Annotated in this window: 48 protein-coding genes and 1 riboswitch (2 of these 49 cut by a window edge); of the genes, 29 read left to right on the plus strand and 19 right to left on the minus strand. The window is 65.6% G+C overall.

Annotated features, from left to right (window positions below):
- On the plus strand, positions 1-303 hold the 3' end of the coding sequence (locus tag HK401_RS18540; RefSeq protein WP_181276135.1) for an MFS transporter. Its footprint begins 1164 nt before the window's first position; the window shows 303 of its 1467 coding nt (coding positions 1165-1467); the start codon falls outside the window, past its left edge; the stop codon is at positions 301-303.
- An 18-nt stretch (positions 304-321) separates the two neighbouring features.
- Here the strand turns inward: HK401_RS18540 and HK401_RS18545 are convergent, their stop codons facing one another.
- The 6 genes from HK401_RS18545 to HK401_RS18570 all read right to left on the minus strand — a co-directional run bounded on the left by HK401_RS18545 (position 322) and on the right by HK401_RS18570 (position 8253).
- A complete protein-coding gene (locus HK401_RS18545; protein WP_181276136.1) occupies positions 322-2016 on the minus strand; it encodes an ABC-ATPase domain-containing protein in 1695 nt (564 codons plus the stop codon).
- A gap of 309 nt (positions 2017-2325) precedes the next feature.
- A complete protein-coding gene (locus HK401_RS18550) occupies positions 2326-3105 on the minus strand; it encodes an amidohydrolase family protein (protein ID WP_181276137.1) in 780 nt (259 codons plus the stop codon).
- Positions 3106-3213: 108 nt separating this feature from the next.
- Positions 3214-3627 (minus strand): thioesterase family protein, encoded by a 414-nt coding sequence (locus tag HK401_RS18555; protein ID WP_181276138.1) that lies wholly within the window; start codon positions 3625-3627, stop codon positions 3214-3216.
- A complete protein-coding gene (locus HK401_RS18560; RefSeq protein WP_181276139.1) occupies positions 3624-4322 on the minus strand; it encodes a TetR/AcrR family transcriptional regulator in 699 nt (232 codons plus the stop codon). Before HK401_RS18560 ends, HK401_RS18555 begins: the two co-directional genes overlap by 4 nt.
- Before the next feature lie 300 nt (positions 4323-4622).
- On the minus strand, positions 4623-6518 hold the full coding sequence (gene thiC, locus HK401_RS18565) for a phosphomethylpyrimidine synthase ThiC (protein ID WP_258234329.1): 1896 nt from the start codon (positions 6516-6518) through the stop codon (positions 4623-4625).
- Positions 6514-6622, minus strand: a riboswitch (TPP riboswitch). Its footprint overlaps the gene before it by 5 nt.
- A gap of 323 nt (positions 6623-6945) precedes the next feature.
- Positions 6946-8253, minus strand: a complete 1308-nt coding sequence (locus HK401_RS18570) for a M18 family aminopeptidase (RefSeq protein ID WP_181276140.1) — start codon at positions 8251-8253, stop codon at positions 6946-6948.
- A 136-nt stretch (positions 8254-8389) separates the two neighbouring features.
- On the opposite strand from HK401_RS18570, the gene HK401_RS18575 reads away from it, so the two are divergent.
- Positions 8390-9988 carry a DUF1684 domain-containing protein gene (locus HK401_RS18575; RefSeq protein ID WP_309136045.1) on the plus strand — a complete coding sequence of 533 codons (1599 nt, stop codon included), beginning with the start codon at positions 8390-8392 and terminating at the stop codon, positions 9986-9988.
- A gap of 103 nt (positions 9989-10091) precedes the next feature.
- On the opposite strand, the gene HK401_RS18580 is transcribed toward HK401_RS18575, so the two are convergent.
- A complete protein-coding gene (locus HK401_RS18580) occupies positions 10092-12062 on the minus strand; it encodes a M13 family metallopeptidase (protein WP_181276142.1) in 1971 nt (656 codons plus the stop codon).
- A 73-nt stretch (positions 12063-12135) separates the two neighbouring features.
- Between HK401_RS18580 and HK401_RS18585 the strand changes: the two genes are divergently transcribed.
- Entirely contained in the window at positions 12136-12738 is a 603-nt protein-coding gene (locus HK401_RS18585) for a low molecular weight protein-tyrosine-phosphatase (protein ID WP_181276143.1), read from the plus strand.
- 56 nt (positions 12739-12794) lie between these two features.
- A complete protein-coding gene (locus HK401_RS18590; RefSeq protein WP_181276144.1) occupies positions 12795-13430 on the plus strand; it encodes a copper resistance CopC family protein in 636 nt (211 codons plus the stop codon).
- Positions 13431-13697: 267 nt separating this feature from the next.
- On the opposite strand, the gene HK401_RS18595 is transcribed toward HK401_RS18590, so the two are convergent.
- The gene (locus HK401_RS18595) at positions 13698-14990 is read right to left on the minus strand and encodes a PQQ-dependent sugar dehydrogenase (protein WP_309136046.1); all 1293 of its coding nucleotides are present in this window, start codon (positions 14988-14990) and stop codon (positions 13698-13700) included.
- 163 nt (positions 14991-15153) lie between these two features.
- On the opposite strand from HK401_RS18595, the gene HK401_RS18600 reads away from it, so the two are divergent.
- Both HK401_RS18600 and HK401_RS18605 read left to right on the plus strand, forming a co-directional pair.
- Positions 15154-16101, plus strand: coding sequence for an ABC transporter substrate-binding protein (locus HK401_RS18600; RefSeq protein ID WP_181276145.1), 948 nt, complete (start codon positions 15154-15156; stop codon positions 16099-16101).
- A 116-nt stretch (positions 16102-16217) separates the two neighbouring features.
- Entirely contained in the window at positions 16218-17204 is a 987-nt protein-coding gene (locus HK401_RS18605) for an LLM class flavin-dependent oxidoreductase (protein WP_181276146.1), read from the plus strand.
- A gap of 36 nt (positions 17205-17240) precedes the next feature.
- Here the strand turns inward: HK401_RS18605 and HK401_RS18610 are convergent, their stop codons facing one another.
- Positions 17241-18767 (minus strand): choice-of-anchor A family protein, encoded by a 1527-nt coding sequence (locus HK401_RS18610; protein ID WP_181276147.1) that lies wholly within the window; start codon positions 18765-18767, stop codon positions 17241-17243.
- A gap of 70 nt (positions 18768-18837) precedes the next feature.
- Positions 18838-19779, minus strand: coding sequence for a LysR family transcriptional regulator (locus HK401_RS18615; RefSeq protein WP_181276148.1), 942 nt, complete (start codon positions 19777-19779; stop codon positions 18838-18840).
- A gap of 100 nt (positions 19780-19879) precedes the next feature.
- Between HK401_RS18615 and HK401_RS18620 the strand changes: the two genes are divergently transcribed.
- From HK401_RS18620 to HK401_RS18660, 9 genes are all read left to right on the plus strand, one after another.
- On the plus strand, positions 19880-21637 hold the full coding sequence (locus HK401_RS18620; protein WP_181276149.1) for an L-aspartate oxidase: 1758 nt from the start codon (positions 19880-19882) through the stop codon (positions 21635-21637).
- Between the two features lie 217 nt (positions 21638-21854).
- Entirely contained in the window at positions 21855-23576 is a 1722-nt protein-coding gene (kdpA, locus tag HK401_RS18625; RefSeq protein WP_181276208.1) for a potassium-transporting ATPase subunit KdpA, read from the plus strand.
- A 1-nt stretch (position 23577) separates the two neighbouring features.
- A complete protein-coding gene (gene kdpB, locus HK401_RS18630) occupies positions 23578-25755 on the plus strand; it encodes a potassium-transporting ATPase subunit KdpB (protein WP_181276150.1) in 2178 nt (725 codons plus the stop codon).
- Between the two features lie 69 nt (positions 25756-25824).
- A complete protein-coding gene (locus tag HK401_RS18635; RefSeq protein ID WP_181276151.1) occupies positions 25825-26478 on the plus strand; it encodes a potassium-transporting ATPase subunit C in 654 nt (217 codons plus the stop codon).
- Entirely contained in the window at positions 26478-29324 is a 2847-nt protein-coding gene (locus HK401_RS18640) for a DUF4118 domain-containing protein (protein ID WP_181276152.1), read from the plus strand. The genes HK401_RS18635 and HK401_RS18640 overlap by 1 nt, the downstream gene beginning before the upstream one ends.
- On the plus strand, positions 29321-30001 hold the full coding sequence (locus HK401_RS18645; RefSeq protein ID WP_181276153.1) for a response regulator: 681 nt from the start codon (positions 29321-29323) through the stop codon (positions 29999-30001). The genes HK401_RS18640 and HK401_RS18645 overlap by 4 nt, the downstream gene beginning before the upstream one ends.
- 10 nt (positions 30002-30011) lie before the next feature.
- Positions 30012-30536, plus strand: a complete 525-nt coding sequence (locus HK401_RS18650) for an NUDIX hydrolase (RefSeq protein WP_181276154.1) — start codon at positions 30012-30014, stop codon at positions 30534-30536.
- A gap of 288 nt (positions 30537-30824) precedes the next feature.
- Entirely contained in the window at positions 30825-32231 is a 1407-nt protein-coding gene (locus HK401_RS18655) for a hemolysin family protein (RefSeq protein ID WP_181276155.1), read from the plus strand.
- On the plus strand, positions 32228-33247 hold the full coding sequence (locus HK401_RS18660; RefSeq protein WP_181276156.1) for a CNNM domain-containing protein: 1020 nt from the start codon (positions 32228-32230) through the stop codon (positions 33245-33247). The genes HK401_RS18655 and HK401_RS18660 overlap by 4 nt, the downstream gene beginning before the upstream one ends.
- A 215-nt stretch (positions 33248-33462) precedes the next feature.
- On the opposite strand, the gene HK401_RS18665 is transcribed toward HK401_RS18660, so the two are convergent.
- Entirely contained in the window at positions 33463-34632 is a 1170-nt protein-coding gene (locus tag HK401_RS18665; protein WP_181276157.1) for an acyl-CoA dehydrogenase family protein, read from the minus strand.
- 81 nt (positions 34633-34713) lie between these two features.
- Here HK401_RS18665 and HK401_RS18670 point away from each other — a divergent pair, with 81 nt between their 5' ends.
- The 8 genes from HK401_RS18670 (at position 34714) to HK401_RS18705 (ending at position 42742) form a co-directional block, all read left to right on the plus strand.
- Positions 34714-35412 carry a FadR/GntR family transcriptional regulator gene (locus tag HK401_RS18670; RefSeq protein ID WP_181276158.1) on the plus strand — a complete coding sequence of 233 codons (699 nt, stop codon included), beginning with the start codon at positions 34714-34716 and terminating at the stop codon, positions 35410-35412.
- 178 nt (positions 35413-35590) lie between these two features.
- Entirely contained in the window at positions 35591-36658 is a 1068-nt protein-coding gene (locus HK401_RS18675) for a TRAP transporter substrate-binding protein (protein WP_258234330.1), read from the plus strand.
- The gene (locus HK401_RS18680) at positions 36655-37248 is read left to right on the plus strand and encodes a TRAP transporter small permease (RefSeq protein WP_181276159.1); all 594 of its coding nucleotides are present in this window, start codon (positions 36655-36657) and stop codon (positions 37246-37248) included. The genes HK401_RS18675 and HK401_RS18680 overlap by 4 nt, the downstream gene beginning before the upstream one ends.
- Positions 37245-38525: a TRAP transporter large permease gene (locus HK401_RS18685; RefSeq protein ID WP_181276160.1), complete on the plus strand. Its 1281-nt coding sequence runs from the start codon at positions 37245-37247 to the stop codon at positions 38523-38525. Before HK401_RS18680 ends, HK401_RS18685 begins: the two co-directional genes overlap by 4 nt.
- The gene (locus HK401_RS18690) at positions 38522-39748 is read left to right on the plus strand and encodes a CaiB/BaiF CoA transferase family protein (RefSeq protein WP_181276161.1); all 1227 of its coding nucleotides are present in this window, start codon (positions 38522-38524) and stop codon (positions 39746-39748) included. The genes HK401_RS18685 and HK401_RS18690 overlap by 4 nt, the downstream gene beginning before the upstream one ends.
- A gap of 64 nt (positions 39749-39812) precedes the next feature.
- Positions 39813-40538: an IclR family transcriptional regulator gene (locus HK401_RS18695; protein ID WP_181276162.1), complete on the plus strand. Its 726-nt coding sequence runs from the start codon at positions 39813-39815 to the stop codon at positions 40536-40538.
- 193 nt (positions 40539-40731) lie between these two features.
- Positions 40732-41385 (plus strand): GntR family transcriptional regulator, encoded by a 654-nt coding sequence (locus HK401_RS18700; protein ID WP_258234341.1) that lies wholly within the window; start codon positions 40732-40734, stop codon positions 41383-41385.
- Between the two features lie 52 nt (positions 41386-41437).
- Positions 41438-42742: an MFS transporter gene (locus HK401_RS18705; RefSeq protein ID WP_258234331.1), complete on the plus strand. Its 1305-nt coding sequence runs from the start codon at positions 41438-41440 to the stop codon at positions 42740-42742.
- A 68-nt stretch (positions 42743-42810) separates the two neighbouring features.
- Here the strand turns inward: HK401_RS18705 and HK401_RS18710 are convergent, their stop codons facing one another.
- Complete coding sequence (locus HK401_RS18710) at positions 42811-43578, minus strand: enoyl-CoA hydratase (RefSeq protein ID WP_181276164.1); 768 nt, start codon at positions 43576-43578, stop codon at positions 42811-42813.
- On the minus strand, positions 43575-44795 hold the full coding sequence (locus tag HK401_RS18715) for a CaiB/BaiF CoA transferase family protein (protein WP_181276165.1): 1221 nt from the start codon (positions 44793-44795) through the stop codon (positions 43575-43577). The genes HK401_RS18710 and HK401_RS18715 overlap by 4 nt, the downstream gene beginning before the upstream one ends.
- A gap of 112 nt (positions 44796-44907) precedes the next feature.
- On the opposite strand from HK401_RS18715, the gene HK401_RS18720 reads away from it, so the two are divergent.
- The 3 genes from HK401_RS18720 to dld all read left to right on the plus strand — a co-directional run bounded on the left by HK401_RS18720 (position 44908) and on the right by dld (position 48880).
- A complete protein-coding gene (locus HK401_RS18720; protein WP_181276166.1) occupies positions 44908-45645 on the plus strand; it encodes a GntR family transcriptional regulator in 738 nt (245 codons plus the stop codon).
- A gap of 79 nt (positions 45646-45724) precedes the next feature.
- Complete coding sequence (locus HK401_RS18725) at positions 45725-47065, plus strand: GntP family permease (protein ID WP_181276167.1); 1341 nt, start codon at positions 45725-45727, stop codon at positions 47063-47065.
- A gap of 105 nt (positions 47066-47170) precedes the next feature.
- Positions 47171-48880, plus strand: a complete 1710-nt coding sequence (gene dld, locus HK401_RS18730; protein ID WP_181276211.1) for a D-lactate dehydrogenase — start codon at positions 47171-47173, stop codon at positions 48878-48880.
- Positions 48881-49079: 199 nt separating this feature from the next.
- Here the strand turns inward: dld and HK401_RS18735 are convergent, their stop codons facing one another.
- The 3 genes from HK401_RS18735 to HK401_RS18745 form a co-directional block, all read right to left on the minus strand.
- Positions 49080-49655: a hypothetical protein gene (locus tag HK401_RS18735; protein WP_181276168.1), complete on the minus strand. Its 576-nt coding sequence runs from the start codon at positions 49653-49655 to the stop codon at positions 49080-49082.
- The gene (locus HK401_RS18740; protein WP_181276169.1) at positions 49652-49864 is read right to left on the minus strand and encodes a helix-turn-helix transcriptional regulator; all 213 of its coding nucleotides are present in this window, start codon (positions 49862-49864) and stop codon (positions 49652-49654) included. Before HK401_RS18740 ends, HK401_RS18735 begins: the two co-directional genes overlap by 4 nt.
- 267 nt (positions 49865-50131) lie before the next feature.
- Positions 50132-51370 carry an MFS transporter gene (locus tag HK401_RS18745; protein WP_181276170.1) on the minus strand — a complete coding sequence of 413 codons (1239 nt, stop codon included), beginning with the start codon at positions 51368-51370 and terminating at the stop codon, positions 50132-50134.
- Between the two features lie 322 nt (positions 51371-51692).
- On the opposite strand from HK401_RS18745, the gene HK401_RS18750 reads away from it, so the two are divergent.
- Positions 51693-52736: an LCP family protein gene (locus HK401_RS18750; protein WP_181276171.1), complete on the plus strand. Its 1044-nt coding sequence runs from the start codon at positions 51693-51695 to the stop codon at positions 52734-52736.
- Positions 52737-52978: 242 nt separating this feature from the next.
- On the opposite strand, the gene HK401_RS18755 is transcribed toward HK401_RS18750, so the two are convergent.
- The 3 genes from HK401_RS18755 to HK401_RS18765 all read right to left on the minus strand — a co-directional run bounded on the left by HK401_RS18755 (position 52979) and on the right by HK401_RS18765 (position 56147).
- Entirely contained in the window at positions 52979-53449 is a 471-nt protein-coding gene (locus HK401_RS18755) for a hypothetical protein (RefSeq protein ID WP_181276172.1), read from the minus strand.
- Between the two features lie 581 nt (positions 53450-54030).
- Positions 54031-55674 carry a phosphoglucomutase (alpha-D-glucose-1,6-bisphosphate-dependent) gene (gene pgm, locus HK401_RS18760; RefSeq protein WP_181276173.1) on the minus strand — a complete coding sequence of 548 codons (1644 nt, stop codon included), beginning with the start codon at positions 55672-55674 and terminating at the stop codon, positions 54031-54033.
- 179 nt (positions 55675-55853) lie between these two features.
- Complete coding sequence (locus HK401_RS18765) at positions 55854-56147, minus strand: hypothetical protein (RefSeq protein WP_181276174.1); 294 nt, start codon at positions 56145-56147, stop codon at positions 55854-55856.
- Between the two features lie 242 nt (positions 56148-56389).
- Here HK401_RS18765 and glsA point away from each other — a divergent pair, with 242 nt between their 5' ends.
- On the plus strand, positions 56390-57400 hold the full coding sequence (gene glsA / locus HK401_RS18770) for a glutaminase A (protein ID WP_181276175.1): 1011 nt from the start codon (positions 56390-56392) through the stop codon (positions 57398-57400).
- 2 nt (positions 57401-57402) lie between these two features.
- Positions 57403-57671, plus strand: the 5' portion of a protein-coding gene (locus tag HK401_RS18775) for an MFS transporter (RefSeq protein WP_258234333.1). 1357 nt of this gene lie beyond the right edge of the window; 269 of the gene's 1626 nt are visible here — the first part of the coding sequence; it begins with the start codon at positions 57403-57405; the stop codon falls past the right edge of the window.

Raw genomic sequence — 57671 nt, forward strand, 5'->3', positions numbered from 1 at the left:
GTGATGACCACCGGTGCCGTGGCTCTCGTCGGCGCACTGCCCGAGACGCACACTTCGATCGGTTCGGCGCTCAATGACACCGCGCAGGAGCTCGGCAATGCCGTGGGCGTGGCGATCGTCGGCACCATCATGGCCACCGTGCTCGGCTCGACGCTGCCGCAGGGTGCCTGGGATTCGGCGATGGTCGCCGGCTTCATCCACTCCCAGCAGATCTCGTTCACCGTGCTCGCCGGCATCGTCCTCGTCCTCGGGTTCATCGGCGCACGGACGCTGACGAACTCGAAGGTCACCGAGGATCACTGAGGCCTTCGAAGTGCCGGTTCACTCCACGAGGAGCAACTCGCGGTAGCGATTGAGCGCGGAGGCGATCTCCTGAGCGCGTGGTCGGGTGATGTGCCCCGGGTGGTCGCGGTGACCCGTGAGCCCGTCGATGCCCTGCTCGTCGAGCATCTCATCGATCTCCGCCAGCGCCTCGGTGATCGCGGTCCGACCGTCGAAGATCTCCGCAAGGTACTCGAGCGCCTCGGCGACTCCCGCCGTCTGCTGGGCATCGACGATCTGAGAGACGGCGAGGAGATCGATGAAGGCTCTGCCGAACTGGATCCGATCCGTGCCCTTGGCCCGTGCGGACTTCGTCTTCGATGCCGGCCGCAGGGCCTTCGCCGTCGGAATCCGCAGGGCCGGCTGGCGGACGGAACCGTCATCCGTGACGGTGAGTGCGTCGGGGTCGACGCCCACGAGCTCGTGCGCCTGCTTCGTGACGTCGTGCGGGACGTAGGCGTCGAGGGCGATGACATGGTCGGCGACTTCGAAGAATGCGCTCGAGCCGCCGGCGACGAGCACCGTGGACACGCCCCGACGGTCGAGCAGCGGCCGGACCCTGTCGACGAACGGGGTGATCGGCTCCCGTTCGGCGGGGATGAGGGCGCGCATCCGACTGTCTCGGATCATGAAGTTCGTCGCCGAGGTGTCCTCGTCGATGAGCAGCGTGCGCGCGCCGACCTCGATCGCCTCGACGAGGTTGGCCGCCTGCGAAGTCGATCCGCTCGCATTCGTCGTCGAGAACGTTCTCGTGTCAGTGCCGGATGGGAGATTGGCGATGAAGGGCGAGATGTCGTCTCCGGTCACTGCTCGACCGTCTTCGGCGCGGATTGCGGTGGCGCCGGGGTCGGTGATGACCCATTCGCGCCCGTCTCCGGCGATGTGCAGATGGACGCCGCGTTCGAGTGCGCGCAGGATCGTCGATTTGCCGTGGTAGCCGCCGCCGACGATGACGGTGACCCCGCGGGGGATCCCCATGCCCGTGAGGCTGCGACCGCTCGAGAGTTCCACCGTGTGCTCGAGTTCGGGTGGAGAAGCGAACGGGACTGCCTGCTCCGGGTTCATCGGTTCGTCCGAATCGCCTGCGCTGCGGGGGAGAATCGCGCCGTTGGCGATGAAGCCGACCAGGCCGGCCTCGCCGAGGTGGTCCCGCAGTTCCAGCTGATCGCGGTGGAGCTGCACGTGCTGACGGAGACCGTCGATGCCGTCGCTCCATTTCTCACACAGGAACATTGCACGAGCAAGGTCCGGCAGATCCCGGGTGAGGAGATCGGCGGCACGATGTCCGAGGATCCTTCGACCGCGAGCGGGCAGATTGACCAGCAGCCGCGCCTCGACGCCGGCATCGTCGATGCGCACGTTCGTGCGCTCAAGCACCTCCTGACCGGGGCGGCCGAGGATGATCGCCTTCCGATCGAAACGTCCCAGCGCGGTATTGCCGGCACGGAGCAGGTAGTCGGCCGCGGCGATGCGGTCCTGCCGATCAGTGATCAGCTCGGGCGGAAGCTTCGCATCGGCATGCTCGATGCGCACGCGCACCTTCGACGGTGAGGCGAAAGGGTCGGCCTGGACGCGGTTGACGAACAGGGTGACTGGTCCGAACCGGTAGCGCCCGCGGATCTGCTTGAGATTGCCGTAGCTGCGGCCGTCGAGTCCGTGCAGTGTGTCCGCGAGATTCGATCGTTGGGAGCTCATCCCAGCCATGCTACGGGATGTACCACCCACAATTGCCAGTCATACGGAGCCTCGGCTCGGTGCTCGTGATCGAAGGCCGCTGTTCGACGACTGGTGTCCGGTGCTCGCTCAAGGCGCAGCGCGGATGTCGACTCGTTGACCGTTCGAAAAGTGCGCGCCGCCTTGAACGAGCGGCAAGAGCGGTTCGGGGGCGAGAAATGTGCGCTTCGGCTTGAACGAGGGCTCGAAATCAACGCGCTTCGCGGGGTGCTCGTTGCCCAGACTGAGGGCCCAGACTGAGGGCCCAGACTGAGGGCCCAAACGGAGAGTTCAGGCTGAGGCGGCCTCGCCGAGGTAGAACGCCGCTGCGTTGCCCCAGAACACGGCGTCGGCCTCGTCAGGGGTGAGGACCTCGCGGATGATCTCGAAGTCGGAGTCGGCGAAAGGCCGCCTCGCTCGGGTCGACGGCAGGTCGGTGCCGACCATGAGCGCACTCGGGTCGGTGTCGACGATGCGCCGGACCACCTCGGCGGGGTCGAGCTCCACCCGTCCGAACCCGGTGGCCTTGACCTTGACCCCCTGTTCGACGAGCGGCAGGAGGTTGAGCAGTCCGTCGGCATGCATGCCGAGGTGATCGATGCTCACCGCCGGCAACGCGGCGATCTTCGCGCTGAGGTCTTCATCGCTCGTGCGCGCGTCGATGTAGAGCTCGGAGTGCCAGCCGACGAGGTCATGGACCCGACGGGCGAAGCGGTCGAGGTCGTCGAGGGTGGCGGACCCACCGCGGGCGACGTTGAAGCGCAGCGCCTTGACCCCGGCCTCGTCGAGCGACCTGATGACGCCGTCGCTGGTCTCCGGGGGCAGCTGGGTGACTCCGACATAGCTCGAACCCAGCGCCTGCAGGGCCTCGACGAGGCAGCCCTGATCGAAGCCCTGGAACGATCCCGAGACCACGGCACCGCCGGCGATGCCGAGACCGTCGATGCGAGCCTGGTAGTCGGCGACCGTGAAGGGATCGGGCATGAAGCCGTTGTTCTCGATGAGCGGGTGGCTCGGATCGATGATGTGCAGGTGGGAGTCGAAGATCGGCGCGTGCGCGGGAGTGGTCATCGGCGGGGCTTTCTGTAGGTGTGGATGGAGTCGGCAGGCGGTGAAGCGGTCCGTCCTGGTGGAAGGGTGTGCCCGTACTCGCCCGAGGTGGTCTGCGTCAGTTCTGTGTCAGCCGGTCTGCGCGGCGATGCGCTCATCGAAGCGTGACCGGCTGACGATGCCGCGCTTGTGTGTGCCGACGCTGATGACGGAATGCTCGTCGCGGGCTTCGACAGCGAATTCGAGGCTGCGGCGATCCGCGTGCGTCACGGTGACATCGATCGTCACCATCGACCCCGGAACCGTGGGGGCCTGATGGGTGAGGTCGACGTGGGTGCCCAGGGTGAGATCATCCTCGCCGAGGTGGTCCTTGATCGATTCGACGCATGCCCATTCGACGATGGCGACCATATAACCGGTGGCGAGGACGTCGGGCATCTCGGCGAACCCGGGTGCCTCAGGGAGGATGTGCGGGACGGTCCTCTCCGGCGGGACGGTGTACTCCATGCGGTGCGTGAGTCCGGCGGCGAGTGCATCGGTCATCGAGTCTCCTTTGTTGGTGATGTTCTGGCGGCCGTTGTGGCTGGTGAAGCGGCTGGCGAGGTGGACGTCGAGTGTGTGACGGGAGTCGTGGTTGGAGCGGCGGTGGTGGTCGAAGCGGCAGCGGCAGCGCTCGGTCGGGCCGCGTCGATCATCGTCGCTGCGACCCGGCGGGCCTCAACCATCGCCGTCCGGTCACCGGCGGTGATGACCCGCGCGTTCGCTCCGTCGACGAGGAACATGAGCGCCGATCCCCATCGCTGAGGGTCGTCGAGGCCGTCGGCGGCGGCGAGCTCAGCCAGGGTCGACTGGAGCCAGGTTTTGTAGGCGGCGATCTCGGCGCGGGCCGGGTGGTTCGGGTCTGGCAGCTCGGCGGCGGCGATGGTGAAGGGGCACCCGCGGAAGCCCGGTTTGGCATGATCCTCGATGAACCAATCGAACAGGGCGAGCACGCGACCGCCGGGGGAGCTAGCCGAGGTTGCGAGAACCTCGGCGATGGCGGACTCAGACGTCTCACGCCGGCGTCGCAGCACCTCGGCGATGAGCCCCGACTTCGACCCGAAGTGCGCGTAGAGCGTCGGCTTCGACACCCCAGACTCCGCGACGATGCGGTCGACACCGATGGCGTTGACACCTTCGGCGTAGAAGAGGGCAGTGGCGGTCTGAAGAATGCGCTCGCCCGATGGGGACAGGTCCACGCTTTGAACTTACAAGTCTGTAAATTCTGCGGTCAAGCCGTACGAGGTGTGGTGATGGGGAAGGTGCGGCGACAAGGTGCGGTGCGTCGACTAGGTGCGGCGAAGCGACGAAGCTCGATGAGGGGGTGAGGTGCGCAGTATTCTCCTGTCTGTCGCTCGTTCAAGGCGCAGCGCGGTTGTCGATTCGTGCACCGGTCGACAGATGCGCTGCGCCTTGAACGACGTTGGGAAGGAGCCGCGAGTCCGAGGGAGCGGTCCATATCCGCGCCACGCCTTGAACGAGGTGGGCAGATCTCGCGCTCAGCTCTCGTCGGGGCCGATCGTCGGTTCGGGGAGGTAGACCTTGCCGCCCGAGGCGAGGAACTCGCGGCTCTTCTGCTGCAGCCCCGCCAAGGCCGCCTGCGCCTCGGCGCTGCCGTAGGTGTCTCGGATGTCCTGAGAGATGCGCATCGAGCAGAACTTCGGCCCGCACATCGAACAGAAGTGCGCGGTCTTCGCCGGTTCCGCGGGCAGCGTCTCGTCGTGGAACGCCTCGGCGGTCTCCGGATCGAGGCCGAGGGCGAACTGATCACGCCACCGGAACTCGAACCGTGCCTTCGACAGCGCATCGTCCCTGGCCGTCGCGCCCGGGTGGCCTTTTGCCACATCCGCGGCATGCGCGGCGATCTTATAGGTGATGACCCCGGCCTTGACGTCGTCGCGGTCGGGCAGGCCGAGGTGCTCCTTCGGGGTGACATAACAGAGCATCGCCGTGCCGTAGCGGGCGATCTCGGTCGCCCCGATCGCCGAGGTGATGTGATCGTAGCCGGGCGCGATGTCGGTCACCAGCGGACCCAAGGTGTAGAACGGCGCCCCGTGGCAGAGCTCCTGCTGTCGTTCGACGTTCTCGCGCACCATGTGGAGCGGAATGTGTCCTGGCCCCTCGACCATGACCTGGACGTCGTGAGCCCACGCGCGTTCGGTGAGTTCGGCGAGGGTGTCGAGCTCGGCGAACTGGGCGGCGTCGTTGGCATCGGCGATCGAGCCCGGCCGCAGCCCGTCGCCGAGTGAGAACGCGACGTCGTAGCGGGCGAAGATCTCGCACAGCTCATCGAAGTGGGTGTAGAGGAAGTTCTCTTCGTGGTGCGCCAAGCACCAGCCGGCCATGATCGATCCGCCGCGGGAGACCATTCCGGTGACCCGATCGGCCGTGAGGGGCACGTAGCGCAGCAGCACACCGGCATGGACGGTCATGTAGTCCACGCCCTGCTCGCACTGCTCGATGACGGTGTCTCGGTAGATCTCCCAGGTCAGCGCGTTCGCATCACCGTCGACCTTCTCCAGAGCCTGGTAGATCGGGACCGTGCCGATGGGGATGGGGGAGTTGCGGATGATCCACTCCCGGGTGGTGTGGATGTCGTTTCCGGTCGAGAGGTCCATGAGGGTGTCGGCGCCCCACTTTGCGGCCCATCGCAGCTTCTGCACCTCCTCGGCGATGGAGCTGGTGACGGCGGAATTGCCGATGTTCGCGTTGATCTTGACGAGGAAGGCCTTGCCGATGATCATCGGTTCGGACTCGGGATGGTTGATGTTGTTCGGGATGATCGCACGGCCGGCGGCGAGCTCCGAGCGGACGAGCTCGACTTCGCACTGCTCGCGCAAGGCGACGAAGCGCATCTCCGGGGTGATGACGCCCTGGCGGGCGTAGTGCATCTGGGTGACCGTCCGCCCCTGCTTGGCACGGCGAGGAACCGGTTTTCGACCCTTCCACTGCTGCGAGGGCGCACCTCGGCGGACGGCGGCGCGTCCGTCATCGGCGATGAGGTGGCCGCGGGCTTCGTAGGTTTCGCTGTCGAGGCGGGAGTCGATCCAGGGGAACCGCAGCGCCGGCAGTCCCTCCTCGGGGACGCTGCCCGGACCGACGGTGCGGTAGACCTCGACGGGGTCGTTGGCCCGTCCGTTGGAGTCATCGAGTTCGATGCGGGTGACGGGCACGCGGATGTCGTGCTCGGTGTCTTCGAGCCACGCCGGAGAATGCGTCGCATACTGCTCGAGGGTGAACGGTTCGCGGGCCTCGGATTCCGCAGTGGTGTTTTCGGAGGCTGCTGGGCCATCGAGCGGCGCGGATGCATTGTGCAAGGTGGGGTCTGCCTGTGGGTCGGACGCGGTGCGCGAAGTCGTGGCAGGGGCAGTTGTTTCAGGGGTGAATGCAGTCATCTGCAGTCCTCACTTCCTACGCCGGTATCAACCGGATCAGGTTCTACGGTCTCGGACGATCCAGTCCGATCTCAGCCCTTGCAGTGGGCTCCCGTGGGGTCGTGCAATTCGTATCACGACTGCTGTGATGAGGACAAACTCGGCGGAATGGGCGGGGCAGTTCGAGCAGTTCGTTCGGCCCGCGCCGCTCGTTCAAGGCGGAGCGCACTTGTGGAGCCTCGCACCGTTCGACAGAAGCGCTTCGCCTTGAACGACGGTGGCGAGTTCGATGAGAAGGCACATATCCGCGCTGCGCCTTGAACGACGCCGCATGAGCCTCGATCAAGCGGGCGCGCACACTTCGGCTCGTTGGCCTATCGACAGAAGTGCTCCATCTTGAACGACGCGCGTGGGGCGGGCGTGCCGAAGCGGTGGGGCAGAAATCTGGTCAGGCTCCCTGGAGGAACGTCTTCGCGACTGCGCCGAGGGCGACGACGTCAGAGACCGCGACCATCTCGCGGGCCGAATGCATCGAGTACAGGGCCGGCCCCACGTCGACGGTCGTCATGCCCAGACGTGTCGCCGTGAGCGGGCCGATCGTCGACCCGCACGGCATTGCATTGTTCGACACGAAGTCCTGGTATTCGACCCCTGCCGCCGCGCACGCCCGCGACCACACCGCCGTGCCCACGGCATCCGTGGCATAGCGCTGCTGAGCATTGAGCTTGAGCAGCGGACCACCGCCGAGGCGGGGGCGGACATGCGGATCGTGCCGTTCCGGATAGTTCGGGTGGGCGGCATGCCCGGCGTCCGAGGACACGCACACCGAAGCAGCGAGAGCGGCGAGGTAGTCGCTGCGCGTCGAGTTCGGCAGCAGGGAGGCGATGATGCGCTCGGTGACGTCGGCGAGGAAAGGCCCGCACGCACCCGACCGCGAGTTCGACCCGATCTCCTCATGGTCGAAGGCAGCGAACAGGGCGATGGCATCGAGGCGATCCGCATCGACGTCGGCCAGCGCGCTGACACCGGCGTGGACGGACAGGAGGTTGTCCAACCTCGGCGAGGCGAAGAACTCCTCACGCGCACCGAAACGGCCAGACTCCTGGGCCGGGATCGTGTAGACGTCGTGTCCGACGACCGACTCAGGGTCCACCTCGGCGGAGGCGGCGAGGAGGTCGATGACATCGGCCTCGGCGAGGTCGGCCAGGCCGATCACCGGCGCTGTGTGGCGCTGCTTGTCCAAGGTCAGACCATCATTGACCTGTCGGTCGAGGTGGATGGCCAGCTGCGGGATCCTGGCGATCGGGCCGGTGCGGGCGAGCACGACACGACCGTCGGCGAGGCTGAGGCGGCCGGCGAAGGCAAGCTCGCGGTCGAGCCACGAGTTCAGCAGCGGTCCGCCGTAGATTTCGACGCCGACCTGGCGCACGCCCTCGGCGATGTACTCCTCGCCGGGTTTGAGTTTGAAGGCGGGGGAATCCGTGTGGGAACCGAAGACGCGGAACCCTGGGACAGCCTCGGCGGTGGTCGTGGGGTTGATCCACGCGATGATCGCGCCGTCGCGGACGACGTAGTGCCCGGACCCGGGCGTCAGCGCCCAGGTCAGCGTTTCGTCGAGGCGGGAGAACCCGGCCGCATCCAAGCGTGCGGCAACCGTGGCGGCCGCGTGATAGGAGCTGGGGGAGGCGCTGACGAAGTCTGTGAGGTCGGCGACCGTCTGCGCGGCGGTGTCGGGGCTCGGGTGCGATTCACTCATTTCCCCAGCCTATCCTTTGCGGTAGTTTGGATGACAAAGGGTTGTGTCCCAGGCGCCGGGTTCTTCCGGATTCGGTGCCTGCGGCGGGCGATCCCCGACCCGGTGACCGCGGCAGCGACAGCAAGGAGTGTTCGACGTGAACCAGTTCGTGACTGAGTGGAACACCTGGCGCGACTCACGAAACTCGGCACTGGCGAAACCCTTCGGCTGGCTCAGCGTCGTCGGACTCCACTGGCTCGACCAGGAATCGACGTGGCCCGGCGCTCCCGGTACTTTCACGCTCAGCGACGGCTGGGTCACCGTTGCCCTCGAGTCCGGCACCAAGGCCGGACCAGCCGCAGAGACCTTCGACCTCATGAGCCGGGCGGGTGGTGGTGCCGGGAACGGCGGTGCGGCCGGCGGGAACGGTGCCGGCGGTGCCGGCAGCGGGAACAGTGCCGGCGGCGGGGTGACCAGGGCGACGAGCCCGTCTGTGCCCAGCGACACGTCGACTATGCCGACCGTGACCGAACGGCTCGCCGCCGAAGACGGTGCGGAACCCGCGCCCGAACGCCCGCAGGTCCGCGTCGAGGACAACGGCTTCAGCGCTCAACTGCCCGCCGGCGGATCGCTCAACTGGTTCACCGTCGGCAGCGTGCTCTACGAACTCATCGATCGGGGCGGGCGCATCGGCGTGCGCGTGCGCGATTCGAAGTCACCGCTGCTCGGCAAGTTCTTCGAGGTTCCTGCCTTCGATCCGGACCCGGACTTCGTCTTCCTCGGACGGTTCACTCGCTTCGACCCCTTCCCGACCCACACGATCGAAACCGCGCAGGAGGACCTGCGGCTGCAGACCCAGGCAGCCGGAACGGTGACCTTCGAGACCAAACAGGGCGAAGTCAGCCTGCTCGCCACCGGATGCCCGAAGACTGGGCTCCAGTTGGACTTCCACGACGGCACCAACGGCAAGACCACCTCGGCGTGGCGGACCATCGACCTCGGTGTGCCGAATCAGGACGGTTCGCTCGTCATCGATTTCAACCGCGCGGTCAACTACCCGTTCGCGTTCACCTCGTTCGCCACCTGCCCCGCCCCGATCGAGGGCAACGTCGTACCATTCGACGTCACCGCAGGTGAGCGGCGTCCCCCGTTCTTCTATTCGGAGGCCGGGATCAACGTCCCGTTCCTGTTCTACGTCTGGTGGGACGAAGACAGCGCCGAGGTGACCCGTCCCTGGTACTCCCGCTTCGGCCTCGACATCACCATCCTCAACCCCGCCCAGGACGAGGAGAAGGTCTCGCTCGTCGGCTTCGACGGGGTCGCGATGTCCGGTGGCGACCTCGCGCCGCTGGGTCGCAAGGCGCGGTCGCGACTCATCGACGTCGCCACCGAGGCGCTGACCTCGCGGATCCCGGTCATCGGGATCGGCGCGTACTCCGCGTTCGTCATCCAGGCTCAGCGGGAGCTGCGCTCTCAGCAGGGCTACGACGACGGCATCGACGTCGAATACGAGGCGTCGGCGGATCGGCTGCTCATCGTGATGAACCACGAGCTCGAACCGACGAAGGCCGGCTTCGAGGTCGTCCACGAGGACGCCAGCGGACTGCTCTATGTCGAGATGCCCTTCGATATTCCGCTCGAATCCGAACGCACCGAGGTCGAGGAATTCGCCGCGGCGATGGAGGCCAAGAGTCCGATCACCAGCTGGCAGGAATTCGACTACCGCATGGTCGCGCTCATCCGCCACCACCGGTGACCCACGGGCGCGAGACGCGCCCACGCTCCACCCCCCCCCCAGAACCACCTGACGGCGGCCCAGCAACCTGGCGCAAGGTTGTTGGGCCGCCGTCAGGTAGCAATTACCAGATGGTGACTCGGTCGGCGGGGTCGAGATGCATTCTGTCGCCCTCTGCTACCTCGTAGGTGTCGTGGAAGGCCGTCATGTTCTTCACGACCTGGTTGCAGCGGAACTCCTCCGGCGAGTGCGGGTCGATCGAGAGCCTGCGCACGCGCTCTTCGGTGCGCATCTTCGACCGCCACGCCTTCGCCCACGCTTCGAAGAACGTCTTCGCCTGCTCCGCCGACGGGGCCACCGGCACGCCGGGTGTCCCGGCCCGCTCACCGAGTTCGAGCTCGAGCGCCTTCCACCCGATCGACAGACCACCGAGGTCGCCGATGTTCTCGCCGACCGTCAGCGCCCCGTTGACGTGCTGGCCGGCATCCAGTCCGGCCGGCACCAGGGCTCCGTACTGGTCGATGAGTGCGTTCGTGCGCTCCTCGAACAGGGTCCGATCCGATTCCGTCCACCAGTCGACGAGGTTGCCGTCACCGTCGTAGCGCGATCCCTGATCGTCGAAGCCGTGCCCGATCTCGTGGCCGATGACCGCGCCGATCGCACCGAAGTTCGCCGCCACGTCGCCCTCGGCGTCGAAGAACGGCGGCTGCAGGATCGCGGCCGGGAAGACGATCTCGTTCATCACCGGGTGGTAGTAGGCGTTGACCGTCTGCGGGGTCATCAGCCATTCCGAGCGGTCGATCGGCCCGCCGATCCGCTTCACCTGCCGCACATGCTCGGCCTGCGAGCAGCGACGCACGTTCCCGACGAGGTCGGAGGCGTCGATGGCGGCCGGGTATTCCCGCCACACTTCGGGGTAGCCGACCTTCGGCGTGAACTTCGAGAGCTTGACCAGCGCCTTGTCCTTCGTCTCCTCACTCATCCAGTCGAGGTCCCGGATCGAGGCGTCGTAGGCCTTGATGAGCATCCCCACGAGGTGGTCGATGGCGTCCTTGGCCTCGGGCGGGAACTCGGCTGCGACGTAGAGTTTGCCCACGGCCTCACCGAGGTAGCCCTCGACGAGGCTGACCCCGCGCTTCCAGCGTTCCCGCAGGGCCGGAGTGCCGGAGAGGGTGCGGGAGTTGAAGTCGAAGTTCTCCTCGACGAACTCGTCGGAGAGCAGGGAGGCGGTGTCGGAGACGACGACGAAGCGCAGCCACGTCTTGATCGTCTCGAGGTCGGTCTCGGCCCACACCTTCGCCATGCCCGTGACGAACGAGGGCTGGGAGACCACGAGGTACTTCAGGTCCGCGGCATCGGCGGTGAGGATACCCAGGTACGAGTCGAAGTCGAACTCCGGACCGAGGTCGCGCAGCTCGGCGATCGAGTACTTGTTGTAGGTCTTCTCCGCATCCCGGCAGGCCACCCGGTCCCAATGGTGGCGGGCGATCTCGGTTTCGAACGCCATCACCTTCGCGGCCACCTCGGCGTCGGAGATCCCGGACTTCTCACCGAGCCCGGCCAGCGCGGCGATCTTCTGCACATGCGCGAGGAACTTCGCCCGCACCTCGGCGTGGTCGTCGTTGAAGTAGTAGTCCTCATCGGGCAGGGAGATGCCGGCCTGGACGAGGTAGAGGGCGTAGACGTCGGAGTCCTTGGCATCCGCGGTGACGTACCCGCCGAGCACACCCCCGATTCCCTCGGTCTCGAGCCTGGCCAGCAGGGCCGCGAGCTCCGACTTGTCCTCGGCGGCGTCGATGGCCGCGAACGTCGACTCCAGCGGTGCGACGCCGAGTTCATTGATGTGGTCGACATCCATGAACGAGGTGTAGAGGTCGGCGACCTTCTGGCCCTCGGTTCCGGGTTCCTGCGGGGTATCGGAGACGGAGGTGATGATGTCGCGGACCTTGGTCTCGGCGGTGTCGAAGAGCTCCCGCATCGCTCCGTCACCGGCGCGGTCGTCGGGGATGGTGAAGGAATCGATCCACTCACCGTTGATGTGCCGGTAGAGGTCGTCCTGAGGCCGAATCGCGCTGGATGAGGTTTGAGAAGTCATGGTCCAACAGTATCGTGATCGGTGGGCGATCCGCGCTGAGAATCCGCGGCGCAGCATCGATGAGGAGGAGCGAATGAGTATGGCATCCGTCGTGTTCGTGTGCACCGGAAACATCTGCCGGTCCGTCACCGCCGAACGCGTGCTCGAACATCATCTTGCCGTCAACGGCGCCGAGGCGGTCGTCGACTCCGCCGGAATCAGCGACGAGGAGGCCGGCAACCCCATCGACCCACGTCAGGCGCGTGTGCTCGCCGCCGCCGGCTACCGCACCGATGATCATGTCGCCCGCCGGATCACCCCCGAATGGCTGGCCGACCGCGATCTGGCCGTGGCGATGACCGCCCGCCACTACCGTGCCCTGAAGCGGATGATCGCAGATCTGCCCGCCGAGGCGGCCCCTGAGCTGCGGATGCTGCGCGAGTTCGATCCGCGGGTGACCGACGCCCCCGGTGCGGGAGGCGATGCGACCGCGGGCGGCGTCGGTGAGGGCGGGGCCGCCTCGGCGAGCGTCGACGGGGTGCCCGCCTCCGACGGTGCACCTGCCCCCGACGTCGAGGATCCGTGGTACGGGGAATTGAAGGATTTCGAAGAAACTCTTGAGACAATCGAGGTGTCCGTGCCGGGAATCACCGACCGACTGTATGCGTTGGCGGCGGCCTCTCGGCGATACTGGTAGGCAGAAGCGTGTCGGCCCGGCCGATAACCCAGGTACGCCTTGAAGGAGAATCTCTCATGACTCGATCCGCCGCTCGAACGAAGTGGTCCGCTCTCAGAATGGGCTTCGCCGCTGTGCTGGTGGCAGCGATGAGCGTGTTCGCGTTTGCGCCCGCCGTCAGTGCGCACGACCAGCTGGTGTCGTCGAATCCCGAGGACGGGGCCGAACTCGATCGGCAGCCGGAGTGGCTCGAGATGACCTTCTCCGGCAACATCCAGGAGGTCGGCTCCGAGGTCACCGTCGTCGTCGACGGCAAGGACGTCTCCGCTGGTGAGCTGACTGTTGAGGGCAAGAAGCTGTCGGTCGCCCTGCCCGATGACCTCAAGCCCGGCGACTACAAGGTCACCTGGCGAGTGGTCTCGCAGGACGGCCACCCGATCTCCGGGGACTACTCGTTCACGATCAAGGACTCCGAAGGCGCCGGCGGTTCGGTCGAGGAATCGACGAAGGCCGGACTCGGCGGCGGAGTCGTCGACGAGCCGGGCAAGAACAACGAGGACCGCGGCGAGATCGGCGAATCCACCGGCAGCGATTCCGGAATGTCGACGCCGATGATCGTGCTCCTCTCTGTCGGCGGCCTGGCGATCATCGTCATCGTCGTCCTCCTCATGCGCCGCAAGTCCAAGGGCCTGCCCGGCACCAAGGGCGACTGAGGCACTGCTGCCGCGGCATCACCTGTCATACCGCAGTATCACCGTTCACGAGGCCCCGAACGCAGCTCGCGTTCGGGGCCTCGGTGCATCTGCGGGGTTTTCGGAGGGCGTCTTGCTGCTCGTTCAAGGCGCAGCTCATCTGTTGAACCGTGCACCTATCGATAGATGAGCGTGCTGTCGAAAGGCGGGCCGATCGACATACACGCACGCTTGAACGAGGCGTTGGTGAGGCGGCATCGACCCCGTCACGGGGCGAAGCGCAGCCCGTCACAGGGCGAAGCGCAGCAGTCGGTCGTCGTCCGGGCCGGGGTCTCCGCGGCCGTCGGTGTTGTTCGTCAGCACATACAGTGAACCGTCGGGAGCCTGCACCACATCGCGCAGACGGCCGTATTCTCCGGTCCACAGCGCAGTGGAGTCGGCGAGGTCGTCAAGGGCTATTTGGTGCAGGCGTTCACCGCGCAGCCCCGCGATGACGATGGACTCCTCGGTGACGGCCAGTCCGCTGGGGCTCGCTTCGTCTGTCGACCACTGCTGCACCGGGTCGATGAATTCGCCGTCGCCCGCACGGCCACCGGACCCTGTGCCGCCGCCGTTCGTACCGCCATCGGTGCCGCCATCGTCACCAGCGGTACCGCCGCCACTGTCGCCATCCTCGGCGATGCCTTCGACCTCGGGCCAACCGTAGTTGCCGCCTGGCTCGATGACGTTGAGTTCATCCCACGTGTCCTGCCCGAATTCCGCGGCGTACATCGTGCCCTCGTCATCCCAGCCGAGCCCCTGCGGGTTCCGGTGGCCCATGCTGTAGACGAGGGAATCGCCGAAGGGGTTGTCCTCTGGGGTTTCGCCGTCGGGCGTCATGCGCAGGATCTTCCCCGACAGGGCGTCCTCGTCCTGCGCACTGTCACGATCGCCGGTGTCGCCGAGCGTGGCGTACAGCATCCCATCGGGCCCGAAGGCCAGGCGCCCGCCGTTGTGGAAATTCGCCGTGGGCAGTCCGTCGACGATCGTCTCTTCCTCACCCAGCGACAGATCTCCCGCCTCGCCGAGGAGGTCGAACCTGACGATCCGATTCTCCGTGCCGGCGGCGTAGAAGGCATAGAGTCGGTCGTCGTCGACGGCAAGACCGTGAAGGCCGGCTTCGCCTCCCGCGGAGACCTCGTCGATGCGACCGATCTCCCGCGCCTGCCCGCCACCTGAGATCTCGAGGATGCGTCCGGAATCGCGCTCGCTGACCAGGGGCGTTTCGCCGGTGAAGGCGACCGACCACGGGGCATCGAGCCCGGTGCTGACGACCTCCGGTGAGTCGGCATCCGGTGCTCCCGCAGCGGAATCCGATCCCGACCGCGTGCTTGACGACCCGGAGTCGGCCCCCGCCGAGGTGGCTCCCGGCTCGCGTCCGTCCCGATCGTCGGTCTCGCCGGAGCCCGTAGAGCAGGCCGTGAGCAGGGCGGTCACGGCGAACGCGATTCCGGTGAGTCGGCTCCGGCCCGGTGTCCGGCGGTGCCGGCCAGACCGCAGAGAAGGCTGAGCGGATCGATGCGGGTACGCCGTGGATTCCACGGTTCCTCCTGTGCGTGAGGGCCAGTACCGTCCAGCGTATCCTCTCGGGGTCGTGGAGAGAATGGCCGGCGGCTCGGCGAGCGGCCTCCTCTTGTCGGACACGCGCCCGTCCGCTAGGTTTCAGGTTAGCCTGACCTAAAATGCTCCTGAGAGAGGGATTGAGATGAAGAAGTCAGTCGGTGCGTTCGTATCGGTGCTTGTCGTGGGATCGTTGGCGCTGGGCGGGTGCGGCAGCTCCGCCGCCGATGAGGCAGACGAATCGGCAACGATCACCGTGCCGACAGGTCGGGGCGAGGTCGAGGTTCCGAAGGATGCGAAGCGGATCGTGGCGATCAACGCGGCTGCTGCCGACACGGCCGCAGCGCTGGGTCGCAAGCCGGTCGCAGTCGCGGGGGTAGTGGCCACCGGATCGAACGGACTCTATCCCTGGGAGCAGGACCTCCTCGGCGATGTCGCCGATGACTCGCTCGTCGACGGGCAGTCGTTCGCGGTCAACGTCGAGAACGTCGCCGATCTCGAGCCCGACCTCATCCTGGCAGCACCGTGGAATGTCACCGACGATTCGGTGTACAAGCAGCTCTCGGCCATCGCCCCGATCGTCACACCGGATTCCGATGCGGCCAACCCTGACTGGGACGACACCGCGAAGGCAGTCGGCACGGCACTCGGAAAGGACAAAGAGGTCGATGATCTCATCGACAAGACGAAGCACGACCTTGAGTCCGCCGGTGACGAACTCGGCGTCACGGGTAAGACGTACCAGCTGATCTCCCCGCAGAAGGGCGATATCTACTTCGGCAACGCGAAGCCGCTCGAACTCTACGGACTCAAGCCCGGCAAACACCAGACGACCGACGAGGTCAACAACGCTGCGCTGTCCACGGAGAAGATGAACGAGCTCGATGCTGATTACCTCTTCATCTGGCCCCTCGACGATGACGGCAAGAAGCTCGTCGAAGACAACCCTGCATATGAGGATCTGCCGTCGGTGAAGAACGACTCGGCGATGTTCATCGACGAGAACTTCGCCGCAGCGATCAACGCGGCGAGCCCCGCCAGCCTCGAATGGCTGAACACCGAGAGCGGCATCGAGGACATCCTCAAGAAGTGATCGGTCGCGGTCGCCGGTCGCACGCGGAATAGAACTGTCGCGGTGGACTGTTGCCCTGGTCGGACGTTCTCTTCGCTGAGGGCGTCCGGCATCCACCGGTCGAAAGGCCCCGCACCGTGTCCGTTCCGCTGAATATCCTCGACCTCGTCTACATCCGCGACGGATCCACCGCTCGTGAGGCGATCGCGGAATCGATGACCTCGGCGAGGCTGGCCGACGAACTCGGATACACGCGGCTGTGGTTCGCCGAACACCACAACACAATGGGGCTGGCGGCCAGCGCCACGGCCCTGCTCATCTCGCAGGCCGCCTCGGTGACGGAGAAGATCCGGGTCGGATCCGGCGGGGTGATGCTACCCAACCATGCCCCGCTCATGGTCGCCGAGCAGTACGGAACGCTGGCGAACATCCACGGTGACCGCATCGACCTAGGCCTCGGCCGGGCGCCTGGCACGGACGCGATGACGGCGCAGGCGCTCGCCCGATCCTCGGCAGAACCGCAGGACTTCGCGCAGAACATCTACGACATGCAGGGATGGTTCTCCGATACCGGGCAGGCCCACACCACTCCGATCAAGTCCGCCGTCTCGGCGGGGATGGACGTGCCGATTTGGGTGCTCGGATCGACGATGAACGGAGCCTCGATCGCCGGCCAGCTCGGTCTGCCGTTCTCGCTGGCCTCGCACTTCGCGCCCGACCAGATCGACATCGCGATCAAGACGTACCGCGATTCCTTCACCACCGAGGCCCCGACCGCGCAGATCGACGAACCCTATGTCATGGCCGGAATCAACGTCATGGTCGCCGACACCGACGCCGAGGCGGCCCGCCAGGTCACCTCCGTCCAGCAGATGTTTAACGACATGCGCAGCGGGCGCAGGCGGTCGCTGCAGCCCCCGGTCGACCCGGCCGAGATTGCCGCGCAGGGCGGAACCAGCCCGATGCTGGCGATCAGCGCTGTCGGCTCCCCGGACACGGCGACCGCGCAGATGGCCGAGTTCGTTCAGCGCACCGGCGCCGATGAACTCATCACCGTCACCTACGCCTATGATCCCGAGGTGCAGCGGCAGTCCCTGCGGCTGCTCGCCGACGCCTGGTTCTGACGACGCCTGGTTCTGAGAGGCTCGGCAGTGTTCACCTCACGACGGGCGCGAAGTGATTCGAGCCGACACGATGATGACGATGCCTAACGCCAGCAATCCAGCGCTGATCGCCAGGGTGGGGGCGACGTTCGAGCCGGAGACCGGCAGGTCGTCGCCGGGCCCGCCCGGTGACGTCGGAGACGGCGGGCCGGCCGTCGGCGGATCCGATGGTGGGTTCGACGGAGGACCTGCCGTGGTCGGGGGCACCGGTGCCTCCGACGAGGTCGGCGGACCGGTTGGTGGCTCCGTCGTCGTGGATGGGTCTGTCGGCGGTTCGGACGTCGTCGGAGGATCCGTGGGTGGTTCGGATGTCGTCGGGGGATCTGTCGGCGGTTCGGAAGTCGTCGGAGGATCCGTGGGCGGTTCCGACGTTGTTGGCGGGTCGGTGGGTGGTTCGGATGTCGTCGGGGGATCGGTCGGCGGCTCCGACGTGGTCGGAGGGTCCGTTGGCGGTTCGGACGTCGTCGGCGGATCGGTCGGCGGTTCCTCACAGGTCGGCAGGACTCCCGTGAACGGATAGTTGTGGATTTCGCCGCCCTGACCACCCGAATCGTCGGAGGTCTGGACCAGGGTGCCGGCGGTGAAGAGGCGCCCGTTGAATCCTGCTGTGGCCAGTGTCGTCGTGTTCGACGGTGCGCCGGCCAATAGGCTTCCTTGGAATTGCGCCGGTCCGTGCATGGCGAAGGAATCGGCATTCGGCACGTTCCACAGCAGGCGGTCGCGGATCTGATTCCAGGGGTCCTGGTCGCTCAGGTCACCGCTGTAGGTGTTCACCGACACGTCGTCGCCGGTGAGGTTGATGAGGACGGTCGCATCCGCAGGAATGCCCGCGAAGGCGAATCCGACCGAACCGCCGCCGGGCGACTGCAGGGATGCGTCGGTTTCGAAGATCTGCAGATCGGACTCGCCATCGCCGTTGAACGTCACCGTCGAATCGGTGACTTCGACCGTCCCGTTCGCTGCCAGCGTCGCCAGGCACGTGCTCCGATTCGTCAGAACGTCATCGGCGTTGGCATAGTCGTCGACGGCTCCGGTATCGACGACGACCCGATCCCGAGCGGTACCGCCGCCGGTCTGCGATCCGGCGATGCGGATCACTCCGCCATCGGCAGCGAGAGTGTTCGAGGCTTCGACGTCCAGATTGCCGCCCACAGTGAGGTAGTCGCTGCCTTCAGGTGGTGAGACACGCGATCCGACTCCGGCCAGACCGACATTGAAGATCCCTGCCGGGTCCTTGTCCAGTCTGAAACCACCGGGCGTGACGACTCTGCCCTCCATCTCGGCAGCCGCACCAGAGATGCTGATGCCCTGACCTGCATAGACATTGACCGCCTCATCGCGGTAGCCCTCGTCGACATCGCTGCCGGGAGGAGGGAACGTCCCCGGACACCGTGAGCCCTCGCAAGGTCCCGGTCCGAAGTCGTCATCGACCGCCGAAGCGGGAGTCAGTCCGAAAGCGACGGTTCCCGCGCCGAGGGCCACGACAGCCGCGCTTGCCAACACCGTGGTCCTCAGCCTCGTCATACTGTCAGCCTAAGGCAGATGGTCCGGTGAAGATAGAGCCCTTCATGTCTTTCGCGTCCGGGCTGACCGCTCACTCCACCACGCGGACGAACTGCGACAGGCCGGTGTCCTCGGAGGCGAGGGCTCGTGCGGTGGCGAGGATCGTCGACTCCATCGCCGAGGCGGCCCTGGTCGCCCGCACGTCCGCGCGGGTGGCGAGGCTGACCGTGCGCGACAGGTGAGGGTCGGCCAGCGGCACCGAGGACAGCCGGGGACGATCGACGAGCACCATTGCGGGCACGACGGCAACGCCCAGCCCGCGTTCGACGAAGCGCAGCACCGCATCCATCTCCGCGCCCTCGACGACGACGGTCGGGCTCAGCCCCGCTGATTCGAAGGCTGCCTCGGTGGCCTCCCGGAGGTCGTATCCGTGATGGAACAGGACCTGGGGGAGATCGGCCACCTCGGCGAGGGTGATGCGATCCCTGCCCTTGAGTAGGTCGGAATCGGCGGCGGCGATGACCACGAGATCCTCGGCGAGGACCCCCTGCATGCGCAGTCGAGGCATCTGCGCGCTCGGCTCGAAGGTGCGGGTGATGAGCGCGAGATCGAGCCCGCCCGCAGCCAGCGCCTCGACGAGTTCGCGTGAGCCCTTCTCCATGAGTTCGAGCTCGATGCCGGGGTGCTCACGGTGGAAGCTGCTGATCGCCTCGGCGACGAGGCTCACGCACAGCGTCGGGGTCGCCCCCAGCCGGACCCGCCCGCGCCGCAGCCCGGCGAGCTCATCCATGTCACGGCGGACCGCCTCAGCGTCGGCGAGCATCCGCATGGCCGTCGGCAGCAGTGTCTTCCCGGCGTCGGTGAGCGTGATGTGCCCATGGGCACGGTGGAAGAGCTCGGCGCCGAGCTCCTTCTCCAACGTCGAAATCTGCCGGCTCAATGATGGCTGTGCGAGGTGCAGGCTGGCGGCGGCCTTCGTGAAATGGCCGGTGTCGGCCACCTCGATGAAGCTCGTCAGCTGGTCGAGGTTCATGTCTGTTCTCGGTGTGCACTCATGGCAATAGCATATCGCTATCGACTTAACTTAAACAATGCATTGGACGTATGGAGAAGGCAAACCTAACGTAGAATTCATGAACACCACACAGGGCGGAACCCGCCGGAAAGAACACTCGATCTCCACCTCGGTGCTCGTCATCGGAACCGGAGGGTCGGGGCTGCGTGCCGCGATCGAAGTCGCCGAAGCCGGAGCCGACGTCCTCGCCGTGGGCAAGCGGCCCAAGGAAGACGCGCACACCTCGCTCGCGGCCGGCGGAATCAACGCGGCCCTGGCCACCGTCGACCCCGAGGACACGTGGCAGCAGCACGCGGCCGACACGATCAAGGAATCCTATGACCTCGCCAACCCCCGCACCGTCGAGATCGTCACCCAGGGAGCAGCCGAAGGCATCGCCGACCTGGAGCGATATGGAATGGACTTCGCGAAGGAGGACGACGGTCGGATCTCACAGCGCTTCTTCGGCGCCCACACCTGGCGTCGCACCGCTTTCGCCGGCGACTACACCGGGCTCGAGATCCAGCGCACCCTCATTCATCGTGCCGAAGCCCTGAACATCCCCATCCTCGACCGCGTCTACATCACGAAGCTGCTCGTCGCCGACGGTCGCATCTTCGGCGCCTACGGCTTCGACGTCATCGACGGCACCGGCTACCGCATCCACGCCGACGCCGTCATCCTCGCCGCCGGCGGACACAACCGGATCTGGCGACGCACCTCCTCGCGCCGGGACGAGAACACCGGTGACTCCTTCCGCCTGGCCGTCGAGGCCGGCGCCCGACTGCGCGATGCCGAGCTCGTCCAGTTCCACCCCTCGGGCATCATCGAACCCGAGAACGCCGCCGGGACCCTGGTCTCCGAGGCGGCCCGCGGCGAGGGCGGCATCCTCCGCAACGGTCTGGGCGAGCGGTTCATGGAACGCTACGACCCGCAGCGCATGGAACTGTCGACCCGCGACCGGGTGGCCTTGGCCGCCTACACCGAGATCGCCGAGGGGCGTGGAACGGAGAACGGCGGTGTGTGGCTCGACGTCTCCCACCTGCCCCGGGAGACGATCATGAACCGGCTGCCGCGCGTGTTCGCCACGCTCATGGAGACCCAGATGCTCGACATCACGCGCTCACCGATCGAGATCGCGCCAACCGCGCACTACTCGATGGGCGGAGTGTGGGTCGACCCGGTCGACCACAGCACAGACGTCGAGGGGCTGTGGGCCATCGGCGAGGCCTCATCGGGGCTGCACGGGGCGAATCGGCTGGGCGGGAATTCGCTCATCGAACTCCTCGTCTTCGGTCGCATCGTCGGCCGGTCGGCGGTGGCGTACTCCGACGGGCTGGGGGCGCAGGTGCGGAGTCGGGATGCCGTCGCCGAGGCGCGGGCCGAGATCGATGATCTGCTGTCGTCCGAGGGAACGGAGAACGTCCGGGCTCTGCAGCGCGAGGTCCGCAACCTCATGACCGAGCACGCCGGAGTCGTCCGTGACGAGGCCGGACTGCAGGCCGGGCTGGAGAAGCTTGCGGCGATCGAGGCACGACTCGAACTCGTCGGCATCCACCCCGACATCGCCGGGTTCTCCGACCTCGCGCACGCCTTCGACCTCAAGTCCTCGGTGCTCGCGGCCCGGGCGACCATCGAGTGTGCGCTCGAGCGTCGGGAGACCCGTGGTTGCCACAACCGCAGCGACTACCCGGAACAGGACCCCGAGCTGCAGGTCAACCTCGTGTGGTCGCCGAGCACTGGGGTGGTCCGCGAATCGATTCCGCCGGTCGACCCCGAGGTCGAGGCACTCATGCACACCGGCGAGATCAGCCAGGAGGGCAAACTCGTCGAATAGACCTCCCCCTATTACTACCTGACGGCGGCCCAGCAACCTCGCGCGAGGGTGCGGGGCCGCCGTCAGGTAGCAAATAGGGTGTTGGGGTTGTGTTTGGAGGTGTGAAGACCGCGTTAAGATCCGTCTCTCCGTGTCACCTGCGGCGGTGAGATGGACGCATGTCACTCACCACATCACCGAGGCGGCCGATCGGCCGCCCGAACCCGGATGGCCGGTCATGAGCTGGTTCATCGGGATCACGCAGATCCTCCTCGTCCTCGCACTTCTGGCCGCAGCCCATGTTCCGCTCGGCAACTACATGGCCCGCGTGTTCCTCTCGGAGGCCGACACTCGCGCCGAATCCGTCCTCTACCGTCTCACCGGCGTCGACTCGTCCTCGCAGCAGCGGTGGCGGACCTATTTCCTCTCGGTCCTCGGGTTCTCGGCCGTCTCCCTCGTCGTCCTCTTCGGACTGCTTCGCCTCCAACATCTCCTGCCGCTGTCGAACGGCAAGGCGGGTGTGCCCGTCGACCAGGCGATCAACACCGCGGTCTCGTTCGTCACGAACACGAACTGGCAGTCCTACTCGGGTGAGACGACGATGGGCTTCCTCGCCCAGATGGCCGGACTCGCGGTGCAGAACTTCGTGTCAGCGGCCGTCGGCATCGCCGTGGCCGTCGCCCTCATCCGCGGTCTCATGCGCTCGAACTCCCTGTTCATCGGCAACTTCTGGGTCGACCTCGCCCGCTCGACCCTGCGCATCCTGCTGCCGATCTCGGTGCTCTTCGCAATCATCTACATGGGCCTCGGCGTCATCGACAACCTCACCCCTGACCAGGTCGTCCACACCGTCACCGGAGGTGTGCAGACCATCCCCGGCGGGCCCGATGCCAGCCAGGAGGTCATCAAACACCTCGGCACAAATGGCGGCGGCTTCTTCAACGCGAACTCGGCCCACCCGCTCTCGGCCCCGAGCGCACTGGTCAACCTCGCGAACATCTTCCTCATCCTCCTCATCCCCTCGGCACTGCCGCGCACCTTCGGCATCATGGTCGGAAGCCGCAGACAAGGATGGGCGATCCTCGCGGCCATGGCCACCTTCTTCGTCCTCTCCTTGGCCGCCGTCATCGCCCTCGAAACGACGACAACCAGCCCGGCCTCTCAGGCAGCCGGTGCTGCGATGGAAGGACGCGAGACCCGGTTCGGCATCATCCCCTCGGCGTTCTTCGCCGTGGCCACGACGCTGACCTCGACGGGCGCAATCGACTCGGCCCACTCGAGCTACTCGGGACTCGGGGGAGCGGTGCTCATGATCAACATGATGATCGGCGAGATCGCCCCCGGCGGCGTCGGCTCTGGCCTCTATGGCATGCTCATCGTCGCGATCATCGCCGTCTTCGTCTGCGGACTCATGGTCGGCCGCACGCCCGAATTCCTCGGCAAACGCATCGGCCGGACCGAGATCACCCTGGCCAGCACCTTCATCCTCGTCTCTCCGGCGCTCGCCCTGATCGGCACCGCGGTGGCCACGCTGTGGCCGGGCACGCTCGACTCGGTCCTCAACACCACCTCGGCGATCCAATCCGCCGGCCACGCAACCGCCCAAACCGCAGCCCAAGCCACCCAGCTCAACCCGCACGCCCTGTCCGAGATCCTCTACGCCTTCACCTCGGCGGCGAACAACAACGGATCGGCGTTCGCGGGCCTGAACGCGAACACCCCATTCTTCAATATCGCCCTGGCGATCGTCATGCTGTTCGGCCGCCTCGTGCCGATCGGCGCCGTGCTCGCGCTCGCCGGAGCGTTGGCGAAACAGACCCCCGCCGAAACGAGCCCGGGCACCCTGCCCACCCACCGGCCCCTGTTCGTCGGGGTCGTCGTCGGCATCGGCTTCGTCATCAGCGCCCTCACCTTCCTCCCCGTGCTCGCACTGGGACCGATCAACGAAGGACTCATGTGAGATGAGAACCATCACCGCTCCCGCCCTCTTCCAGGCGAGCCTGCTCGGGCTCAAAAAGCTCGATCCGCGCACCGCCTGGCGCAACCCCGTGATGTTCCTCGTCGAGATCGGCGCGACCATCACCCTCATCCTCGCGATCGCCGATCCGACCCGTTTCACCTGGGCGATCAGCATCTGGCTGTGGCTGACCGTCGTCTTCGCCAACACCGCCGAAGCGCTCGCCGAAGGGCGCGGCAAGGCCCAGGCCGACTCTCTGCGGGCCAGCCGGGTGAGCGTCGACGCGACCCGTGTGCTGCCGGGAGGGGAGACCGAAACCGTGCCCGCCTCCCAGCTGCAGGCCGGGGACCGGGTGCTCGTCACCGCCGGTGAGACGATCCCCGGCGACGGCGACGTCATCGAGGGCGCGGCCACCGTCGACGAGTCCGCCATCACCGGCGAATCCGCGCCCGTCATCCGTGAGGCCGGCGGCGACCGCTGCGCCGTCACGGGTGGGACGAAGGTGCTCTCCGACTCGATCACGGTGACCGTCACCGCGAGCCCCGGAGAGAGCTTCCTCGACCGGATGATCACGATGGTCGAGGGCGCGAACCGTCAGAAGACCCCCAACGAGGTGGCTCTCGGCATCTTCCTCTCCGTGCTCACCCTCATCTTCATCCTCGTGGTGATCAGCCTCGCGCCGATCGCCGCATTCTCCGGCGCCCCGCAGTCGCTGACCGTGCTCATCGCCCTCCTCGTCTGCCTCATCCCGACGACGATCGGCGCGCTGCTCTCGGCGATCGGCATCGCCGGCATGGACCGCCTCGTCGCGGCGAACGTGCTCGCGAAGTCCGGCCGCGCCGTCGAGGCCGCCGGCGACGTGTCGACGCTGCTGCTCGACAAGACCGGCACGATCACGATGGGCGACCGGCAGGCCACCGACTTCGTTCCCCTGGGATCGACGACACCGGAGCAGATCGCCGAGGCGGCCCGGCTGTCCTCGTTGGCCGATGACACCCCCGAGGGCAGGTCCGTCGTCACCCTCGCCGAGGCGGAGTTCCGCATCGACGCCGCCGGCCTCGAGGCCTACCCCGAGGCCGAATTCATCCCGTTCTCGGCGACCACCCGCCTGTCGGGGATCGTCCTGCCGTCCGGTGGGGAGGTCACTGGAAAGGAAGAGGTGACGTCCCCCGCCGAGGTGAGCGCACATCGATCCGCGGGTGAACGATCGACCATCGCCGAGGTGGCTGGAAGCGCTGGTGCGAGTGCGTCGTCATCCGCCACGGTGGGGTTGGCCGAAGGCATAGAAACGCAGCGTCGCACCGTCGTCAAGGGAGCGGCGAAGGAGGTCATTGCGTGGGCCCGCGACCGCGGGGCCGAGATCCCCGAGGCCGCCACGGCCGAGGTCGAACGCATCAACACGGGGGGAGGCACGGCCCTCCTCGTCGCCGAGGCAAACGCATCTACCGCACGGGTGCTCGGGGTCATCGACCTCCGCGACATCGTCAAAACGGGCATGGCCGAGCGCTTCGCGACCCTGCGCGAGATGGGGATCCGGACGGTGATGATCACCGGCGACAACGAGCTCACGGCGCGCGCGATCGCCCGGGAGGCCGGGGTCGATGACTTCCTCTCCGAGGCCACGCCCGAGGACAAACTCGCCCTCATCAAGTCCGAACAGTCAGGCGGTCGGATGGTCGCTATGACCGGGGACGGGACGAACGACGCACCCGCGCTCGCGCAGGCCGACGTCGGAGTCGCGATGAACACGGGCACGACCGCGGCGAAGGAAGCCGGCAACCTCGTCGACCTCGATTCGGATCCGACGAAGCTCATCGACATCGTCGCAATCGGCAAGCAGCTGCTCATCACGCGCGGGGCGCTGACGACGTTCTCGATCGCCAACGATGTCGCGAAGTACTTCGCGATCATCCCGGCGATGTTCCTGCTCGCGTTCCCGGGGCTCGGGGCGCTCAACATCATGGGCCTGCACAGCCCCGCCTCGGCGATCCTGTCCGCGGTGATCTTCAACGCCCTCATCATCGTCGCCCTCATCCCGGTGGCGCTGCGCGGGGTGCGATTCCGGGCACGGACGGCCTCTTCGCTGCTGCGGATGAACCTGCTCGTCTTCGGCCTCGGCGGGCTCATCGTCCCGTTCATCGGCATCAAACTCATCGACCTCGTCATCGCGCCGCTGCTGTGAGCCGTTGGCTGCTCTGAGCTCCCGTCTGACCTCGTCGTTGACTCTGACCACTCTGAAAGGACCTTCATTATGCTCCCCATCTTCGGTCGCCAGCTCCTCACCGGGGCACGAATGCTTCTCGTGCTCACGCTCGTCCTCGGCCTCGCCTACCCGTTGGCGATGGTCGCGATCGGTCGCCTCATGCCCGCCCAGGACGCGTCGATCCGCAACAGCGCCGGCGAAGTCGTCGGCAACGCCCATCTCGCCCAACCCGTGAGCGGGGACGATTGGTTCTTCCCCCGACCCTCGGCCGGCGACTATGACGGACTCGCCTCCGGGGCGTCGAACCTCGCGGCGAACAGCCCCGAACTCCTCAGACAGATCTCCGACCGCCGCTCCCAGATCGCGACCCGCGAGCACGTCGACCCGGCGAGCATTCCTGCGGATGCACTGACAGCCTCCGCGTCGGGCCTCGATCCGGACATCAGCCCTGAGTATGCTCGACTCCAGATCCCTCGCGTCGCGCGGGAGACGGGACTGAGCAGGAAGGACGTGACCGCTATGGTTCAGGCGAACACGCAGAACCCGCTGCTCGGCTTCATCGGTGAGCCTCAGGTCAACGTCGTCACCCTCAACAATGACCTCGCGAACGGTTCGGGCGCGCACGTGGAGACGGACGCCTCGGCTCCGACGTATTCGGCACCTGCGGGCACCGCTTCGGCAGTTTCGGCCGGCGGGCGCTGATGGACTCACCTCGGCGAGGTACGCTCACGGTCTTCCTCGGCTACGCGCCCGGGGTCGGCAAGACCGTCGCCATGCTCGAAGCCGCGGCTGCTGCGGCAGGAAACGGCCGCGACGTCGTCATCGGGATCGTCGAGGACCACGGCCGCGCCTTCACCCGATCACTCGCCGAGGGATTCGAGACCATCGCCCGCCGCCCGGTCGACTACCGCGGTCGGACGTTTCTTGAACTCGACACCGAGGCAGTGCTTGCGCGGGCGCCCGAACTCGTCATCATCGACGAGCTCGCCCATACGAATGTGCCGGGCCCTGTGCCGAGCGACGCGGTGGTCGGCGGTGCCGGCGGGACGGAGCCCCACCTCGGCGACGGAACCACGCCCACCCCACCCCGCACGAAACGGTGGGAGGACGTCGAGGCCATCCTCGCTGCCGGCATCGACGTGTTCACGACGGTGAACATCCAGCACCTCGAATCCCTCGGCGACGTCGTCGGGGCAATCATCGGCCGCAACCAGGCCGAACGCGTGCCCGACCCGTTCCTCCGCGCCGCCGACGAGGTCGAACTCATCGACATCAGCCCCGCCGCCCTGCGCACCCGGCTGGTCGACGGCCGGATCTATGCAGCGGAGAAGGTCGACGCCGCGATGTCGAACTACTTCCGGCTCGGCAACCTCACCGCGCTGCGCGAACTCGCCTTGCTGTGGCTGGCCGACCGGGTCGACGAAGGTCTCGAGAAGTACCGCGACGAGAAGGGCATCCGCGCCACCTGGGCCGCCCGCGACCGGATCCTCGTCGCCGTCACCGGCGGACCGGAATCGACGACGCTCATCCGCCGCGGACTGCGCATCGCCGGCCGAGTTGCCGGGCGCGAACTCCACGTCGTCCACGTCATCGAACCCGACGGCACCCGTCGCTCCGGTGCCCCGCACCTGATCGGGGCACGCGAACTCGCCGAGGCGAACCACGCCGTGTGGCACACCGTGGTCGGTGACGATGTGGCCAAGGCCCTCATCGAGTTCGCCCGCACCCTCAACGCCTCGCAGATCGTCCTCGGAGTCTCACGCACCCCGTGGTACCGCCGCATGTTCGGCCCCGGCGTGGCCAACCGCGTCATCAGTGCGGCCGCCGACATCGATGTGCACATGGTCACCCATGCCCAGGCCGCCCGGTTCTGGCGACTCGACCGGGAACGCGCCCGCGAGAATCCGCTCTCTCGTCTCCGCCGCATCCTCGGCTGGATCGTCGGTGCGCTCGCCCCGCTCCTGCTCACTGCCTTATTCGTCGGGCTCGGCCCAGGGTCGACCTCGCTGAGTATGAACTTCCTCGCCTACATCACCGTCGTCGTGCTCGTCGCCCTCATCGGCGGGCTGTGGCCGGCGGTGATGACTGCCGTGTTCGGGGCTGGGCTCATCAACTTCTTCTTCACCCATCCGGTGAATTCGCTGTCGGTGAGGCAGTTCGAGAACATCCTCGCGCTCGTCATCTTCGTCGCGGTCGCCGTGGCCGTGGCCACCGTCGTCGACCAGGCGGCCCGCCGTTCCAGGCAGGCTCAGGCCGCAGAACACGAGGCGGGTGTGCTCAGTGAGTTGGCCGGATCGATGATCGCCGAGGGGGACAGCCCCGAGGCGATGGTCGCGGGCATCCGCACGAGCTTCGCTCTCGACGGGGTCACCCTCTTCGTCCGCGGGAATGGTGCGGGCAGCGCAGGCGGTTCCGGCACCTCAGACCGCGCGGGCGACGGGGACGTGGCGGCCGCCTCGGCGGGGGAGCCGATCAGGTCACGGGCCGAAGCGAGCGAGGTCATCGACCTCGACGAGGACACCTCACTGGCGCTGAGCGGTCGGCCACTCAGCGCGGGAGAACAGCGAATCCTCGACGCCTACGCCGGCCGGCTGCTGCGGGTGCTCACGGAATCGGCCCTGCAGCGCAGCCGCACCGAGGCCAGGGAACTCTCGGCCGGCAACGCCGTTCGCACCGCCCTGCTCACCGCGGTCTCCCACGACCTGCGCACGCCGCTGGGCGCGATCACCACGGCGACGTCGACGTTGCTGCTCGACGAGATCGAGCTCTCGGACGCCGATCAGCGGCTCATGCTCGAGACCATCGAGCACGGGGCTCAGCGCCTCGAGAAGCTCATCGACAACCTCCTCGACATGAGTCGCATCCAGTCCGGGGCAGTGGCGATCTCGACAGCGCCGGTGCTCGTGGCCGATGTCGTCGCCTCGGCGCTGGATGAGATCGACGGGGGTCAGTCGCAGGGATCCGGGACGGACGACGGGGGCGGGGACTCGGAGCGGATCGCGATCAATGGCGACGGCGGGCAGGCGCAGAGGACCGCACCAGGCGGCGACGGCGGACACGATTCGCAGCCGAGGATCACCGTCGACATCGACCCCGAAACATGGATCGACGTCGATGCCGGGCTCGTCGAGCGCGTGCTGGTCAACATCATTGAGAACTCCGTCAAGTACGGTGAGGGCGCCCCGATCATCATCGATGCCTCCACCGGCGCCGAGGCGGTCCACCTCCGCGTCGCCGACTCCGGTCCCGGTGTGGCTGAGGAGGCACTCGAGTCAATCTTCACTCCGTTCACCAGGCTCGATGAGTCCAATACGAAGGGACTCGGGCTGGGCATGGCGGTCGCGCTGGGTCTGTGCCGGGCGATGGACATCGAGCTGAGCGCCGAGCCGACGCCGGGCGGCGGATTCACCGCGGTGCTGACGATTCCGCGCCGAGGTGGGGACAACGGAGTACGGTCAGCGTCGGGAACGAAATCGACGGAGCCGGCGGGGACGGAACCGCAACCGTCGGTAGAACCCGAGGCGACGAGGAAGGACGAGGCGCTGTGAAGCACGTGCTCATCGTCGAAGACGACTCCGACATCGCCCGTGCCGTGAGCGTGGGGCTGCGCGGCAAGGGCCACGGTGTGACGATCGTGGGCAGCGGGCGGCAGATGAATGAGGCGCTCGCCGAGGCGGTCGTCGACGTGATCCTCCTCGACCTCGGGCTGCCCGACGTCGACGGGATCGAGCTCATCTCTCAGGTACGCAAGTGGAGCCAGGTGCCCATCGTCGTCATCTCCGCCCGTCATGATGCGCACGGAAAGATCGCCGCTCTCGACGCCGGGGCCGATGACTACGTGACGAAGCCGTTCTCGCTCGGAGAAGTCCTCGCCCGCCTGCGCGCGATCGAGCGGCGGTCCGGGGCGGCGGCCGATTCGAGTGTTGTGCGCACCGGTGACGGTCGGGTCGTCATCGACCTCGCCGCCCACGTACTCACGGTCGAAGGCGCCGAGGTGCATCTCACACCGATCGAATGGAACATGCTCGGCGTCTTCGCCAAGCATCGTGGTGCGCTCGTCGATGCGACGACCCTGCTCACCGAGGTGTGGGGTCCTGAGTACGCCGGGGAGCGCGGTTACCTGCGGGTCTACATGTCGCAGCTGCGGCAGAAACTCGAAGCCGATCCGGCCCGACCGCAGTACCTGCACACGCAGATGGGCATGGGCTACCGTTTCACCCCGTAGGGTGGGCGACATGCCCAACCCCACACGAGTCGCCGTCCGCATCGTCCTGCTCGATTCCGAATCGCGTGTGCTGCTCTTCGAGGGCAGAGACCTCTCCGACACCGAGGACATCATTCGTTTCTGGTTCACCGTCGGCGGAGGCCGCGATGAGAACGAAACCCTGCGTGAGACCGCTGAACGGGAACTGGCCGAGGAGACGGGGCTGTCAGGACTTGACCTCGTCGGACCGTTTCACCGCCGCGAATTCGACTTCCTCAACCACGGCGACCCTCAGCATCAGATCGAACACTTCTTCGCGGCGAGAACGACGCGCACGAATCTGACCGACTCGAACTGGACGGATCTCGAGCGGACAGCGATGACGACGTGGCAGTGGTGGAGCGCAGACGACCTCGAATCGGAGGACATCACGTATTTCCCGGAGAACCTGCCGGAGCTGGTGAGGCGGGCATCCACCCTGGTCTTAGCCGCCTCGGTGTCGGTGTCGGTGCCGGTGTCGGTGCCGCAATTCGGGGCAGGAGCTACGACCCCGTAATTGCTACCCGACGGCGGCCCAGATACCTGGCGCCAGGTATCTGGGCCGCCGTCACGTAGCAAATAGGGGGAGTGGCACAGGTTCTTGTCAGGTTGGACCGGAATAATCGTGATCAGCCGCCCGCATGATCACTTTCGGAAGGACCATGGACGACTATCGAAGTCCCGGCTGGGACATCACTTTCAGCACCTCTGACCAACTTCATACCGCGCGGATCGACGCGTCGCGAGCACTGAATATGCGAGCCCGTCTCGAGCAGGCCCAGAGCCTGCGAGCAGGTGGTCGCCGTTGACCTGGCTGCTCTCGCTCCTCATCGGACTGCTCGTCGTCCTCCTCATCACCGTGGCCACCGGCTACTTCGTGGCGCAGGAATTCGCGTACATGGCCGTCGACCGCTCCCGCCTCGGCGCGCGCTCGGTCGCCGGTGACCGCTCCGCCGACCGGGCCCTGGCAATCACCCGCCGCACCTCCTTCATGCTCTCGGGCGCTCAGCTCGGCATCACCGTCACCGGCCTCCTCGTCGGCTACGTCGCCGAGCCGCTCATCGGTACGGCCGTCGGCGAAGCGCTCGGCGGCACACCGATCCCACAGGGCACCGGCATCCTCATCGGCACCGTGCTCGCGTTGCTGGTCTCGACGCTCATCCAGATGCTCTTCGGCGAGCTGTTCCCGAAGAACCTCGCGATCGCCCGCCCCGAGGCGCTCGCCACCTGGCTCGCGCGCTCGACATCGATCTACCTGCTGCTCTTCGGCTGGCTCATCACGGTCTTCGACAAGGCCTCCAACGCCCTGCTGCGCATCCTCGGCATCGAACCGGTCCACGACGTCGATCACGCCGCGACCCGCCGCGACCTCAAACACATCGTCGCCGAATCCCGGGAGAGCGGCGACCTCGTCGACGAGGATTCGCTCATCCTCGACCGGATCCTCGACTTCCCGCAGCAGACCGTCGAGCACGCCACCGTACCGCGCTCACGGGTCGACGTCGTCACCGAGGATATGAGCCTCGCCGAGGTTCAGGCGCTCATGGCCACCGGCCACTCCCGCTATCCCGTCCTCGACGCCGAGGGAGCGGTGATCGGCACGATCGACCTCCTCGACGTGCTCGCGGCCCCGACAGCCGACGCACCCTCCGAGCCTGCTGCCCTGACGAAGGGCAGGACCGCCTCGGCGATCGACATCCGCCCCGCCCTTCGTGACCTGCTGGCCGATCCGGTGTTCGTTCCCGCCTCCCTGCCCCTGCCGGACGCAGTGGCCACGCTCATCGAGCACCGCGCTCAGATGGCCTGCGTCGTCGACGAATACGGCGGCTTCGCGGGCATCGTGACGATGGAGGACCTCGGCGAGGAGCTCGTCGGCGACATCGTCGACGAGCACGACACCGACGTCGAAGCCATCGCCGACATCGGCGATGGGACCTGGTCGACGCCGGGATCCATCCCCCTCGACGAGGTGGCCCGCACCCTCCAGCGCGAACTGCCGGCCACCTCGGCGCAGACCCTGTCCGGGCTGGTCATCGAGCACGCGAAGGGCTTCCCGGAGGTCGGCGATCGCATCGTCATCGTCCTGCCGATCGACCCCGCCGAGCTCGCTGACGCCGAACCGCCGAGCCCCGCGAAACTCCTCGCCGAGGTGGTCGAAGTGGACTCGCACGTGCCCTCACGGCTGCGGATCGGAATCGAGGTGGACCGATGAGCAATCTATGGGTCATCATCGCCGTCACCGTCGCCATCATCGGACTCAGCGCCTTCTTCGTCGCCGTCGAATTCGCGCTCATCGCCGCCAAACGCCACCGGCTCGAGGACGAAGCGGCGAACAGCCGCTCGGCCAGGGCGGCACTGCGCAGCTCGACCGAACTCTCGGTCCTCCTCGCCGGCTCCCAGCTGGGCATCACGGCGTGCACGCTCGCGCTCGGCGCGATCACGAAACCGGCGGTCCACCACTGGATCACCCCGCTCGCCGAGGCGGTCGGACTTCCGCTGTGGATCGCCGACCTCACCGGGTTCGTCCTCGCGCTCATCATCGTGACCTTCCTCCACCTCGTCGTCGGTGAGATGGCGCCGAAGTCATGGGCCGTGGCCCATCCGGAGCGTTCGGCGATCATGCTCGCGCTGCCGATGCGGGCGTTCATGGTCCTCACCCGACCGCTGCTGCACGTGCTCAACTCCGCAGCGAACGCGTGTCTGCGCCTCGTCGGGGTCCAGCCCGTCGACGAGGTTGATCAGGGGCACACCTCGGAGGATCTGCGGCAGCTGCTGCGACATTCGGCGCAGGTGGGCACGCTCGAACAGGAGTCCTCGGATGCGCTGCTCGGGGCGCTCGAACTCTCCCGGATCAGCCTTGACGAGCTCGTCGCAGGTCGTGGGGAACCGGTCGTCATCGGACCGGGTGCGACGGCCGGTCAGGTGCGTGAGGCCGCACGCCAGACCCGCCACCGGCGGATCCTTGTGCGCACCGAGGCGGGTGTCGTTCCTGATCAGGTCGTCCACGTCCGTGACGTGCTCGGTCTGTCGGAGGGGGATGGTCTCGCCGAGGCGGCCCGCCCCGTCACGGTGTTGTCGGGGTCGATGACGGTCGTCGCTGCGTTCTCGGCGATGCGGGCCGAGGGTACTCAGCTCGCCTTGGTCGCACGCACCGACGGCAGCCACGCGGTCGTCACCGTCACGGACGTCCTCCGCCACCTCCTCCCGACCGAGATCGTGCAAAGTTAACTAGACCCGAAGACGGCACTAAAATCATTTCGACGTCACAAATCACAACCGGCACCGGTGTGGTTTGTGCCGTCAGTGTGCTTTTTCGAGGTGACGACGAGGAAAAGCAGGTTCCCGAATTTCATCGGTTACTTGCGATGTCGGGCTCTCCGCTGTCGGTCAACGATTTGAGGCTTAGCTGAGGACAGTGAAAGAGCCCGAATGCTGCAGTCAAGTCAATAGCTGCGAGGGAGTCCGAGGACCTTTGTCCCGAGGTAGTTGAGAACCATCTCCTGGCTTACTGGCGCGATCTTCATCAAACGTACTTCCCGCAGGTACCGACCGACGTGGTACTCCTCGGAGTACCCCATTCCCCCGTGTACCTGGACTGCTCTGTCCGCGGCATCGACACCCGCTTCGGCACACAGGTACTTCGCGGTGTTCGCTTCTCGGCCACTGGGCAGACCGTTGTCATAGGTCCAGGTGGCTTTGCGGAGTGCAAGCTCGGCGGCGTCGAGCTTGGCAAGGGAATCCGCCAAGGGGAACTGCAGACCCTGATTCATTCCGATCGGCCTGTCGAAGACCACCCTCTCATTGGCGTACGTCACTGCCTTGGCCAGGGCGGCCCGGCCGATTCCCAATGCTTCAGCGGCAATAAGCATTCGCTCGGGATTCAACCCGTCGAGGAGGTACGTGAAGCCCTTTCCCTCTTCGCCGACCCGATGGGCTTCAGGGATCACCAGACCCTCAATGACGAGTTCGTTCGAGGTCACGGCATTGCGGCCGATCTTCCGGATCGGAGTGATCTTCACACGTTCCCGATCGAGGTCGGTGAAGAAGAGCGTCAGCCCGTCTGTCGGGCGTTCGACATCTTCACGCTTAGTCGTTCTCGCCAGCAGCAGGATCTTGTCGGATTCCATCGCTTTGGAGATCCACACCTTGCGGCCGTTGACGATGTATTCATCGCCTCGGCGCTGGGCGAAGGTCGTCACTCGTGTGGTGTCGAGTCCGGCGTCTGGCTCCGTTACGCCGAAACAGACGTGGATATTCCCTTGTGCGATCTGCGGAAGGTTGTCCTTCTTGAGTTCATCGCTGCCGTGCTTAATGACGGGGTGGAGGCCGAAAATCGTCATGTGGATCGCGCTGGCCGCATTCATCGCGCCCCCGGCTGCCGCGACGGCTTCGAGAAGCAGAGTCGCCTCGGTGATTCCCAGGCCGTGCCCGCCGAACTCCGTGGGCGTCGTCAGGCCCAGCCACCCTTTCTGCGCGAGGAGATCATAGAACTCGATCGGGAACTCGTGGTCGGCATCCTTCGCCGCCCAGTATTCGTCGCCGAAATGACGGACTATCTCCTCGGCAGCCTCTCGAATCATGAGCTGGTCCTCGGTCAGCGCGAAATCCGTCATACTCGTCTCCTTCGAACGCAATTAATGGTAATACCAATATAGAATGTATCGTACGTCATCGCCTAGCGCCAGGGGAGCTCATTGGACACCACCGAGACCGCCCGTTTCGTCACTGCAGTGCGCTCGAGGATTCTTGCCGGTGAGCTCTCGGACGGATCCCGACTCGAGTCCGAGCGCGAACTTGCCCAGCGCCACGGGTTGAGTCGGACCACCATCCGGGCCGGACTACAGGCCTTGGAAGCCTCTGGGCTTATCTCGCGTCGAGTTGGTCGAGCGGGAGGCAGCTTCGTGTCGATGCCGACTGAGGAAGCGGTGGCCAGTTCGCTGAGACTGGTCGTCGGGGCCGGGGGGATCTCCGGGCCGGACCTTATGGAGACTCGCCTGGCCATCGAACCAATGTGCGCCGAACTGGCCGCTGATCGCATGGGAGAGGGCGGTCTCGTAGAACTCTCGGATATCCAGTCCGAAATGGTCTCCTCGATGCGCGGCGTTGGCAATCCGGTTGACCGTAAGCGCTTCTTAGCGGCGAACGCACGATTTCATCTCAGAATCGCCTACGGCAGCGGCAATGCCGCTCTGGCGGCGATTCTCAGTGGCCTCATCGATCCCATCGAGGCGCTCACGGACGACCCGGAGACCCTGGGTGAGACGCAGCTGCGTGAACTGGTTCGGGCGCACGAGGTGGTCCTCTCCGCACTCCAGGACCGGAATGGCCCTCGGGCTGGAGAGGTGATGCGCAGGCATCTGCGGGCGCATCTGGCGCTTACCGGCGTCTGTTGAGTCGCGATACCCGCTGACAGTGCGTCCGCGCAGGGCCCTGAGTGCGGGGCCGTTGCTTTCGGTGCACACCTGTGCCTGTTGCCTGCGCGACGCGACTCGGGGGTATTGACACACCTCGACCCTCCGCTAGACTATTCGTGTTTACGTACAATCATTCGCATATACCAATGGAGGTGTAATGCCTGTACGCCCTGGCCGCTTGGCCGCATCGATGACATCTGTCGCGCTCGCGTTGACCCTGCTCGGACTGTCAGCGTGTTCGGCCACACCCGATGGCGGCGGCGATCAGCTGAGCCTGGCTGACAGCTACGCGCCGACCCACATCTTCGCCGAATCGGGTGTGAAGGTGTTCATGGACGAACTCTCTGAGACATCCGGCGATTCTGTGTCCTTCGACTACTATCCTGCCGGTCAGATGGGAACCCCTCGGGATCTGGTTTCGCTCAACCGTTCCGGAGTGCTCGACATCACCCCGGCGTCTCCCGCGTATCTGGCCGACCAGCTTCCGTTGTCCAGCGTGTCCGATCTGCCCGGTATGGTCGAAGACTCCTGCACCGGTGCACGGGCACTGTTCGACATGATGTCGCCCGGCGGGATCCTCTATGAGCAGGAGTACGAACCTCGCGGGCTGCGGCCGCTGTGGGTCTCAGTGCTGCCCAGCTACGAGATCCTCACCGTCAGCCGTACGATCAACTCGCCTGAGGATCTGCACGGACTCAACATCAGGACCTCGGGCGGGGCACTCGATGCCACGCTCGATGCCCTGGGTGCCGCGGCAGTGAGCATGCCGGCCTCCGACGCCTATGAAGCGCTGTCGCGCAAGACCGTTGACGGTGTCGCCTTCCCCTTCATCAGTGTGCTGCCCTACAAGCTGCAGGAGGTGCTCGGCCACTCGACGACGGGTCTGAATATCGGCGCCTTCGCGATCCCCTATGTGATCAGTGAGGACACATGGGATGGCCTGAGTCCGCAGATTCAGAACAGGATCGAACGAGCTGGCAAGGATGCTCAGAAGAGCCTCTGCGCGGCCGTGAACACCGACACTCCCGCAGCGATCGACACCATCGAGAAAAGCGGAGTCGTATTCAACACTCCCGATGCTGAGGGAAAGGCCGAGTTCGACGAGAAGCTGGGCCCGGTCCGGAAGCAGTGGGCGAAGAACATGGATTCGATCGGGAAGCCGGGCACCGAGGTCCTCCGCACCTACGAGGACAACCTGGCGCGATACGAAGGAGTATCGAAATGAGCGGATCCTCCCGCAGGCCTGAGAACGCTCTCATCATCGGAATCAAACGCGCAAGCGTGACTCTGGCAGGAGCGGCGGTCGTCGCCATGGCCGTGATCATGCTCGCCGAGGCGGTCATGCGCTATGTCTTCACCGATCCTCTGGGGTGGAACATCAGCGCGGTCGAGCGGATCCTCATGCCGATGTCCGTCTTCCTCGCCCTGCCCTGGCTGTACGTGACCGCGGGGCATGTGAGCGCCGAGATCGTCTACGACCGGCTGCCGGCCCCCTGGCAGATGACCTCCCGTATCATCGGACATCTCCTCCTGCTCGTCACCGCCGCCGCGCTGGTGTGGGGAGGCATGGTCACCGTTGTCGATTCCTTCGTCCTGGGAGACGCGCCCCCGCCCGGATCGAGCGAAGTCCCCATCCCGAGCTGGATCTGGGAACTGAGCCAGCCCGTAGGTGCCGCCGCCCTCTTCCTGGTCGCCCTTCTCGACAGCCGTCGCGCTGTGATCGAGGACGGGGCACTGGAAGACACCGAAGGGGACGAAGAGGCACTCATCGCCGCCACCGCGGAAAACATCGACGACGGCGGTGACCAGTCATGATCGCAGCGTTCGTGAGCATCATCCTGCTCGTCCTCATCCTCATCCGAGTTCCGATCCCCTTCGCCATCCTCGGAGCAGCAGGCACCGGCCTCCTGTGGGTCGGCGGCCTCCGCAATCTCATCGGAGTCGTCGAAGTCATTCCGATGAACTCGATCGGCAGCAACTCCCTGGCAGCGATCCCGCTGTTCATCTTCATGGCCCACCTCGTGCTCAAGAGCGGCGTCCTCGCGTCACTGTTCACCTCGGCGAGCACCATCATCGGACGAGTCCGAGGCGGGACCGGCATCGCCGCGGTTCTGGCCGGGGCCGGGTTCGCGGCCGTCTCGGGGTCCTCGACAGCGGCGGCCGCCACTCTGGCTCACACGTCGACCGAGACGATGCAAAAGCAGGGATACAGCAGACAGCTCGCCAGCGGAACGGTCGCCAGCGCTGGAACCCTGGCGGCGATGATCCCGCCCTCCATCCTTCTGGTCTTCTATGCCATCACCGCTGAGACCAGTGTCGGCAAGACGCTGCTGGCCGGGGTGATTCCGGGAGTCCTCATGAGCATCGGACTGGCACTGACAGTGTGGGTGATGGGACTTCGGGGACATGCTCCGGCGACCCCGGCAACACCGTGGACGGCGAAACTCAGGGCCGTCTCAGGCCTGCTGCCGATCATCTTCCTCTTCCTGCTCGTCGTCGGCACTGTGTTCCTCGGAATAGCCACCGCCACCGAGGCGGCCGCGCTGGGCTGTCTCGGGGGATTACTGCTCATGCTGTGGACGAGGTCCGTCACCTGGGCGAATCTGAGAGCGGCTGTGGTGGGCACTGTCTCGAGCAGTGCGATGATCCTCTCGATCGTCTTCGCCGCGCACGTCTTCGGCATCTTCCTGACGCAGACCAGGGTGACGCCGCTCGTGATCGACTTCGTCCAGAGCCTGCCGGTGCCCGCGATCGTCATCGTGATCATCTTCGCCTTCATCTATCTCGTGCTCGGCTTCTTCATGGATCAGATGGCGATCATCGCGCTCACGGTTCCCGTCACCCTTCCGGTGGTCGAGGCACTGGGCTTCGACCCGATATGGTTCGGCGTCATCGTGATACTCCTCGCCGAGATCGGACTCATCACTCCGCCCCTGGGTCTGAATGCGTTCGTCGTGGCCCGAGCGGCGAACATTCGGGTCGAGACGGTCTTTCTCGGTTCGGTGCCGTTCATCATCGCGATGCTCATCGTGACTGCTCTGGTCTTCGTGTTCCCCGACCTTGCATTGATTATGACGTCGAGCGTGAAATGAGGAATGAGCAAGTGAACGGAATTCCGTCATCCCCGGCTGCCCCGTCATCCCCAGCTGCCCCGGCAGCATCCGCGCCGGCACTCGCCGGCCTCCGGGTGCTCGAGCTCGGGACAGTCATCATGGCACCTTACGCGGGTAAGATCCTCGCCGATCTCGGAGCCGACGTGATCAAGGCCGAGCAGCCGGGCGGAGACATCGGACGCAGGATCGGGCTCGGGGGAGCCGAAGGGGCTAGTGTGCTGGCGATGAACCTCAACGCCAGCAAGCGCAGCATCATCGTCGATGCGGCAGCGGCGAGGGACCGTCCCGTCCTCGAGGGGCTCATCGCATGGTCGGATGTCATCATCACCAATCTCCTGCCCCGTCGACGGGCCCGCTACGGACTCGATTGGGAAACGGTGCACCGGCTCAACCCCCGGGCGATCCTGTGCACGGCCCAGGGCTTCTCCTCCCGCTCCGATCGTGCCGACGCCCCCGCCTACGACGACATCATTCAGGCAGGTTCCGGTCTTGCCGACACCTATCGGCTGCGGGACGGCAGCCCCGCCTACTCGCCCTATGTGGTGGCGGATAAGGTGTGCGGAATGACGATGGCCCAAGCAGTTCTGGCCGCCCTCTACACCACTAGCGCCTCTGGTGAGGGGACCTGGGTCGACGTGCCCATGGTCGAGACGATGTCGGCATTCACCCTCGTCGAACATCTCGGCGGGCAGACCTATTCGCCTCCGCGCGGTGATGTCGGCTGGTCACGGGTGCTGGCCCCCGAGCATCGGCCCCACCCGGCCCTCGACGGACACATCTGCGTAATGCCCTACACAGACAGGAACTGGGCGGACTTCTGTGAGCTCATCGGCCGGCCCGACTATCTCGATCATCCTGATCTGCACAGCAACCAGGCCAGGACTAGCAATCCTCGGATGTACGAGTCGGTGCTCGCCGACTATGCCGCTGCCAGAACCTGCGCACAGATCGAGGAAGAGTGCCGGAGATACTCGATCCCGGTGCAGAGGGTGGTGCGCATCGACGAGATTCCGGCCGACCCGTACCTCGGAGCCTCTGACATGCTCACCCGTGAGCGGCATGATACGGAGGGGGAATATCTCCACGTGGGGTCGCCGGTGACCTTCAGCGATCACCCCAGACCCGACGTCCGCGCGACCTCCCGACTCGATGCCGATCGCGCCGAGATCCTCGAGCTTATCGGCCTCGCTCCTGCGACATGAGGGGCACGGTAGTAACTGGGTGTGGCAATTGGCAAGCTCGGCCCTCCCTGGTAGAAGTAAGGGCATGACCTCGACACATCGGACCGTGACGCGGATCGTGAGAATCCTCGAAGTGGTGGCCCGCTCAGGTGAGGACGCTGTCGGTCTGGCCGCGCTCGCCCGGGAGCTCGACGCTCCCAAATCTAGTGTGCACGGGTTCGTGCGAGGGCTTTGCGCCGAAGGTTATCTGCTCGAGGGTGACGACGGCTACGTCCTTGGGCCGGGAGTCGCTCATGTTTTGGGCCCGGCGGAGAACTCGGTCGTCCTACTCATTGAGGATGTACTGGCAGAAATCTCTGCTCGGACGGGTGAAACGGTCACCGTGGCCGTAAGAGTCGGTGACTCCGTTGTCTACGTGCATAGTCTGGAAGCGGACTACGAGGTCTGTTACGTGCCCAGGCTGAAGGTAAGGCGCCCCCTTCTACCAACTTCGTCGGGCAAGCTGTTCTTCGCGCTGTCGCCGAGGCCAGGTGACAGCGAACTGTTCGATTCCTATGACCCTTCCACACGAACCCGGCTCGAAGCCGAGCTGCTGCAGATCCGACGGTCTGGAATCGCGTACAACCGAGGCGAGACGGTTGCGGATGTCGCCGCTGTGGCGGTGGGCGTCTTCATCGACTCCATGCTCTCGGCAGCCATCACCATCGCCGGCCCCATCACGCGGACGGAAGAGCATCTGGATCACTACGGGGCGGTTGCCCGCGGCCTCCTCGACAAATCCGGCTTCGGCAAGGAGAGTCGGCAAGGCTGAATGTCAAAGCGACTCATGAGCCACCGGTCGACCTCGGCGTGGAGGCGAGCGCGCCTCCCCCTCTATTGCTACCCGACGGCGGCCCAGATACCTCGCGCCAGGTATCTGGGCCGCCGTCGGGTAGTAATTGGGACTCCGAAAGACTGATGCATCTATCAATGCATGCATCTGTTATCGTCGGGGTGTGAACGACATGCTGACGCTCCCGTGGGACCACATCGATGACAGTTCGCCGATCGCTGCACGGATGGCCGCCTGGGCCGCCCGCGAGATCATCGAGCGCCGCTTCGAGCCCGGTACCCTGCTCACCGAGGCCGAGCTCGCCGAGGCGCTGCAGGCCAGCCGCACTCCCGCCCGAGAGGCGATGCTCCAGCTCGAACGCTGGCGCCTCGTCCGCCTGGTCCCGAAGAAGGGCGCGATCGTCACCACGGTGACCAGCGCCGAACGCCGCGACCTCCTGGCCGTGCGCGCGATGTTCGAAGTCGACGCCGTCCAGTCACTGACAACTGACGACGGACTCGAACCCGTCGCCGCCGACCTGCGCGTCCTCCTCGACCAGCAGAAGCAGGCAGTCGAGGCCGGCGATACCCTCGGCTTCGCCAGCGCCGACTACAGCTTCCACGCCCGCATCATCCGCAGCGGCGGCAACGCCGTCATCGACGAGATGCTCACGACCATGGGCCCTCGCCTCGCGCGCCTGACCTACCAGGTCATCATCGACCGCCCGAGCTCACTCGAAACCCTCTTCGATGAACACGCCGAACTCACCGACCTCGCCGAACGCGGAGATGTCGAGGCCTTCGGCCCGCTCGTCCGCCGCCACATCGACGCCACCCATTTCGCCTGACGCCGACACTGACGCACACAGAACCACGAACCGTCGACACTGAATCGCAGCAATGACCTCAGAGCCAGCCACCCCAGCCACAGCTACCGCAGCTCCCGACACCACCGCCCCGACCGCCGAAACCGTTGGCACCCACACAGAATCACACCCCCGCCGAGGTGGCTCCACCCCACCGCGTCGCGCATGGCTCCGAGTGGCTCCCGCGATGTTCCTGCTGGCCTGGGGCGGCAACCACTTCACCCCGCTCGTGCACATGTACGAAGAAGACGGCGGCTACGCCGTCTGGCAGGCGAACCTGCTGCTGGGTATGTACGTGGGCGGACTCATCCCCGGACTCCTGGCCGCCTCGGCGCTGTCGGATCGGCGCGGACGCAAACCGGTTCTCATCGCCGGAACGATCGCCGCGATCCTCGGCAGCCTCCTCCTCGCCCTCGGCTTCGACCTCTTCTGGCTGCTCTGCGTCGGTCGTGTGCTCGCCGGAATCGGCGTCGGCGTCGCGATGTCGGTGGGCACGAGCTGGATCAAAGAGCTCTCGTCACCGCCCTTCGACCACGAGGCCGGCATCACCGCCGGCGCCCGTCGCCCCGCACTCACCCTGACCTTGGGCTTCGCCCTCGGCGCCTTGGTCACCGGATGCCTGGCCCAATGGGGACCGGCGCCCGAGGTGACGCCCTACGCGGTTCACGGAGTGCTCAACCTCGTCGCGCTCATCATCGTGTTCGCCGCACCCGAATCGCTGCCGAAGCACCGCCGGTCGCAGCAGCACTGGTGGCAGGGACTGCGGATCCCGCTCGTCGGTCACCGGACCTTCGTGCGCCTCATCATCCCCGCAGCCCCCTGGGTCTTCGGCGCCGCCGGCATCGCCTACGCGGTCATGCCCGCTCTCGTCCAGGACGAGCTGGGGGAGTGGACGACCCTCTACGCGACCGTGCTCACCGTTGCCACCCTCGGCGCCGGGGCGCTCGTGCAGAACCTCGTCCCGCGGGTCAATCGGTGGACCGGTGGCCGCGGGCTCGTCGTCGGGTTGGCCATGATGAGCCTCGGCATGATTCTCGCGGTCATCGCCGCCCTCGTCGCCGATCCGATCCTCGCCTTCGTCGTCGCGATCGTCCTCGGACTCGCCTACGGCATCTGCGTGGTCTCCGGCCTCATTATCGTCCAGGCCATCGCCGAACCCGACGACCTCGCCGGAATCACCGGCGTCTACTACTCGCTCGCCTACTCGGGCTTCCTGCTGCCGACCGTGCTCGCGGCGCTCCTGCCGCTCATGGGCTACAGCATCTCCCTCGGCGGGGTCGCGGTGATCTGCCTGCTCAGCCTCGGTGCCGTGGCGCTGGGGTCGATGCGGCGGGGCTGAAGTCGCCGGACTGAGCGCGGCAGTGGAAGGTCTTTGCACCGGAGGGCTCACCACTTGAAATCAGCGCGTCAGCGTCCGCGCCACTCCATCGGGGTCTTCGACAGGAATGACTCGACGGCGGCTGCAAAGTCCTCACTGCCATAGACGGAGGCGATGACGTCCGCATCCTTGACCGGGTCTGACGAGTTGAGTCGGCGTAGGTTCTCCTTGATCGACCACTGAGTGAGCGGGGCACCGCCGGTGATGCTCGCGACGGTCTGTTCGGCGGCAGTATCGAGGTCGTCCTCCACGGCGGTGAGGAAGCCGCTAACCAGTGCCTCCTGAGCATCGACCCGCCTCGCAGTGAGAAGCATGGACTTTACACGCGGTTCGCCGAAGGTGCGCACAAGTCTGCGAAGTGTGCTCGCCGACAAGGTGTTCCCTAGTGTCTTGGCGATTGGGACCGAAAACGATGCTGTGGGAGAAGCGATGCGGACGTCCGCACACGTTGCGATTCCCAGGCCGCCGCCGACGCAGTGCCCGTCGACGATCGCGACCACAGGTTTGGCGACTGCCGCAAGCACGCTGAGCACCTCGTCGATCCGTTTCTCATAGGCGACGCCGTCCTCGCCCGTGAACCCCCTGAACTGTGCAATGTCCGTGCCTGCTACGAAAGCCCGACCGCCGGCTCCGCGAAGGACGAGTGCTCGAATGTCGGGGTCCTCATCCGCTCTCACTGCCGCATCGGCGAGAGCCTGGTACATCTCCCAGGTCATCGCGTTCCGAGCCTCGGGCCGGTTGAAGGTGACGTGGAGTGCGGAATCGCGCTCCTCGGTGAGTACGTCGGTTGTCGTCATCGCTGGACCTCCGCTTTCTGTGCTGATCCGATCCGTGGCGAGATTTCTTCGAGGATTCTGTCCGTATCGGCCCCCAGAGAGGGTCCGGCGGTGCCGTGGGTGAGCTGTGAACGTGAGAATCGCATCGGATTGCCCAGCTGTCTGACCGTTCCGAGAGTGGGGTGTTGTGAGTCCCAGAAGTATCCGCGAGCGTTGAGGTGGTCGTCGTTGAATACCTGCCCGAAGTCGTTGATGGGAGCCGCGGGAACGCCGACTCTGTTCATCTCCTCGAGGATCTCCCTGACCTCTCGTTCTGCGAAATTCTCTTCGATGATCGCGATGAGTGCTTCTCTGTTCTCCAGTCGCTTCGCCGGTGCGGAGAACAGCTCGTTCTCCTCGAGGAAAGCGAGATCGAACGCCGAGCAGAAGCGCAGCCAGGTAGCTTGGGTGTTTGCCCCGATGGTGACATAGCCGTCTTTGGCAGATACCGCTTGGTAAGGGGCCTGAGCCTGATGGGCCGATCCGTTGGGGCGACCGACAGTTCCCGCACCGTAGTAGCTGCCAGCTTCCCACACTGCCAAAGAGACAGCCGATTCGAAGAGCGAGACGTCGAGATGCTGGCCCCGGCCTGAAGCCTTCCGCTCGAAGAGCGCGGATACGATGCCGAGGGCCATGTAGAGGGCGGTCGTGAGGTCGCAGATCGGCACCCCGACCTTGACCGGGGGCTGGTCGGGGAACCCGGTGATGCTCATGAGTCCTGACCGGGCCTGGGCCATGATGTCGAGACCGGCCAGCGGCGCGAGAGGGCCGTCCTGCCCCCAACCGGACGCGGAGGCATAAATGAGCCCAGGATGGTCGTCCTTGAGGTCGTCGTATCCGAGACCCATCTTCTTCAGTGATCCTGGTCGCAGGTTCTCGACGAGAACGTCTGCGGTGTCGAGGAGCGCGGTGAACGAGGAGCGGCCCTCCTCAGATTTGAGGTCGAGGGCGATGGATTCTTTGTTCCGATTGAGCCGCATGAAAGGGCTGGACTCGTCGTCGATATGTGGTCCTGAAGCTCGAGTCGCATCCCCTGTGCCGGGTGTTTCGATCTTGATCACTCGCGCGCCCATATCGGCGAGCTGCATCGTCGCGTACGGTCCGGCGATGAAGACGCCGACCTCGAGGACTGTGATCCCTGCGAGGGGGCCGGGGGAGTCCGTCGGGGAGGACGTCGCATCTGTGGTCGTCGGGATCATGGTGTCCACCTCACTGTGTTGCATATCACTGTCGATTGTCTACAATAGGCTATCAGCAAGCGAGTTGCACATCACCGGGGAGGCACTCGCAGGAGAATGGAAGGGCATCGAGATGACGGCACCATCACAGGCGACGGACTCGCTCATCGACAGTCCGAGCTTGGCGGAGCTCGCGGCGGTCAAGATCAGCGAACTGGTGTTCCGCGGAGAAATCGGACCTGACGATCGCGTGGTGGAAGAACATCTCTGCAGTCGCCTCGGCGTCTCCCGGGCTCCGGTGCGCGAGGGCCTGAGGATTCTCGAAGGGTCCGGGCTCGTCGTCCGCCGTCCGCGGGCCGGGGTTAGGGTCGCCAGCCTCAGTCAGAACGACGTCTTCGAAATCCTCACTTTCCGGGAGGGGCTCGAGCAGATGGCCGTCACCCACCTCTACCGGTTCACCGACGACATCGCCGAAGTGGACACGACAGAGTTGGACGCCGCACTCGATCGGCTCGCAGATGAGTTCGAGAAAGGTGACGACGAGTTCGGTCGGATCCAAGCCAGCTACGCCTTTCACACCGAGCTGGTCAGACTCTGCGGCAATTCCCGGATCGTCGCCAGTTATCGACAGATCACCATGCAGGTCAAGCTCTGCATGTCACTGAATCTCCGTCGTCTCAACTCGGTCGAGACTCCGAGCGAGAACGTTGCCAGACACCGGGAACTGCGCACCGCCGTTCTGTCCGGCGACGTCAACCGGGCGCTTGAGGCCATCAGCAGCCACGGTCACGACACCTTCGCCAGAGAGTTCTTGGACACCCTCCCCGGAGGGACAGCGCGATCCGCGCAGTGGCTCGAAGCTCGAGACTGAGCCCGAGCACAGGACAACAGCACCAGGCGTGGACCCGCCCCTCGGTTCGGATTCAACGAAGAATCAGGAGTTTCTGACAATGGCCGATTGGCTGACAGTACTGCACACCCTCATCACCGTGGCCGGAGTCATCGTTCTGATTCTGGCGCTGAAGGTCAACCCGCTCTTCGCGCTGCTGATCGGCGCCGGGTACTTGGGGCTGGTGACCGGTCAGGGCTTCGGCCCGACCACGGAGATCATAGCCACCGGTTTCGGCAACATCATGGCCGAGATCGGGCTGCTCATCGTCTTCGGCGTTCTGCTCGGAAAGCTGTTGGCCAAACTCGGCGCGATCGAGGGATTGGTCGCCGCGTTGATGGCTGTTTCGGGTAAGAGATTCGCGCCCTATGCGCTTGGCGTGACGAGCGGAACCGTGCTGCAGTCGATCTTCTCCGACGTGATCTTCGTCATCACTGCGCCCGTCGGGCGATCGGTCGCCGGACGAATCGGACGGGCGGGCACCGGAATCATCTCGGCGGCGATGTGCGCAGGCATCCTGTTCGGATTGACCATGATGATCCCGAGCGTCGGATCACTGGCACTGAGCTCTCTGCTCGAGATCCCTATCCCGCGATTCCTGGCATTCGGCATCATCACCGCAATCCTCGGCATCATCATCACCATCGCCATCATGAAGACGCTGTTCCTTCGCTTCGGTTTCTGGAACGCCGCGACCGATGAGGAAACCTACGCAGGCCCAGTCGACGATTCTGCGCCCGAGGAGGACGCGCCTCGGCGCCTTCCCCTGTGGCTGACGATCAGCCCGGTTTTCGTTGCGCTCGTCCTCATCGCCTCCGAGTCGATTCTGACGAACTTGTCGATCGACATACCGATCATGGATTTCTTCGGTGCTCCGACTATTGCCATGTTCTGCGCGACTTTCATGGCCTATGTGCTCCTTCTCGTGCACAGGGACCATGAATGCGTGACGACGACTCTTAAGTCGGGATTCGCCGCGAGCGGAGAGATCTTGGCCCTTACGGGTCTGGGCGGTTCCTTGGCCGAGATGGTGAAGTCCATCGGATTGGGAGACATCTTGGGAGGCATGTTCGAAGCCGACGCCGCGTCGCCGATCCTTCTGGCCTGGCTGCTTGCGGTGGTCCTGCACACGGCAATCGGATCCGTGTCTGTCGCCTCGATCACGGCTGCCGGGTTCCTCGCTCCCGTCGCTGCCTCGACCGGGGTTGATCCGGTGCTCATTGCGCTTGCGGCCGCCTCCGGCTCACTGTTCCTTATGACCGTGCACAGCAACTTCTTCTGGATGGTCAAAACAATGCTTGGTCAAACGACGAAAGGTGCGGTGAAGTCCGTGAGCGTGACAACGAGTGTCGGAAGCGTCGTCGGACTCGGGCTCGTCTATATCTGGTCGATCTTCCTCTGAATACGTCGAGGCAGTGGCTTGCGAATCCATCAACGAGGGCTGACGGCTACGAGACCACAAACTAGGATGGCACCAGACCGCAACCCCGGCAGAGAGGTCGAGAACATGCTCGGACGCACACGTGAAGAACCGACCCCGGCGGTCAGCGCCTTCATCGACATCATGGGCCCACGCCACGTGCTCACCTCGGCGCGGGCGACCGCATCGTACGCGAAGGGCAACCGCTTCGGCGGCGGCAACGTGCTTGCCGTGCTGCGGCCCGGCAGCCTCGTCGATATGTGGCGGGCGCTGCAGGTGTGCGTCGATCACGACCTCATCGTCATCCCGCAGTCGGCGAACACCGGCCTGACCGGGGGATCAGGGCCCGGCGATCAGGACTACGACCGCGAGATCGTCATCATCTCGACCCTGCGCATCAACCAGATCCACCTCATCAACGACGCCCGCGAGGCCGTGTGCCTGGCCGGATCGACGCTCTACGAACTCGAGGACGAACTCGCCGCGCACGATCGCGAGCCGCATTCGGTCATCGGGTCATCCTCGATCGGCGCTTCGGTTATTGGCGGCATCGCGAACAACTCCGGCGGCAGCCAGATCCGCAAGGGCCCGGCCTTCACCGAGCATGCGATCTTCGCCCGCGTCACCGCCGACGGCAAACTCGAACTCGTCAACCATCTGGGCATCAGCCTCGGCGAGGATCCCGCGCACATCCTCGACAAACTCCAGCGCGGACACTGGGACCCCTCCGACGTCACCCCGCCGCCCGAGGACACCTTTGAGACCGACTACGCCGACCACGTCCGCGAGATCACCGACTCCCCGGCACGGTACAACGCGAACCCGAAGTTCCTCCACGAGGCCTCGGGGTCTGCGGGCAAGCTCATGGTCTTCGCCGTGCGCACCCGTACGTTTCCCAAGGTCAAGGACACGACGACGTTCTACATCGGCACGAACAGTCCGGCCGAACTCGAAGAGCTGCGCCGGGCGATCCTGACCTCGGATCGACCGTTGCCGATCTCGGGAGAGTACATGGGTCGACCGTCCTTCGACCTCGCGGAGAAGTACGGCAAGGACACGTTCGTGTCCGTCAAGCACGCCGGCGGCCGCGAGCAGATCAAGCTCTTCGCGCTGAAGAACTGGGCCAACGGGGTGTTCGCGAAGATGCCGTTCTTCGGCGAGACCGTCGCCGACACGATCGCCCAGCGCGCTTTCGGACTCTTGCCGCAGCAGCTGCCGAAGCGGATGCTCGAGTTCCGCGACCGCTTCGAGCATCACCTGCTGCTCGTCGTCGCAGGCAGTGAGAAAGCTGGGACCGAAGAATTCCTCAGCTCCTTCTTCGCCGAGGCGGCCCATGAGGGGGACTTTTTCATCTGCACGGCCGATGAGGCGAAGTCCGCAATGCTCCATCGCTTCGGTGCCGCCAGTGCCGCCACTCGGTACTTCAACCTCAACCGCGAGGACTCCTCGGAGATGATCACCTTCGACGTCGCGCTGCGTCGAGACGAGGAGGACTGGCTCGAGGTGCTGCCCGACGAGATCGCCGATCAGCTGCACATCAGCTCGTATTACGGCCACTTCTTCTGCCACGTCCTCCACCAGGACCATGTGGCGAAGAAGGGCGTCGATCCGGTGGCGCTCAAGAAGCAGATGATGGAGTTGCTCGAGGCTCGGGGTGCGGCCGTTCCCGCCGAGCACAACTACGGCAGGCTCTACCATGTGCCGGAGACGATGGAGGCGCACTTCAAGGAGCTCGACCCCTGCAACGTCTTCAACCCCGGCGTCGGCGAGACCTCCCCGCACAAGAACTGGGCGTGAGCGCGGGCTCTTAGCGCGGCCCTCGGCGCCGCCCTCGGGGAAAGCCTCCCGCATTTCATACACTGAGCGGCACACCACCCCGGTGCAACGGGGTGGTGTGCCGCTCACGGTGCCGGATGCGTCACCAACGGTGCGATGACTCGCTCGTGGTGACGGATGCCGTCGGCAAAGGATGCTGCCGGCCGCCCAGCGTACCGCCTCAGTCCACGTCTGCGACCTCATCGGCGGCGGCCGCCTCGGCGCGGGCTTCCTTGATCTTGCGTACTCGGGAGATCCTCATCAGGGTGAGTGCTGCGATGAAGCCGAACGCCGCACCGAACACGATGCTGTACGCACTGACTGAGGCGCCGAGAGTAGCGCTTGCTCCCATGCCTGCATCGATGAGCGGATATCCCTCGCTCAGGTGGAAGACGACTGCACCCACCCAAAGGATGGCGAATACTGCCCCCACGATGTTGCCGATGATCAGACGTTTCGGCGAGACGCGAGCCATCGACATCGAGAAGTCCACATTCTCGCGCTTGCAGTAGGCTGAAATGACGACGCTCGTCACCATGGATCCGAGGACGATGAGTGCGCTCCACATTCCTGCGCCGAGGATGGCGAAGATGAGTCCGAGTGCGAAGAACACATAGGTCGAGACGACGGCGCCGAAGGTATAGGCGCGCAGGATGACATCACGCTCGCGTTCATCGCCCATGGACGGATCGTGGAAACCGGCGATCCTGTCGGCGATTTCGTTGGTCGGCTGTTTCTTGTTGCTCGTGGTGTTCATCGGTCTTCCTCCTGTAGCGAGAAGATCTCTTCGACTGTGGTGCCTACGGCTCGGGCGATGCGCAGAGCCAGGTAGACGCTGGGTGCGTAGTCGCCGCGTTCGGTCGCGATGATCGTCTGGCGCGAGACCCCGGTGAGCTGTGCGAGCTGGGCCTGGGTGAGCCCAGCGGCCTTGCGAACCTGTTTGAGGTCCGAGGACTGAACTTCCATGGGGCTCCTTGATGTCAACTTCTCTTTACATCTAAAAGTAAAACATGCTTGACATCAGTATGTCAATGATCTTTGACATCGCCGAGGTGGCTGCGCAGTTTTGCTCGCGGACCGGGCCGATCGTGTGGGCCGTGATGGGGTCGAGTTGGGCTCGAGCGTGAGCATCCCTCACCGGAAACGACAAAACACCCCGTTGCAACGGGGTGTTTTCGCGCTACCGGTGAAGGATTCAGCCCCAGCCCCGGCCCCAACGACGAGGCCGCCGAACTACTCCTCGACCTTGACCCTCCGGCGGTCCTTCTCCAGCCGCACCTCGTGGCTCGACCGGGAAGGATTGAGCAGCTTGAGCAGCGACAGTGCAATCACGGCTCCCAGCACCGCGCACCCGGCGGGCAGCAGCATCGCAGTCTTCGCATCGGCGGCGTCGATGATGTTGCCGGCGATCGCCGAACCGAAGGCGACGCCGAAGCCCAGCGAGGTCCCGAGCCATGCGAAGGCCTCGGTGAGGCGACGAGGCGGGGCGAGCTGTTCGATGACGGAGTTCGCGCCGATGAGGCTCGGGGCGATCGCCGACCCGACGACGACCAAGATGATGCCGTAGGTGACCATCGAATTCGCCAGCAGCATCAGGCACGCGCCGACTGCCAAGGCAGACACCGCGACACCGAAGCGGTGGTGCACGGCGGCCTTCCAATTCCGAGCCCCGTACAGCGCCCCGGACACCAGCGATCCCAGTGCCAGGCAGGACAGCAGCACACCGGCCGTGGACTTCACGCCGAGTTCGTCGGCGAAGGCGACGGCGATGACGTCGATCGCACCGAAGTTCACGCCGAGGAAGATGTTGACGAAGATGATCGCAAGGATGCCCGGGTTCGAGACCACGTGCCCTTTGGCTTCGGTCGTCCGCTCGACCGGCGGCGGTTCGGTCGCCTTCTGGATGTAGAGAAGCAGCGAGCCCACACCCACGGTAATCATCGAGAGGATGATGCCCGCCGGCGGCCACACCGCGGTCGCGAGCACCGTGGCCAGCACGGGCCCGGAGACGAACATCAGCTCATCGGCGACGGACTCCCACGAGAACGCGGTCTGCAGCTTCTTCGGCGTATCCACGAGGTGTGACCAGCGCGAACGCACGAGCGAACCGACGGAGCCGACAGTGGCGCCGCCCATGCCGGCGAAGGCGAAGATGAGTCCCGGCCACCAGTCGCCGTAGACGGAGACGATGAGCAGCGTCAGTGCCGCGAGGTGGATGACGACGATGGGTGCCATGACCCGCGACTGCCCGTGGCGGTCGACGAGCCGCGCGATCCCGGGGCCGGCAAGGGCTTGGACGATCATGTACACGGCGGAGACGATGCCCGCCAGACCATAGGATCCGGTCACGCCCTGGATGAACAGGACGATTCCCAGTCCCAGCACGGCGATGGGCATCCGGGCGACGAGACCGGCCAAGGAGAACTTGAGAGCACCGGGAAGCGACAGAATTTCCCGATAGTTGTTGAACACCAGGAAAGTCTACCGAGCGCCCCGAACGTCGGCCAGGTGAACTCTGCGTTATTACTGGTGAGTCGCCTCACCTCGGCGCCGGTGAGATCACCGTTCGATCACAATGCGATCATCGGCGACCGAAGGGCTCGCCGGGACGCGTGCACGGGCGCTGACAAGGACGAACACCCTCGCCGAGGTGGCCCTGCCCTCTCGTGCGACCGCACGGTCGGGCGCAGGGAGTGTTGCGGATGTGAGAACTGAGTCACCCCGGCCGCTATACAATAGGCGGGATTGCCCACTTTCCCGGCGTGATGCGCCGCCCCGAAACCCCGGAGTGCCGATGACGGACAACACCACCTTCGACGATCTCTTCGACCACCAACCCGAAGAACAGCAGCGACCGCGGAAGAAGAAGCGCGTCTGGCGCAAGGTCCTCGTGGTCCTGCTCATCATCGTCATCCTCGGTGTGCTCGGCATCGGACTCTATGTGTGGAACGTCGGACGGTCCTTCGACGACAACGCCAACCGGCTCAGCGATGAACAGGTCTTCGGCAAGCAGAAGAAGAGCGACGGACAGGACGGCGGCACGAACATCCTGCTGCTCGGCTCGGACGAGCCGATGAGCGATGTCGACGTCAACGATTCGCGTGGCCTGCGCTCGGACACGATCATGGTCATGCACCTGCCCAAGGACGGCGGCAACGTCCAGGTCATGTCGATCCCGCGCGACAGCTACGTCGACATCGAGGGCCACGGCAAGGCGAAGATCAACGCGGCCCTGTCCTACGGCGGTCTACCTCTGGCCGTGTCGACGGTCTCGGACTTCATCGGTACGGACCTCGATCACGTGGCGATCATTGACTTCGAGGGATTCAAGGCACTGACCGACAGCCTCGGCGGGGTGACCGTGAACTCCGAGCAGGCCTTCGAGAAGAACGGCTACACCTTCACCCAGGGCGAGAACGTCTTGGGCGGCGACGAGGCGCTGACCTTCGTGCGCGAGCGCAAGTCCTTCAAGGACGGCGACTTCCAGCGCGCGCGCAACCAGCAGGCGTTCATCCGCGGGCTGACGAACGAGATCATCTCCGCCGACACCTTGTCGAATCCGAAGAAGATCCAGGACATGGTGAAGAACTTCGCCCCGTACATGTACGTCGATTCCGGCCTGGACGCGAAGTACATCTCCTCGACCGCCTTCGACATGCGCGACGTCCGCCCTGGTGACATCGAATTCTTCACCGCTCCCGTCGCCGGCGTCGGCACCTCCCCGGACGGTCAGTCGATCGTCAACGTCGACGAGGACGAGCTGAAGAAGCTCCGCGACTCGTTCAAGAACGACACCGTCGCCGACTATGTGCAGAACGCCCCGGAGGCGCACCTGTAGACGCTCGCGGCGCAGACGACAGCCCCGTACCAGTTCGGTCTGGTGCGGGGCTGTCGTCATACTCTCGCCGAGGTGGCCGACCGTGGCCGCGAATGCGGGCATTATGCCCGCCGGCCTTCCACACGACGAACCCCGCTCCAGGAATGGCCTGGTGCGGGGTTCGTCTGGTTCGGACTGTCGGCGGTGACCTTTTCGTCAGCATCGTGGCAATCGTCGAAGCTGTTGCAGACTTCGAGGCCGTGTCAGTCTTCGAACTGGACCTTATGGACTCCGTTGGGTGTGCCCCACTCGTTGTCGGGGTTGGACACGGCTTCATTGGCGACTCCGAGGCTCATCTTTTCGCCGGTCACTGTGTTCTCGTAGTCGACGTACGTCGTTCCCGCAGCGCCTTCTGCACCGACCCGGTCCCAGTGGGTGACGTTGTCATCGCCGTGCTCGGCCAGTTCCTCGGCGACCTGCGGTGAGGCGAAAGCTTCGACGCGGTCCGTGGCGCCCTGTCCCCATGCGCGGACGAGCTCATCGGCATACTTGACCGTATCGGTCGGGTAGTAGACGGACTGCGTATCGACGTCCGAGGCAGCCGACTGGCTCGACGAGTCGGCGCCGGAAGCATCGGCGGCCATGGCCGGTCCAGTTGCGAGCCCGACGCCGGTGAGTCCGGCGAAGGTGGCGATTCCCAGGGCGGCTGCGCGATTGCGGATGGTGGTCTTCATTGTGTCGATCCCTTCTTCTCATGTGCTGCCACCGACCAGCGGTAGGGCTCGGCGGCATGCCTTTGACGGGGATCAGTATTCCGACCGAATCTGAGGCCGCGGCAACGATCACTGGGAACGAACTCACAGCCGGTAACGGCATGAAGACAGCACTGTTGCAGTTGCGCGACAGCGGTGAAACACAACCGCAGGAATCGCAGTTGGGTGCGGAGCAGAAGGCCTGCGACAGCGGGGATCGAGCGACTTCGACGAGGCAGTCGGCGAGGCCGCCACGACCTCGCCGGCGGGTTTCATTGCGACATTTCCGATCAAGCAGCGATACGCGATCGTGACCGCTCACATCCTCGATAATGACTTGCGCGCCGAGGCGGCCCCATGGTCGACCTCGTCTGTTGCGGGGCGCGGTCGCTCACTTACCGGTTACGCCGCAGAACGCGTCGTGCACGACGCGATCGTCGACCGGACGGATGAGTGAGAGCGCGGGCGGGCGCAGGTCCGACACTCGGGCTGCTGCTCCGCCGATGAGAGCGCGAGAGGAGTGAGCACGCACAAGCGCGGACTCGCAGGCTGTACCCCGATCGCTACTTGCCGAGCACCCCGTCGACGAGGGTCCGGGCGTCGTGCTGGACGGCCCGCAGGTGGTCTTCGTTGCGCAGGGACTCGGCGTAGATCTTGTAGACGTCTTCCGTGCCCGAGGGGCGCACCGCGAACCAAGAGTTGTCCGTGGTGACCTTGAGTCCGCCGATCGGAGCGTTGTTCCCCGGCGCCGAGGTGAGCACCGAGGTGACCGCTTCGCCGCCGACGGTCTTCGCGCTCACCTGGCCGGCATCGAGGGCACCGAGCCGGGCCTTCTGTTCGCGGGTGGCAGGTGCGTCCTGACGGGCATAGGCGCTGGTGCCGTAGTTGGCGGCCAGGCCGGCGTAGCGCTGCGAGGGGGTCTGGCCCGTCTTCGCGGTCATCTCGGCGGCGAGCAGGGCGAGGATGATGCCGTCCTTGTCCGTCGACCACACCCGACCGTCGCGGCGTAGGAATGAGGCTCCTGCCGATTCCTCACCACCGAAGGCCAGTGTCGAGTCGAGGAGCCCGGGGACGAACCACTTGAACCCGACGGGCACTTCGAACAGCGACCTGTCGTGGGCCGAGACGATGCGGTCGACGATCGACGAGGTGACCAGGGTCTTGCCGATTCCGGCACCGGTCGGCCAGCCGGTGCGAGAGTCGAGCAGGTAGTCGATGGCGGCGGCCAGATAGTGGTTGGGGTTCATCAGGCCCGCATCGGGAGTGACGATGCCGTGGCGGTCGGCATCGGCATCGTTGCCGGTGGCGATGTCGTAGTCGCCGCGCGAGGCGATGAGCCCGGCCATCGCGAACGGCGAGGAGCAGTCCATGCGGATGTTCTCATCCCAGTCCAAGGTCATGAACGACCAGGTGGGGTCGACGTCGGGGTGGACGACATCGAGGTTGAGGTCGTAGTCCTCGGCGATTGCCGCCCAATAGTCGACGCTGGCTCCGCCGAGCGGATCGGCGCCGATCTTCAGCCCGGAGGAGCGGATGATGTCGAGGTCGATGACGGACCCGAGGTCGTCGACGTAGTTCGAGACGTAGTCGAAGTTCTCGGTGTTCCCCAGATGGAAGGCCCGTTGGAAGGCGGTGCGCGGAATCTTCTCCCACCCGTCGACGAGGTAGGCGTTGGCGCGTTCGGCGATCCACGTCGTCGTCTCGGTTCCGGCGGGTCCGCCGTGCGGTGGGTTGTACTTGATGCCGCCGTCGGCGGGCGGGTTGTGGCTGGGGGTGACGATGATGCCGTCGGCCTGCGCGTCCTCACGCGACTTCCCCGCGTTGAAGCCGAGGATCGCATGCGAGACGGCCGGAGTCGGCGTGAAACCGTCGCGTTCGTCGATGAGAGCGGGCACCTCGGCGGCGGCGAGCACCTCGAGGACGGTGAGGAACGCAGGCTCACTCAGGGCATGGGTGTCGCGGCCGAGGAAGATCGGCCCGCGGATGCCCTTGTCGCGGCGGAAATCGACGATGGCGGCGGTGATGGCGGCGATGTGCGCCTCGTTGAATGACCGATTGAAGCTCGAACCGCGATGCCCCGAGGTTCCGAAGCTCACGGCCTGCGACGGCACTGAAGGGTCGGGGATCAGATCATGGTACGAGTCGAGGAGGGCGGGGATGTCCACGAGATCCCGATCCTGGGCCAACTGGCCGGCGCGAGTAGTCATTCTTCTACCTTGCCAAACCTCGGCCACCTGTCACAGTCCAGTCCACGGAGTTCTTGCATCGTGGACTCCGGGGCATCGAAGCGCGATCCCGCCACGTCGGAAGCGCGACCCGCCCACATCGAAGCGCGACCAGCCCACGTCGGAGCGCGATCACGTGATGAGTCTGTCTGGGCGCCGAATCAGTCCGGCGGCTCCACGGAGTCGTCCTCTTCTTCGTTCGTGTCTCCACCGCTGATGTCTCGGTCTTTGTCGGGGGAGGTCCCCTCGGCCTTGGCCTGAGCCTCTTCGGGGTCCCGCTCGATCGGCACCTCGTGGTCCTCGGCGATGCGCCGGAGTCGTTCCTCAGGCGTCTGGGAACTGCCTTCTGCGTCTGTCTCTGCGCTGACGCCGACGGCGGAGCTCTCGATCTGCTGCGCGTCCTCGGTGTCCTGTTCCGGTTCGTTCGTCGGCAGGTTCTTCTTCTCGTCGCTCATGGACTCTCTGCTCCTCTCGGAGGCGAAGGCCCTCACCGCGTTCGGCGGCGGGGTGGGATCCGCGAAAGCGATATCGCGATCCGTGGACTCGACGTTAGACCCAACCTGGCGTGGGAGCAAGGGGGTACGGACGCGACCCTGTGCAGCAGGACGACCCTGAGATAGAGTGAAATCACCGCGCGGACAGGCGCCCAGAAGTCTGCCCCACACAACCCCACACCGATGTGGTGAGGAGTACAGGCATGGTCGGGGCTGAGAGGGAATCGATCACACAGCGAGCGTTCACCGGCGGTCTGCCCGCCGATGCGTTCATCGATGCGACCTTGGCCGACATCCACCGGCGATATCTGGGCCTCGACGATGGCGAGGTCGCCGACTACATTCCCATCCTCGCCGAGGCGGACCCGAGCAGGTTCGGTCTCAGCCTCATCGAATCGGCCGGGGCCGTGCATGAGATCGGCGACGCCGATCTCGAATTCTCCATCCAGTCGATCTCGAAGGCCTTCGTCTTCGCTCTCGTCTGCCAGGCCCGCAGCACCGAACTCGTCCACGAACGCGTGGGTGTGAACAACACGGGACTCCCGTTCAACTCGGTGATGGCCATCGAACTCAACGACGGCAAACCGCTGAACTCGATGGTCAACGCCGGTGCCATCGCCACGACCGCACTCATGCCCGGGGCCACCTCGGCGGAGAAATGGGAGAACATCCGGTCCGGGCTCTCCCGCTTCGCCGGTCGGCAGCTGCGCCTCGACGGTCGGGTCTACCAGTCGGAGATGGAGGCGAACCAACGCAACAAGGCTCTGGCCCGTCTGCTCGAGAGCTACGGTCGCATCATCACCGACCCGCTCGACACCGTCGACGTCTACACCCGCCAGTGCTCGCTGTTGGTGACCGCGCACGATCTCGCGGTCATGGGCGCGACGCTCGCCGACGGCGGCATCAACCCGCTGACCCGCTCCCGCGTGGTCTCTGCCGAGGTCGCCCGCGACACCCTGGCCCTGCTCGCCTCGTGCGGGATGTACGAGAACAGCGGGGAGTGGCTCTTCGAGATCGGTCTGCCCGCGAAATCCGGGGTCTCCGGCGGCATCGTCGCCATCGCCCCGGGCAAGGGTGCGTTGGGCACCTATTCGCCGAGGTTGGACTCCGCGGGCAACAGCGTGCGCGGTCAGCGCGCGTGCTTCCACATCTCCCGAGCACTGGGGATGAACCTCTTCGCCTCGAACGCCGTCGAACGCCCATGGAAAGGATGATGATGACCACCGAAACCGCAGCGCACGAGACCGAGGAGCGGCGGTCCTGGGCCCCGATGATCGGGCTCTTCCTCGCCCAGGTCCTCATGTCCTTCAACGTGGCGGCACTGCCGATCTCGCTGGGCGGAATGGTCGAGGACTTCGGCGTTCCGCCCACCGTCGCCTCGTCGACGATCGTCGTCTACGGACTCGCCGTGGCGGCACTCGTGATGACCGGCGCGAAGCTGGGGCAGCGCATCGGGTGGGTGCTCATCTTCCGCGTGGTGCTCGT

Source organism: Brevibacterium oceani (genome assembly GCF_013623835.1).
Classification (GTDB): domain Bacteria; phylum Actinomycetota; class Actinomycetes; order Actinomycetales; family Brevibacteriaceae; genus Brevibacterium; species Brevibacterium oceani.

Coding starts and splice junctions, on each gene's coding strand:
- HK401_RS18545 (WP_181276136.1), bottom strand. CDS start 2,016: ATGAGCTCCCAACGATCGAATCTCGCGGACACACTGCACGGACTCGAC.
- HK401_RS18550 (WP_181276137.1), bottom strand. CDS start 3,105: ATGACCACTCCCGCGCACGCGCCGATCTTCGACTCCCACCTGCACATC.
- HK401_RS18555 (WP_181276138.1), bottom strand. CDS start 3,627: ATGACCGATGCACTCGCCGCCGGACTCACGCACCGCATGGAGTACACC.
- thiC (WP_258234329.1), bottom strand. CDS start 6,518: ATGACTGCATTCACCCCTGAAACAACTGCCCCTGCCACGACTTCGCGC.
- HK401_RS18570 (WP_181276140.1), bottom strand. CDS start 8,253: ATGAGTGAATCGCACCCGAGCCCCGACACCGCCGCGCAGACGGTCGCC.
- HK401_RS18580 (WP_181276142.1), bottom strand. CDS start 12,062: ATGACTTCTCAAACCTCATCCAGCGCGATTCGGCCTCAGGACGACCTC.
- HK401_RS18585 (WP_181276143.1), top strand. CDS start 12,136: ATGAGTATGGCATCCGTCGTGTTCGTGTGCACCGGAAACATCTGCCGG.
- HK401_RS18590 (WP_181276144.1), top strand. CDS start 12,795: ATGACTCGATCCGCCGCTCGAACGAAGTGGTCCGCTCTCAGAATGGGC.
- HK401_RS18600 (WP_181276145.1), top strand. CDS start 15,154: ATGAAGAAGTCAGTCGGTGCGTTCGTATCGGTGCTTGTCGTGGGATCG.
- HK401_RS18610 (WP_181276147.1), bottom strand. CDS start 18,767: ATGACGAGGCTGAGGACCACGGTGTTGGCAAGCGCGGCTGTCGTGGCC.
- HK401_RS18615 (WP_181276148.1), bottom strand. CDS start 19,779: ATGAACCTCGACCAGCTGACGAGCTTCATCGAGGTGGCCGACACCGGC.
- HK401_RS18620 (WP_181276149.1), top strand. CDS start 19,880: ATGAACACCACACAGGGCGGAACCCGCCGGAAAGAACACTCGATCTCC.
- kdpA (WP_181276208.1), top strand. CDS start 21,855: ATGAGCTGGTTCATCGGGATCACGCAGATCCTCCTCGTCCTCGCACTT.
- kdpB (WP_181276150.1), top strand. CDS start 23,578: ATGAGAACCATCACCGCTCCCGCCCTCTTCCAGGCGAGCCTGCTCGGG.
- HK401_RS18635 (WP_181276151.1), top strand. CDS start 25,825: ATGCTCCCCATCTTCGGTCGCCAGCTCCTCACCGGGGCACGAATGCTT.
- HK401_RS18640 (WP_181276152.1), top strand. CDS start 26,478: ATGGACTCACCTCGGCGAGGTACGCTCACGGTCTTCCTCGGCTACGCG.
- HK401_RS18650 (WP_181276154.1), top strand. CDS start 30,012: ATGCCCAACCCCACACGAGTCGCCGTCCGCATCGTCCTGCTCGATTCC.
- HK401_RS18660 (WP_181276156.1), top strand. CDS start 32,228: ATGAGCAATCTATGGGTCATCATCGCCGTCACCGTCGCCATCATCGGA.
- HK401_RS18665 (WP_181276157.1), bottom strand. CDS start 34,632: ATGACGGATTTCGCGCTGACCGAGGACCAGCTCATGATTCGAGAGGCT.
- HK401_RS18675 (WP_258234330.1), top strand. CDS start 35,591: ATGCCTGTACGCCCTGGCCGCTTGGCCGCATCGATGACATCTGTCGCG.
- HK401_RS18680 (WP_181276159.1), top strand. CDS start 36,655: ATGAGCGGATCCTCCCGCAGGCCTGAGAACGCTCTCATCATCGGAATC.
- HK401_RS18685 (WP_181276160.1), top strand. CDS start 37,245: ATGATCGCAGCGTTCGTGAGCATCATCCTGCTCGTCCTCATCCTCATC.
- HK401_RS18690 (WP_181276161.1), top strand. CDS start 38,522: ATGAGGAATGAGCAAGTGAACGGAATTCCGTCATCCCCGGCTGCCCCG.
- HK401_RS18695 (WP_181276162.1), top strand. CDS start 39,813: ATGACCTCGACACATCGGACCGTGACGCGGATCGTGAGAATCCTCGAA.
- HK401_RS18700 (WP_258234341.1), top strand. CDS start 40,732: ATGCTGACGCTCCCGTGGGACCACATCGATGACAGTTCGCCGATCGCT.
- HK401_RS18705 (WP_258234331.1), top strand. CDS start 41,438: ATGACCTCAGAGCCAGCCACCCCAGCCACAGCTACCGCAGCTCCCGAC.
- HK401_RS18710 (WP_181276164.1), bottom strand. CDS start 43,578: ATGACGACAACCGACGTACTCACCGAGGAGCGCGATTCCGCACTCCAC.
- HK401_RS18715 (WP_181276165.1), bottom strand. CDS start 44,795: ATGATCCCGACGACCACAGATGCGACGTCCTCCCCGACGGACTCCCCC.
- HK401_RS18720 (WP_181276166.1), top strand. CDS start 44,908: ATGACGGCACCATCACAGGCGACGGACTCGCTCATCGACAGTCCGAGC.
- HK401_RS18725 (WP_181276167.1), top strand. CDS start 45,725: ATGGCCGATTGGCTGACAGTACTGCACACCCTCATCACCGTGGCCGGA.
- dld (WP_181276211.1), top strand. CDS start 47,171: ATGCTCGGACGCACACGTGAAGAACCGACCCCGGCGGTCAGCGCCTTC.
- HK401_RS18735 (WP_181276168.1), bottom strand. CDS start 49,655: ATGAACACCACGAGCAACAAGAAACAGCCGACCAACGAAATCGCCGAC.
- HK401_RS18740 (WP_181276169.1), bottom strand. CDS start 49,864: ATGGAAGTTCAGTCCTCGGACCTCAAACAGGTTCGCAAGGCCGCTGGG.
- HK401_RS18750 (WP_181276171.1), top strand. CDS start 51,693: ATGACGGACAACACCACCTTCGACGATCTCTTCGACCACCAACCCGAA.
- HK401_RS18755 (WP_181276172.1), bottom strand. CDS start 53,449: ATGAAGACCACCATCCGCAATCGCGCAGCCGCCCTGGGAATCGCCACC.
- pgm (WP_181276173.1), bottom strand. CDS start 55,674: ATGACTACTCGCGCCGGCCAGTTGGCCCAGGATCGGGATCTCGTGGAC.
- HK401_RS18765 (WP_181276174.1), bottom strand. CDS start 56,147: ATGAGCGACGAGAAGAAGAACCTGCCGACGAACGAACCGGAACAGGAC.
- glsA (WP_181276175.1), top strand. CDS start 56,390: ATGGTCGGGGCTGAGAGGGAATCGATCACACAGCGAGCGTTCACCGGC.